The sequence below is a fragment of the Acidovorax sp. genome (assembly GCF_046294525.1).
Taxonomy (GTDB): domain Bacteria; phylum Pseudomonadota; class Gammaproteobacteria; order Burkholderiales; family Burkholderiaceae_C; genus Acidovorax.
In genome coordinates, this window is the sequence record NZ_JBKBKQ010000001.1 from 222474 (window position 1) to 280144 (window position 57671).

47 protein-coding genes, 1 tRNA gene and 3 pseudogenes (2 of these 51 cut by a window edge) are annotated in these 57671 nt (G+C 66.4%); 32 read left to right on the forward strand and 19 right to left on the reverse strand.

The genetic code is table 11. The features are described 5' to 3' along the window. From ACK4HJ_RS01010 to ACK4HJ_RS01040, 7 genes are all read left to right on the forward strand, one after another. On the forward strand, positions 1-1088 hold the 3' end of the coding sequence (locus ACK4HJ_RS01010; RefSeq protein ID WP_409826880.1) for a TonB-dependent siderophore receptor. 1105 nt of this gene lie to the left of the window's left edge; the window shows 1088 of its 2193 coding nt (coding positions 1106-2193); the start codon falls outside the window, past its left edge; it ends in the stop codon at positions 1086-1088. 31 nt (positions 1089-1119) lie between these two features. After that, complete coding sequence (locus ACK4HJ_RS01015) at positions 1120-2262, forward strand: PepSY-associated TM helix domain-containing protein (RefSeq protein WP_409826882.1); 1143 nt, start codon at positions 1120-1122, stop codon at positions 2260-2262. A gap of 31 nt (positions 2263-2293) precedes the next feature. After that, entirely contained in the window at positions 2294-3103 is an 810-nt protein-coding gene (locus ACK4HJ_RS01020) for a hypothetical protein (protein WP_409826883.1), read from the forward strand. Further along, positions 3100-3462, forward strand: a complete 363-nt coding sequence (locus tag ACK4HJ_RS01025; RefSeq protein WP_409826885.1) for a hypothetical protein — start codon at positions 3100-3102, stop codon at positions 3460-3462. Before ACK4HJ_RS01020 ends, ACK4HJ_RS01025 begins: the two co-directional genes overlap by 4 nt. Before the next feature lie 101 nt (positions 3463-3563). Continuing rightward, positions 3564-4211 (forward strand): trimeric intracellular cation channel family protein, encoded by a 648-nt coding sequence (locus ACK4HJ_RS01030; protein WP_409826887.1) that lies wholly within the window; start codon positions 3564-3566, stop codon positions 4209-4211. A 106-nt stretch (positions 4212-4317) separates the two neighbouring features. Then, positions 4318-5013, forward strand: coding sequence for a transglutaminase-like domain-containing protein (locus ACK4HJ_RS01035; RefSeq protein ID WP_409826889.1), 696 nt, complete (start codon positions 4318-4320; stop codon positions 5011-5013). Positions 5014-5105: 92 nt separating this feature from the next. Beyond that, positions 5106-5561, forward strand: coding sequence for a surface-adhesin E family protein (locus ACK4HJ_RS01040; RefSeq protein ID WP_409826890.1), 456 nt, complete (start codon positions 5106-5108; stop codon positions 5559-5561). Between the two features lie 96 nt (positions 5562-5657). Here the strand turns inward: ACK4HJ_RS01040 and ACK4HJ_RS01045 are convergent, their stop codons facing one another. From ACK4HJ_RS01045 to ACK4HJ_RS01065, 5 genes are all read right to left on the reverse strand, one after another. Continuing rightward, entirely contained in the window at positions 5658-6665 is a 1008-nt protein-coding gene (locus ACK4HJ_RS01045) for a Bug family tripartite tricarboxylate transporter substrate binding protein (protein ID WP_409826892.1), read from the reverse strand. A 163-nt stretch (positions 6666-6828) separates the two neighbouring features. Further along, a complete protein-coding gene (locus tag ACK4HJ_RS01050) occupies positions 6829-7572 on the reverse strand; it encodes an SDR family NAD(P)-dependent oxidoreductase (RefSeq protein WP_409826894.1) in 744 nt (247 codons plus the stop codon). Further along, positions 7569-8780: a 3-oxoadipyl-CoA thiolase gene (pcaF, locus tag ACK4HJ_RS01055; protein ID WP_409826896.1), complete on the reverse strand. Its 1212-nt coding sequence runs from the start codon at positions 8778-8780 to the stop codon at positions 7569-7571. The genes ACK4HJ_RS01050 and pcaF overlap by 4 nt, the downstream gene beginning before the upstream one ends. Positions 8781-8813: 33 nt before the next feature. After that, positions 8814-9464, reverse strand: a complete 651-nt coding sequence (locus ACK4HJ_RS01060; RefSeq protein ID WP_409826898.1) for a 3-oxoacid CoA-transferase subunit B — start codon at positions 9462-9464, stop codon at positions 8814-8816. Between the two features lie 29 nt (positions 9465-9493). Continuing rightward, the gene (locus ACK4HJ_RS01065) at positions 9494-10195 is read right to left on the reverse strand and encodes a 3-oxoacid CoA-transferase subunit A (protein ID WP_409826900.1); all 702 of its coding nucleotides are present in this window, start codon (positions 10193-10195) and stop codon (positions 9494-9496) included. Positions 10196-10286: 91 nt separating this feature from the next. Here ACK4HJ_RS01065 and ACK4HJ_RS01070 point away from each other — a divergent pair, with 91 nt between their 5' ends. Further along, positions 10287-11087: an IclR family transcriptional regulator gene (locus tag ACK4HJ_RS01070; protein ID WP_409826902.1), complete on the forward strand. Its 801-nt coding sequence runs from the start codon at positions 10287-10289 to the stop codon at positions 11085-11087. 58 nt (positions 11088-11145) lie between these two features. Here the strand turns inward: ACK4HJ_RS01070 and ACK4HJ_RS01075 are convergent, their stop codons facing one another. The 6 genes from ACK4HJ_RS01075 to ACK4HJ_RS01100 all read right to left on the reverse strand — a co-directional run bounded on the left by ACK4HJ_RS01075 (position 11146) and on the right by ACK4HJ_RS01100 (position 16866). Further along, positions 11146-12663, reverse strand: coding sequence for a tripartite tricarboxylate transporter permease (locus ACK4HJ_RS01075; protein WP_409826903.1), 1518 nt, complete (start codon positions 12661-12663; stop codon positions 11146-11148). Position 12664: 1 nt separating this feature from the next. Further along, the gene (locus ACK4HJ_RS01080) at positions 12665-13174 is read right to left on the reverse strand and encodes a tripartite tricarboxylate transporter TctB family protein (protein WP_409826905.1); all 510 of its coding nucleotides are present in this window, start codon (positions 13172-13174) and stop codon (positions 12665-12667) included. Between the two features lie 91 nt (positions 13175-13265). Further along, entirely contained in the window at positions 13266-14258 is a 993-nt protein-coding gene (locus ACK4HJ_RS01085; protein WP_409826906.1) for a Bug family tripartite tricarboxylate transporter substrate binding protein, read from the reverse strand. Positions 14259-14392: 134 nt separating this feature from the next. Continuing rightward, positions 14393-15868 carry a sensor histidine kinase gene (locus ACK4HJ_RS01090; protein ID WP_409826908.1) on the reverse strand — a complete coding sequence of 492 codons (1476 nt, stop codon included), beginning with the start codon at positions 15866-15868 and terminating at the stop codon, positions 14393-14395. Then, entirely contained in the window at positions 15865-16533 is a 669-nt protein-coding gene (locus tag ACK4HJ_RS01095) for a response regulator (protein ID WP_409827383.1), read from the reverse strand. The genes ACK4HJ_RS01090 and ACK4HJ_RS01095 overlap by 4 nt, the downstream gene beginning before the upstream one ends. 111 nt (positions 16534-16644) lie before the next feature. Beyond that, a complete protein-coding gene (locus tag ACK4HJ_RS01100; RefSeq protein ID WP_409826909.1) occupies positions 16645-16866 on the reverse strand; it encodes a hypothetical protein in 222 nt (73 codons plus the stop codon). A gap of 242 nt (positions 16867-17108) precedes the next feature. On the opposite strand from ACK4HJ_RS01100, the gene ACK4HJ_RS01105 reads away from it, so the two are divergent. Then, the gene (locus ACK4HJ_RS01105) at positions 17109-17543 is read left to right on the forward strand and encodes a DUF1841 family protein (protein WP_409826911.1); all 435 of its coding nucleotides are present in this window, start codon (positions 17109-17111) and stop codon (positions 17541-17543) included. A 161-nt stretch (positions 17544-17704) separates the two neighbouring features. Here ACK4HJ_RS01105 and ACK4HJ_RS01110 read toward each other — a convergent pair whose 3' ends face one another. After that, the gene (locus tag ACK4HJ_RS01110) at positions 17705-18367 is read right to left on the reverse strand and encodes a c-type cytochrome (RefSeq protein ID WP_409826913.1); all 663 of its coding nucleotides are present in this window, start codon (positions 18365-18367) and stop codon (positions 17705-17707) included. A 106-nt stretch (positions 18368-18473) separates the two neighbouring features. On the opposite strand from ACK4HJ_RS01110, the gene ACK4HJ_RS01115 reads away from it, so the two are divergent. The 21 genes and pseudogenes from ACK4HJ_RS01115 (at position 18474) to ACK4HJ_RS01215 (ending at position 49733) form a co-directional block, all read left to right on the forward strand. Then, the gene (locus ACK4HJ_RS01115) at positions 18474-19328 is read left to right on the forward strand and encodes an AAA family ATPase (protein WP_409826915.1); all 855 of its coding nucleotides are present in this window, start codon (positions 18474-18476) and stop codon (positions 19326-19328) included. 16 nt (positions 19329-19344) lie between these two features. Then, on the forward strand, positions 19345-19947 hold the full coding sequence (locus ACK4HJ_RS01120) for a GNAT family N-acetyltransferase (RefSeq protein WP_409826917.1): 603 nt from the start codon (positions 19345-19347) through the stop codon (positions 19945-19947). Between the two features lie 18 nt (positions 19948-19965). After that, positions 19966-21153, forward strand: a complete 1188-nt coding sequence (locus ACK4HJ_RS01125; protein ID WP_409826919.1) for a vWA domain-containing protein — start codon at positions 19966-19968, stop codon at positions 21151-21153. Positions 21154-21282: 129 nt separating this feature from the next. After that, positions 21283-23217 (forward strand): autotransporter assembly complex protein TamA, encoded by a 1935-nt coding sequence (locus ACK4HJ_RS01130; protein WP_409826921.1) that lies wholly within the window; start codon positions 21283-21285, stop codon positions 23215-23217. Further along, positions 23217-27647, forward strand: a complete 4431-nt coding sequence (locus ACK4HJ_RS01135) for a translocation/assembly module TamB domain-containing protein (RefSeq protein WP_409826923.1) — start codon at positions 23217-23219, stop codon at positions 27645-27647. Before ACK4HJ_RS01130 ends, ACK4HJ_RS01135 begins: the two co-directional genes overlap by 1 nt. Positions 27648-27702: 55 nt before the next feature. After that, positions 27703-27777, forward strand: a tRNA-Arg gene (locus ACK4HJ_RS01140). Between the two features lie 161 nt (positions 27778-27938). Beyond that, positions 27939-29564: an N-6 DNA methylase gene (locus ACK4HJ_RS01145; RefSeq protein ID WP_409826925.1), complete on the forward strand. Its 1626-nt coding sequence runs from the start codon at positions 27939-27941 to the stop codon at positions 29562-29564. Between the two features lie 190 nt (positions 29565-29754). Next, a complete protein-coding gene (locus ACK4HJ_RS01150) occupies positions 29755-30804 on the forward strand; it encodes a restriction endonuclease subunit S (RefSeq protein ID WP_409826927.1) in 1050 nt (349 codons plus the stop codon). Beyond that, positions 30801-31502, forward strand: a complete 702-nt coding sequence (locus ACK4HJ_RS01155; RefSeq protein ID WP_409826929.1) for a DUF3800 domain-containing protein — start codon at positions 30801-30803, stop codon at positions 31500-31502. The genes ACK4HJ_RS01150 and ACK4HJ_RS01155 overlap by 4 nt, the downstream gene beginning before the upstream one ends. After that, positions 31499-32005, forward strand: coding sequence for a hypothetical protein (locus ACK4HJ_RS01160; protein WP_409826931.1), 507 nt, complete (start codon positions 31499-31501; stop codon positions 32003-32005). Before ACK4HJ_RS01155 ends, ACK4HJ_RS01160 begins: the two co-directional genes overlap by 4 nt. A 548-nt stretch (positions 32006-32553) precedes the next feature. Continuing rightward, positions 32554-33630 carry a Fic family protein gene (locus tag ACK4HJ_RS01165; protein ID WP_409826933.1) on the forward strand — a complete coding sequence of 359 codons (1077 nt, stop codon included), beginning with the start codon at positions 32554-32556 and terminating at the stop codon, positions 33628-33630. A gap of 125 nt (positions 33631-33755) precedes the next feature. Then, positions 33756-36011: pseudogene (locus ACK4HJ_RS01170) on the forward strand (type I restriction endonuclease subunit R); the annotation flags it as partial. 72 nt (positions 36012-36083) lie between these two features. After that, a pseudogene (locus tag ACK4HJ_RS01175) lies at positions 36084-37085 on the forward strand (DUF3387 domain-containing protein); the annotation flags it as partial. Positions 37086-37194: 109 nt separating this feature from the next. Further along, a complete protein-coding gene (locus tag ACK4HJ_RS01180; RefSeq protein WP_409826934.1) occupies positions 37195-37671 on the forward strand; it encodes a YjfI family protein in 477 nt (158 codons plus the stop codon). 79 nt (positions 37672-37750) lie between these two features. Further along, entirely contained in the window at positions 37751-38512 is a 762-nt protein-coding gene (locus tag ACK4HJ_RS01185; RefSeq protein WP_409826936.1) for a PspA/IM30 family protein, read from the forward strand. Then, the gene (locus ACK4HJ_RS01190) at positions 38509-38886 is read left to right on the forward strand and encodes a hypothetical protein (RefSeq protein WP_409826938.1); all 378 of its coding nucleotides are present in this window, start codon (positions 38509-38511) and stop codon (positions 38884-38886) included. Before ACK4HJ_RS01185 ends, ACK4HJ_RS01190 begins: the two co-directional genes overlap by 4 nt. A 100-nt stretch (positions 38887-38986) precedes the next feature. Further along, positions 38987-39631, forward strand: a complete 645-nt coding sequence (locus ACK4HJ_RS01195) for a ubiquinone biosynthesis protein (protein WP_409826940.1) — start codon at positions 38987-38989, stop codon at positions 39629-39631. Between the two features lie 95 nt (positions 39632-39726). After that, entirely contained in the window at positions 39727-41853 is a 2127-nt protein-coding gene (locus ACK4HJ_RS01200; protein WP_409826942.1) for a hypothetical protein, read from the forward strand. A 111-nt stretch (positions 41854-41964) separates the two neighbouring features. After that, entirely contained in the window at positions 41965-42540 is a 576-nt protein-coding gene (locus tag ACK4HJ_RS01205) for a zf-TFIIB domain-containing protein (protein ID WP_409826944.1), read from the forward strand. Between the two features lie 66 nt (positions 42541-42606). Continuing rightward, a complete protein-coding gene (locus ACK4HJ_RS01210) occupies positions 42607-44016 on the forward strand; it encodes a bacterial transcriptional activator domain-containing protein (protein WP_409826946.1) in 1410 nt (469 codons plus the stop codon). An 86-nt stretch (positions 44017-44102) separates the two neighbouring features. Continuing rightward, the gene (locus tag ACK4HJ_RS01215; protein WP_409826948.1) at positions 44103-49733 is read left to right on the forward strand and encodes a DNA repair ATPase; all 5631 of its coding nucleotides are present in this window, start codon (positions 44103-44105) and stop codon (positions 49731-49733) included. Between the two features lie 25 nt (positions 49734-49758). Here the strand turns inward: ACK4HJ_RS01215 and ACK4HJ_RS01220 are convergent, their stop codons facing one another. Together ACK4HJ_RS01220 and ACK4HJ_RS01225 are read right to left on the reverse strand one after the other, a co-directional pair. After that, positions 49759-49974, reverse strand: a complete 216-nt coding sequence (locus ACK4HJ_RS01220; protein WP_409826950.1) for a hypothetical protein — start codon at positions 49972-49974, stop codon at positions 49759-49761. A gap of 116 nt (positions 49975-50090) precedes the next feature. Beyond that, a complete protein-coding gene (locus ACK4HJ_RS01225; RefSeq protein WP_409826952.1) occupies positions 50091-50993 on the reverse strand; it encodes an EamA family transporter in 903 nt (300 codons plus the stop codon). Between the two features lie 101 nt (positions 50994-51094). Between ACK4HJ_RS01225 and ACK4HJ_RS01230 the strand changes: the two genes are divergently transcribed. Together ACK4HJ_RS01230 and ACK4HJ_RS01235 are read left to right on the forward strand one after the other, a co-directional pair. Then, on the forward strand, positions 51095-51607 hold the full coding sequence (locus ACK4HJ_RS01230) for an Lrp/AsnC family transcriptional regulator (RefSeq protein WP_409826954.1): 513 nt from the start codon (positions 51095-51097) through the stop codon (positions 51605-51607). Positions 51608-51639: 32 nt separating this feature from the next. Beyond that, positions 51640-52158 (forward strand): REP-associated tyrosine transposase, encoded by a 519-nt coding sequence (locus tag ACK4HJ_RS01235; protein ID WP_409826956.1) that lies wholly within the window; start codon positions 51640-51642, stop codon positions 52156-52158. A gap of 194 nt (positions 52159-52352) precedes the next feature. Here ACK4HJ_RS01235 and ACK4HJ_RS01240 read toward each other — a convergent pair whose 3' ends face one another. The 5 genes and pseudogenes from ACK4HJ_RS01240 to ACK4HJ_RS01260 form a co-directional block, all read right to left on the reverse strand. Beyond that, the gene (locus ACK4HJ_RS01240; protein WP_409826958.1) at positions 52353-53345 is read right to left on the reverse strand and encodes a 2-dehydropantoate 2-reductase; all 993 of its coding nucleotides are present in this window, start codon (positions 53343-53345) and stop codon (positions 52353-52355) included. A 141-nt stretch (positions 53346-53486) separates the two neighbouring features. Then, complete coding sequence (locus tag ACK4HJ_RS01245; RefSeq protein WP_409826960.1) at positions 53487-54869, reverse strand: ATP-binding protein; 1383 nt, start codon at positions 54867-54869, stop codon at positions 53487-53489. Between the two features lie 178 nt (positions 54870-55047). Beyond that, positions 55048-55707 (reverse strand): response regulator transcription factor, encoded by a 660-nt coding sequence (locus ACK4HJ_RS01250; RefSeq protein WP_409826962.1) that lies wholly within the window; start codon positions 55705-55707, stop codon positions 55048-55050. Positions 55708-55819: 112 nt separating this feature from the next. Continuing rightward, positions 55820-57354 (reverse strand): annotated as a pseudogene (locus ACK4HJ_RS01255) (DegQ family serine endoprotease). A 93-nt stretch (positions 57355-57447) separates the two neighbouring features. Further along, positions 57448-57671, reverse strand: partial view of an SDR family oxidoreductase gene (locus tag ACK4HJ_RS01260; RefSeq protein ID WP_409826964.1) — the final stretch only. The gene runs 568 nt beyond the window's last position; only the last 224 of its 792 coding nucleotides appear in the window; its start codon lies off the right edge, out of view; it ends in the stop codon at positions 57448-57450.

Genomic DNA, 57671 nt, shown 5'->3' on the forward strand with positions numbered 1-57671 from the left:
TGCAGAACCGCCAAGCCTCGCGCCAGTACATGGACTACGACCTGCTAGCCACCGACACCTCGCTGCTGTCGCGCTTTGAAGCGCTGGGCGTGAAGCACCAGCTGGTGACGGGCCTCGATGCGCGCAGCGGCACCAGCCTGCTGGCCAGCCGCACCTGCCGCATTGGTGCGCTGGACCTGTTTGCACCCGTGTATGGCATGCAGGCCACCTGCCCCGAGGCGCTGACGCAGGATGCGCCCGCCAAACTCACCGTAGCCGGGCTGTATGCGCAGGACCAGATCAAGTTTGGCCAGGGCTGGACGGCCCTGGTGGGCCTGCGCCGCGACTGGTCCACCACCGATACGAACAACCGCGTGGCCAACACGCAGACGCGCCAGAAGGACAACGCCACCACGCTGTCGGCCGGGCTGGTGTACGAGTTCAAGCCCGGCTGGGCCGCGTATGGCAGCTATGGCGAGTCGTTCCTGCCCCAGTCGGGCCTGACGTTTGGCGGATCGAACTTTGTGCCCGAAACCGGCAAGCAGTGGGAGGCGGGCGTGAAGTACGAAGCCCCCGGCGGCCAGATCACCGGCGCGCTCGCGGTGTTCGACCTGGTGCGCCAGAACGTGACCACGGCCGACCCGGTGAACACGGGCTTCAGCGTGCAGACCGGCGAGCAGCGCGCACGCGGGCTGGAGCTGGAGCTGGGCGCGGACCTGAAGAACGGCTGGAAGCTGACCAGCGCCTACACCTACACACAGACCAAGGTCACGCACGACAACAACGCCGCCATCGTGGGCAAGCCGCTCAACCTCACGCCGCGCCACACGCTCACGGCCTGGGCTACCTACAAGCTGCCGCAATACCCGCGGGTGACGCTGGGCCTGGGCGGGCGGTATGTGAGCGAGCAGATCGGCTCTTACCCGTTCACCTTGCCGTCGTACTTTGTGGCCGATGCGTCCATCAGCTACGTGGGTGAGAACTACCGCGTGACCGCGGGCGTGAAGAACGTGTTCAACAAGGCGTACTACGACGGCGCGATCAATGCCAACGTGGTCTCGCCCTCGCTGCCACGCAACTTCAGCCTGGGCGTGACGTACTTCTTCTGACGCAGCGCTCCACTCCCGCCGCCCGCACGCCATGACCAGCCAGCGCACGCTCAACCGCCTGTTCACCCTGCACTCCTGGGCAGGTATCGTCACGGGGCTGCTGATGTTCATCGTGTGCTTTTCGGGTGCGGTGGTGGTGTTCAAGCACGAGATCGACCTGTGGGCCAACCCGTCGCTGGCGCAGCTGCCGCGCTCTGACAAGCCTGCTTCCCTGGATGCAGTGCTGAGCCAACTGCACACCCGCTACCCCGGCGCCACAGTGGAGACCATTGCGCTGCCCGATGCGGTCAACCCCAGCTACTTCGCCTTTGTGCGCGAGCGTGGCGCGCCCGCCAGCACGCGCACCAAGGTGGCCTTGCGCTCCGACACGGGCACGGTGGTGGGCCCGGTGGACAGCCAGCTCGGCCAGTACCTGCGCATGCTGCATGTGTTTTTGTTCTTCGGGCCGCGGTGGATTGTGGGGTTCCTCGGCGTGGCCATGCTGGTGCTGATTGCCACGGGCATCGTCATCCACCGCAAGATCCTGGCCGAGCTGTTCACCCAGCGCTGGGGTCGCAGCTTTCGCGTGGTGATGTCGGACCTGCACAAGTCCGCAGGCATCTGGGGGCTGGGCTTTCACATCCTGATTGCAGCCACAGGCGCATGGATGGGGCTGGCGCCGCTGTTTGAGCAAGGCTACCAATACATCACCACCCCTGCAGCAATGGCCGCCGCCAAGCCCGCGCGCAAGGCAGAGGCCAGCGAGCCCGTGCCCATGCAGTCACTGGACGCGCTGTATGCCACCGCGCAGGAGGCCGTGCCGGGGCTGGAGGCGCGTTATGTGTCCATGCGCCGCTGGGGCACGGACGCGGCCGAGGCTAGCTTTACCGGCAACCTGCGCGATCACCTGGCCAGCACCGCGCGGGTGGATATCCACGCCGTCACGGGTGTGCCGAAGAAGGTGCACGACCCGCGCACGGCGGGCTTCTGGTCGCTGGTCAATGGGCTGATGGAGCCGCTGCACTTTGGCGACTTTGGCGGGCTGGCGCTGAAATGGCTGTATTTCTTTCTGGGCATGACGCCCGCGTTTCTGTCGATCTCGGGCACGCTGATCTGGCTGGACGCGCGCCAGCAGCGGCGGCGCGAGGCCGGGGCGGCGGAGCCCGCGCCAGGCGCGGCCGGTGTGGCGGGCTGATCCCTTCTCCTCCATCGCGCGAGCTGCCACCATGCAACGCTTTTTGATTGCCCTGCACGCCACCGTGCCCGCCGCACTGGTGGTGGCAGTGTTCGTGCACCTGTGGGGCCCGCCGGGCCTTCCCCCGCTCGCGCAGCGGCCCGTGTGGACGGTGTGGGCGCTGATCGGCGTGTGGCTGCTGATGTCGGCGGTGGCCGCATGGGCGTTGCGCACGCTGGCGCTGTGGCGCGTGGCGCTGGGCGCAGCGGGCGGGCTGCTGGGCGCGGCCGGCGCTACGGGCCTCGTGCTGGGCAGCGCGCTGGCACCGGCCATGCTGGCCGGCCTGGCCGCAGTGGGGCTCGCCTGCGCGGGCCTGGCCGCATGCATCGGGCCAGCACGGGTGCACGCCCACCGGCGGTCCGCGGTGCCCGCCCCCCGGCGGCATGGGCCCGCCCTAACCGGCCGCTGGCGCCAGCTGGCGGCGCGCGGCACCGCACACCTGCCCTTCTGGCTGTGCGGCGTGCTGGCGGTGGAATCGTTCCGCCTGGCCCACATCGTGGCCACCGGGCCGGCGCGCCCGTCCGGCATGCTGGGCCTGTTGCTGGCCTTTTTTGTGGCCCTGCCGGCCGCCACGCTGCGCCACTGGGCGCCCCGCACCACGTCCGCGCTGTGGTGGCTGGCGGCTGCAAGCTATGGCGGCCTGTGGGCCAAGGCCGGGCTGTGGCAATGGGCAGCGGCAGCGGCGCTGTGCCTGCTGGCCGCGCTGGCCCCTGCACTGGTGCAACTGCGGCGCCGCGCGCTATGGGCCCCGCGCGGCATGGCCGGGCGCAGCGCCGAGCCGCCCCGTTCGGAGGCCGCATGAACCCCGAGCTGATGGGCGCGAGCGCGGCGCTGGCCTCGCTGCTGGGCCTGAGCCACTGGGCACAGGCAGTGCCCACCCGCGCCTGGGGCGATGGCGTGCAAGGCGCCGCGCGGGTGCGTGCCAGGGCCGTGGTGCTGGCCACGCTGGCGCTGCAGACGGTGGCCGCGGTGGCAGCCGCCGGGCCGGCGGCGGGTGCGGCGCTGGTGCTGGCAGCGTGGATGGCGCTGGGCTGGCTGCTGGTGCTGGGCATGAACCAGTGGCCCCAGGCGGCGCGGCGGTGGGCAGTGCGGCTAGGGGTGCTGGGGTGTGTGGGGTGCGGCGTCGCTGTGGCCGTTGTCGGGTTACGCCCTGCGGGCTAACCCGACCTACCTTGAGGCCAAATCGCTCCCCAGCGCTTGATGAATAAGCGCTGGTAACTATCAAGTTAATAGCATCTTGATCAGGCGGCACAATCGCAGGCATGGATGCCTCGCTGCTCAACGCCCCCTGGGTGAACACCCTGCGCTTTGTTCTGGAAGTGGCCGCCACCGTGGCGTTTGCGCTGTCGGGCGTGATGGCCGCGGCGCGCAAGCGGCTGGATGCCGTGGGCGTGTGCGTGGTGGCGTTTGTCGCGGCGCTGGGCGGGGGCACGCTGCGCGACCTGCTGCTGGACCAGCGGCCGTTCTTCTGGATTCGCCACACCGAATTCGTCTGGGGCATCCTGGCGCTGTGCATTGGCGCCATGCTGTTCATGCGGCAGCGGCACTTTCAGCCCACCGAGCGCGCCATGCTGCTGCCCGACGCCATCGGCCTGGGCCTGTTTGCCGCCGTGGGCGTGGACATTGCCACCGCCATCGGCATGCCGCCCATCATCAGCGTGATGATGGGCGTGACCACTGGCGTGTTTGGCGGCGTACTGCGCGACGTGCTGTGCAATGAGGTGCCCCAGGCCTTCAGCGACCACCGCCCCTATGCGCTGTGCGCGTTTGCCGGTGGCTGGGCCGACGTGGCGCTGCGGCAGCTGCAGGCACCGAACTGGGCGCCGCTGCTGGCCTGCGTGCTGCTGACAGCCGGGCTGCGCGGTCTGGCGCTGTGGCGCAATTGGGAGCTGCCGGCCTGGCGGGTGTGACCGGCCCGCGCACCGTCCACGCCCGCACCGGGCTGGCGCACCTGTGACAGCATGCTGAACCCAAGGCCCGCACACTGGGCCCGTCTGATCCCAGGAGACTCGCCCGATGACCCCACTTGCGCCCGCGCCCGCCACCCTTGCCCCCACTGCGCTCATCGACAGCGACACCCCCATCGTTCAGGCCTTTGCCGCCCAGCATGCGCAAGGCAGCACCGACCGCGAACGCGCCGTGGCGCTGTACTTGGCCGTGCGCGATGGCTTTCGCTACGACCCCTACCGCATTAACCTGTCGCCCCACGGCATGACGGCCAGCACCGTGCTGGCCCAGGGCTACGGCTGGTGTGTTCCCAAGGCCGCGCTGCTGACTGCCGCGTGCCGCGCAGCGGGAATCCCCGCACGCATTGGGTTTGCCGACGTGAAGAACCACCTCAGCACCGAGCGCATGCGCGAGACGATGAAGACCGACCTCTTTATCTGGCACGGCTACACCGACATCTGGCTCGATGGCGCCTGGCGCAAGGCCACACCGGCTTTCAACATCGAGCTGTGCGAGCGATTCGGATTGTTGCCACTCGAATTCGATGGCGAGCACGATTCCATCTACCACCCGTTCGACAAATCCGGCGCGCGCCACATGGAGTACGTGCTGCAGCGCGGCGCGTTCGACGACCTGCCGTTGGCGCAGATCGTGGCCGATTTCCGCACCGCCTACCCTGGCTGGCTGCCCGACGATGGCGCAACCCACAGCCGGCTGGACGGCGCCAGCTTTGCGCAGGATGTGGAGCAGGAAACGCGGGCGTGAGCAGCCCTCAGTGATAATGGGTCGCAACACCCGGACCAGACCGCGCCGCTCGCTCCGCCGGGTGTTCTACCATCCACCACCTGCCCCGCCCCATGCTTTCAAAGCTGTCTGCGCTGAGTGTTGCTACCGCTGTCGCCACCGCGCTGTGTCTGGTTCCGGCGGGGGTCCGCGCGCAGCAGGCACCGCCGCAATGGTTCACGTTGACGGGTGACAGGGACGACACCAGCCAGAACCTCATCGAGATCCTGCCGGAGCCCGTGGGCGTGGACCAGCGCGTGCTGCTGGACCTGCGCGTGTCGCGCGACCAGATGCGAACGTCGTTCAGGGGGCAGAAGTACCGGTCGTACTACGCCAAGGTGGTGGTGGACTGCGCCGCCCACCGCGCGTGGTACCTGCAGCTGACGTACTACGCCCTGCCGCTGTGGGTGGGCGCGGTGACGGGGCAGGAGCGCTACCGCGAGGGCGAGGCCGAAGTGCTGTTCCGTGACATGGCCAGCGACTGGTCGCGGCGCATGGTGTCTGCAGCATGCAGAGTGCGCAACCGCTGAGTCTGCGCCCGTTGATATTTGAATGAAAAGCGGCCCCAGCGCTTACCCTATAAGCGCTGGCAGCTATCGTTTTTAACAATCAAAGGCGCCTTGCCATCAGTCCACACTGGCGCCAGACTCCTTCACCACCTTGCCCCACTTCACGCTTTCGGCCTGGATGAAGGCGGCGAACTGCTCGGGCGTTTCGCTGTAGGTTTCAGCGCCCTGCTCGTTGATCTTCTTCTTCACGTCGGCCTGGTTCAGCACCTTCACGATGGCCTTGTTGAGCTGCGCAACCACGGGTGATGGGGTGCTGGCCGGTGCAAACAGGCCGAACCACGACGTGGCCTCGTAGCCCGGCACGCCGGCTTCGGCGATGGTGGGCACGTTGGGCAGCTCGGGCGAGCGCTTGGCCGTGGTCACGGCCAGGGGCACCAGCTTGCCGCTGCGCACGTGCTGAATGGCCGAAGGCATGTTGTCGAACATGATGCCGATCTGGTTACCCAGCAGGTCGGTGACAGCGGGTGCGCTGCCCTTGTAGGGCACGTGCACCATGTCCACCTTGGCCAGACTCTTGAACAGCTCGCCCGACAGGTGGATGGAGCTGCCGTTGCCCGACGAGCCAAAGTTGACCTTGCCGGGGTTGGCCTTGGCGTAGGCGATCAACTCCTTCACCGTCTTGTAGGGCTGCGCGGGGTTGGCCACCAGCAGGTTGGGCACGTTGGCCACGCGGGTCAGCGGGGCAAAGTCCTTCACGGGGTCAAAAGGCATCTTCTTGTACAGCGCGGCATTGATGGCGTGTGTGCCCACCGTGCCCATGAACAGCGTGTACCCATCGGCCGGGGCGCGGGCGGCCGCTTGGCCGCCGATGTTGCCGCCTGCACCGGCGCGGTTGTCCACCACCACCGACTGGCCCAGTTCCACCGTCAGCGCCTGGCCAATGATGCGCGCCAGGATGTCGGTGGTGCCGCCTGCGGCGAAGGGCACGATGATGGTGATGGGCTTGGAGGGGAACGCCTGCGCCATGGCTGCGTTGCTGGACATCAGCCCCGCGCCCAGCACGGCGGCAGAGGCGATGGCACCGAGCGTGAAGCGGCGGCGGGTAGAAGTCTTGATCGGGTTCATGAGGCTTGTCTCCTTCAGGATGGTGGTAAAAAAAATCGAGTTGGCGCGCCAGCAACACAGACGCTGGCCGTGCCATGGCCTCAACCGGGCGCGAGCGCCTGGGCGAGAACATCGGTGGATGCCCCCCGTCAGGGGGTCGTGAAAGAAGTCGTCAGTTCAAGTGCTAGATCGGCGCCACTCCCAGCGTGGTGCCGCCGCACACGTACAACACCTGCCCGGTCACGAAACCGTTGTCGGGCGAAAGGAAAAACAGCGCCGCGCGCGCCACGTCGTCGGGCGTGCCCATGCGGCCCACGGCGATGCTGTTCAGGATGCGCTGCGTCTGCGGTGCACCTTCGGGGTTGCTCTGGCGGAACAGCTCAGTGGCGATGGGCCCTGGGCCAATGGCGTTGACGGTGATGCCGTCACGCCCAAGCTCCATGGCCAGCGTGCGGGTCATGCCGATCATTCCGGCCTTGGTGGCCGAGTACACGATGCGCTCGCCCTTGCCTAGCGCAGCGCGCGACGACATGTTGACGATGCGGCCCTGCCCGCTGGCGCGCAGCGTGGGCAAAAAGGCTTGCACCAGCAGCATGGGCGCGCGCAGATGCAGGCCCACCACGTCATCCAGCTGGGCGGTGGTCGCGGTGTCGATGGTGCCGGGGCGCGTGGCGCCCGCGTTGTTCACCAGCGCCGTGACGTTGTGCTTGGCCGCAATCTCGGCCGCACGTTCGCGGGTCGATGCCTCGTCGGTCAGGTCGCCCTGGTACGAGGTGAGTTGCGAGTGGCTCCAGGTGGGCAGCACATAGTCCAGGTTGACCACGGCGTGGCCCTGGGCCAACACGGCTTCGGCAATCGCGCGGCCGATGCCGTTGCTGGCGCCGGTGATGACGGTAACCGGTGTCGGGTTGCGCTCGATTTCGGTCACACGCGCTCCAGGATCACGGCAATGCCTTGGCCCACGCCGATGCACATGGTGCACAGCGCGTACTTCCCGGCGTGTTCGTGCAGGCGGTTGACGGCGGTGGTGACCAGGCGCGCGCCGCTGGCGCCCAGCGGGTGGCCCAGTGCAATGGCGCCGCCCCAGGCGTTCACGCGCGCGTCGTCGTCCTTGATGCCCAGCGCGCGCAGCACAGCCAGGCCTTGCGCGGCAAAGGCTTCGTTGAGTTCGATCACATCCATGTGGTCGATGGTCAGGCCCGTCTGCGCCAGCACCTTCAGCGTCGCCGGCGTGGGGCCAAAGCCCATGATGCGCGGCGCCACACCGGCCACGGCCATGCCCACCACGCGGGCGCGGGGCTTGAGGCCGTACTTGGCGGCGTTGGCTTCATCGGCCAGCAGCAGCGCGCAGGCGCCGTCGTTCACACCCGAGGCGTTGCCCGCCGTCACCGTGCCATCGGGCCGCACCACGCCCTTGAGCTTGGCCAGCGCTTCCAAGCTAGTCTCCCGCGGGTGTTCGTCCTGGCTGACGATGATGGCATCGCCCTTCTTTTGCGGGATGTGCACGGGCACGATCTCGCGCGCCAGGTGCCCAGCCTTGATGGCGGCCACGGCATTGAGCTGGCTGCGCAGGGCCATCTGGTCCTGGGCTTCGCGCTCAATGTTGAAGTCGGTCGCCACGTTCTCGGCGGTTTCGGGCATCGAATCCACGCCGTACTTTTCCTTCATCAGCTTGTTGATGAAGCGCCAGCCAATCGTCGTGTCATACACCGCGTTGTTGCGGCTGAAGGCCGACTCGGCCTTGGGCATGACAAAGGGCGCGCGGCTCATGCTTTCCACACCGCCCGCGATCATCAGGCCCGCCTCGCCCGCCTTGATGGCGCGCGCTGCGGTGCCCACGGCATCGAGCCCCGAGCCGCAAAGGCGGTTGATGGTGGCGCCCGCTACATCGATGGGCAGGCCCGCCAGCAGGCTGCTCATGTGGGCTACGTTGCGGTTGTCTTCACCGGCCTGGTTGGCGCAGCCGTAGAGCACGTCGGTCACCGCCGCCCAGTCCACGCCGGGGTTGCGGTCCATCAGCGCCTTGATGGGGATGGCGCCCAGGTCGTCGGTGCGCACGCTGGAGAGCGCGCCGCCGTAGCGGCCGAAGGGGGTGCGGATCGCGTCGCAGATGAAGGCTTGGCGTTGTTGGCTCATGGTTTTGTCTCCTCGTTTCTGGGGGGGGTGGATTCAGGCGGCGGGGCGAATGGGCAGGCCCACCAGTTGCTCCAGCTCAGCGTGCGACAGGCCGGGCACGGTGTCGATGAGCTGCAGCCCGGTGGGTGTGCAGGCCAGTGTGCACAGATCGGTGTAGATGCGCTTCACGCAGGCGACACCGGTGAGCGGGTAGGTGCATTGCGTGACGATCTTGCTGGCACCCTGCTTGGTCAGCAGGTCCATCATCACCCAGGTCTGCTTGGCGCCGATGGCCAGGTCCATGGCCCCGCCCACGGCGGGGATGGCGCCGGGCTCGCCCGTGCTCCAGTTGGCCAGGTCGCCCGTGGCGCTGACCTGGAAGGCGCCCAGCACACAGATGTCGAGGTGCCCGCCGCGCATCATCGCGAAGCTGTCGGCGTGGTGAAAGTACGCGCCGCCGGGCAGCAGCGTGACGGGCTGCTTGCCCGCGTTGATCAGGTCATAGTCCTCCAGCCCCGCAGCGGGCGCCGGGCCCATGCCCAGGATGCCGTTTTCGCTTTGCAGGATGACCTCGCGGCCTGCCGGGATGTGATTGGCCACCAGGGTCGGCTGACCGATGCCCAGGTTGACGTAGGCGCCGTCGTGGATGTCTTGCGCCACGCGCTTCGCCAGTTCTTCTTTACTACGCTTTTGATAGCTGCTCACGCTTACTCCTCAGGCGGCAGGTGCCAATTTCATGCTGATTTTTTGAATCCACCCGCCTGGGTCGCAGTGCGCGCGATCTGAACCACATGGCTCACGTAGATGCCGGGGGTGACGATGGCTTCGGGGTCCAGCGCGCCCAGCTCCACCACCTCGTGCACGGTGGCAACCGTGGTCTTGGCAGCCGTGGCCATCACGGGGCCAAAGTTGCGCGCCGACATGCGGTAGGTGAGGTTGCCCCAGCGGTCGCCCTTCTCGGCCTTGATCAGGGCCACGTCGCCGTGGATGGGGTACTCGAGCACGTAGTGTTTGCCGTTGATCTCGCGCGTCTCCTTGCCCGCAGCCAGTTCAGTGCCATAGGCGGTGGCGCAGAAGAAGGCGCCGATGCCCGCACCCGCAGCGCGCAGACGCTCGGCCAGGTTGCCCTGGGGCACGAGTTCGAGCTCCAGCTTGCCGCTGCGGTACAGGACGTCGAACACGTAGCTATCCACTTGGCGCGGAAAGCTGCAGATGATCTTGCGCACCTGGCCCGCCTTGAGCAACGCGGCCAGGCCCTGGTCGGCGTTGCCTGCGTTGTTGTTGACCACCGTTAGGTCACGCGCCCCCTGGGCGATGAGGCCATCGATCAGCTCGCCCGGAATGCCGGCGGTGCCGAACCCGCCTATCAACACCGTGGCACCATCCTTCACCCCCGCAAGGGCCTGGGCCACCGAGTCCGCCAGTTTGTTGATCATTGCAACGCTTTCTTGGTTTCTCTGTTGTCTCTTTGAAATTTGTTCATATATAGAACAAATGTTCGCTTAAAGAATTATAGTTTGCATACGTATGAATTCCCAAACCCCTGAAGCCAAAGACCCCAAACCGAGCGACAGCTATGTGCAGTCGTTCGCGCGCGGGCTGGAGGTGATCCGCTCGTTCAGCGCGGCCACGCCGCAGCAAACCTTGAGTGAAGTCGCCGCGCAGACAGGCCTCACGCGCGCCGGCGCGCGCCGCATCCTGCTCACGCTGCAGACGCTGGGTTATGTGGAGACGGACGGCAAGCTGTTTCGCCTGACCCCGCGCATCCTGGACCTGGGGTTTGCGTACCTGTCCTCGCTGCCCATCTGGAACCTGGCCGAGCCGGTGATGGAAGACCTGGTGGAAGAGGTGCGCGAGTCGTCATCGGCGGCAGTGCTCGACGGCCTGGACATCGTCTATGTGCTGCGCGTGCCCACGCACAAGATCATGCGCACCAACCTGGGCGTGGGCTCGCGCCTGCCCGCGCCGTGGACGTCGATGGGCCGCGTGCTGCTGGCATCGCTGCCCGACGACGAACTGGAGGCCCGGCTGCAGGGCCACCCCATGGAGCGGTTCACCGAGCACACCACCACCGACGTGGATGCGCTGCTGGCCCACATCCGCACGGCACGCCAGCAGGGCTGGTGCCTGGTGAACCAGGAGCTGGAGGAGGGCCTGATATCCATTGCCACGCCCCTCACCGACCGCGCGGGTCGCACGGTGGCGGCGCTCAACATCAGCGGCCAGGCCAACCGCACGAGCGAGGCGCAGATGCGCGAGCAGATGCTGCCCGCGCTGCTGCGCGCGGCGCGCATCATCTCGCGCATGATGGGCGCGCCGGGCCACTGACTGGCCCCCCAAAAAAAAGAAAGCCCGCGCAATGCGGGCTCACTTGGGCGTTGAACGCTTATGCAACAGCGGCCACGCCGGCACCGCGCTTCTTGCGCGCCAGCAGGCGCAGAAGGGGGGGCACCGACACCATGGCGGCCGCGCCAACCCACAGGCTGATGGAGATGGGGCTTTCCACCAGAATGCCCAGCTCGCCGTTGGTGATGGACAGCGCGCGGCGCAGGTTCTGCTCCATCATGTCGCCCAGCACAAAACCCAGGATCAGCGGCGCCATGGGCACGCCGCGCTTGCGCAGCAGGTAGCCCGCCACGCCAAAGCCGGCCATCAGCAGCAGGTCGAACGTGGTGGCATGCACCGAATACACACCCACCGCGCTCACGGCCAAAATGCCGGGCACCAGCATCCAGTTGGGCAGGCGCAGCACGCGGGTGAACACGCCCACCAAAGGGATGTTGATAAACAGCAGCATCACGTTGGCGATGAACAGCGAGGCGATCAGCCCCCAGACCAGCGTGGGGTTCTGCGTGAACAGGGCGGGGCCGGGCGTGATGTTGTAGAGCGACAGCGCGCCCACCATCACCGCCGTGGTGCCCGAGCCCGGCACGCCCAGCGTGAGCATGGGCACGAACGAGCCTGCGGCCGAGGCGTTGTTGGCGGCTTCGGGTGCCGCCACACCGCGGATGTCGCCCTCGCCAAAGCGGCCATCTTCACCGGCCAGGCGCTTTTCCATGGAGTAGGTCATGGCACTGGCAATGGTGGCACCCGCGCCCGGCAGCACGCCCACCACAAAGCCCACCACGCTGGAGCGCAGCGTGCTCCACCAAGTCTGCGCCACTTCCTTCAGGTTGAAAAGGCTCCGGCCGGTGACCTGGATGATCCCTTCGTTGCGGTGGTGCTGCTCCAGCATCAGCAGGATTTCGCTGACCGAGAACACGCCGATCACCACCACGATGAACTGGATGCCGTCAGACAGGTGCACGCTGTCGCCGGTGAAGCGGTACACGCCCGAGTTGGAGTCCAGCCCCACGGTGGACAGCGACAGGCCGATGACGGCGGCCAGCACTGCCTTCATGGGCGCATCGCCCATCAGGCCCGTGATGCAGGCAAACGCAAAACACATCAGCGCAAAGTATTCGGCCGGTCCAAAGGCCAGCGCCCAGCGGGCCAGCAGCGGCGCGAACAGCACGATGCCCGCCGTGGCCACCAGCGAGCCGATGAAGGAGCTCCAGGCCGAGATCGACAGCGCCACGCCGCCCAGCCCCTTGCGGGCCATGGGGTAGCCGTCCAGCGCGGTCATGATGGCGCCCGCGTCGCCGGGCACATTGAGCAGGATGGACGAGATGCGCCCGCCGTATTCGCAACCCATGTAAACGGCAGCCAGCAGGATCAGCGCCGTCTCGGGCGGCAGCTTGAGCGCAAAGGCCAGCGGCATGAGAATGGCCACGCCGTTGATGGGTCCCAGGCCCGGCAGCATGCCCACCACGGTGCCGATGAATGCACCCAGCGCCGCCACCATCAGGTTGGAGGGCGTGAGTGCCACGCCAAAGCCGGACCACAGGTATTGCAGCGTATCCATCTCACCGCCCCCCGAAGATGAAGGCCAGCAGACCGGTGGGCAGGATCACGTCCAGCAGCTTGTCGAACATCAAGTACATCACCACGCCCATGCCCACCCCGGCAGCCAGCGACTGGCGCCAGGTGCCGCCAAACGCGATGCCCACGGGCAGCGCCATCAGCGCCGTGGCCAGCGGAAAGCCCAGCCACTGGAACAGCGTCACATACACGGCGATGGCCGCCAGCGCCAGCGCCAGCGGCTTGAGGTGCTGCCAGCGGTTGGCCGGGGCGCCCGTTACGCCCGGTACGCCTGCGGCATCCGCGTTAGCGTCGGCAGGTGCATGCGAAGCCGCCGCCGCACCGGGGCGCACCACCAGCCACGCGCCAGCGGCCACCATGAAGGCCGACAGCAGCAGCGGGAAGGCGCGCGGCCCCACGGGTTCGTACGAAATCTCGGCCGCGTAGCCTTGGGCGGCCCAGGCCATGCCGGCGCCCACGGCCACGGCCACAGCGCCCAGAATGCGATCACTCATGTGGTTCTCCTCATGCGGCAGCCGCAGCTGCGCCCGGGCGGCATGCCCAGGCGGCTGCTCACGGCTGGCGTGATGAATGGGGAAGGGTCGGTTACTTGCTGACGTTCAGGCCGAACTCGGCGGCCAGCGTGCGGTACTCGCCCACGCGCTTCTTCACGTAGGCATCAAGCTCAGGCCCGGTGAGCGTGAACTGGAACAGGCCGCGTTCGGCGCGCAGCTTCTGGAAGGCCGGCGTGGCCAGCATGCGGCTGAAGGTGTCCTGCCAGACCTTGTAGTCGGCATCGCTGACCTTGGGGCCCAGATAGAAGCCGCGGATGATGGGCCATTCGATGTCCAGGCCTTGCTCCTTGGCGGTAGGCACTTGCGCCAGGCCACCGTCCAGCCGCTTGTCGGCCATCACGGCCAGCACGCGGATCTTGGCGCCGGCCTTGATCTGCTCTTCGGCCTCGGACGCGTCGCCCGAGTACACGTGCACGTGACCCCCCTGCAGCGCAGTCAGCGCCTCGCCACCGCCTTCAAACGCCACGAAGCGCATGGACTTGGGGTTGAGCCCGGCCGCGCGCGCGGTGAGCGCAGCCTTCATCCAGTCCTGGCTGCCCACGGTGCCGCCCGCGCCAAACACCACCTTGGTGGGGTCGGCCTTCACGGCGGCAATCAGGTCCTGCAGGGTCTTGAAAGGCGACTTCTCGGCCACGACGACGGCGCCAAAGTCGGTGCCGATGGCGGCCAGCCAGCGCACGTCGTTTTCGTTGTAGCGGCCGAACTTGCCTTGTGCCAGGTTGAGCAGCGAGCCGCCGGAGAACGCCACCAGGGTGTTGGACTCGGCCGGGCGCTGCGCCACGATGGCGTTGTAGGCCACCGCGCCAATGCCGCCGGGCATGTACGAGATGCGCATCGCATCGCTGATGTGCTTGCCTTCCATCAGGCCCGACTGCACGAGCTTGCAGGTCAGGTCAAACCCGCCGCCGGGCTTGGCGGGTGCGATGCACTCGGGCTTGTCCAGCGGGCCAGCAGCGGCTGCGGTGGCGGCGCAGGCCAGCACCAGCGGCAGGGCCAAGGACAGGAAGGAAAACTTGCGGTTCATGGGATCGTCTCCTGAAAAGTGTGTGTCCGGTCGGCAGAGCTGGCACGGGCTGAGCGGTGCACGCATGCCGACCGGTGCAGGGCACTGTATCGAGCGGCGACTTTCAAACCGCTTTCAGCGAAACGCCAAAAATTTCAGGGTAAACCCGGTGCCATGGAGGGGGCCGTAGCCTGGTCCGCAGCGGCCATTGGCGGCAGGCAGAGACTCACGCACAGGCCCTGGCCCGCGGCCCCTGGGGCAAAGCGCAGCTGGCCGCCATGCCGCTCCACCACCGACTTGACGATGGCCAGCCCCAGGCCCGTGCCCGGCAGGCGGGCGCCGCTGGCGCGGTAGAAGCGTTCGCCCAGCCGCGCCATCTCAGGCTCGGCCACGCCGGGGCCCGTGTCCTCCACCATCACCGCCACGCAGTCGGCCTGGGTGCGCACGCGCACCGTCACCTGCCCGCCGCGCGGCGTGTAGCGCAGGGCGTTGTGCAGCAAGTTGGACAGCGCTTCTTTGAGCAGCGCAGGGTGCGCCTGCGCCCAGGCGGGCTGGGGCGCGGGCTCCAGGCCCAGGTCCAGCCCGCGCTCGCGCGCATCGCTCCACCACTTGCGTGCCACGTCCCGCGCCAGGGCGTTCAGGTCTACGGGCTCGGCCGCAGCCTCGGCGCCCGCAGCGCTGTCGGCGCGCGCCAGCGCCAGCATCTGGTTGGTCTGGCGCACGGTCTCATCCAGCTGCTGCTTGATGGCTTCCAGCGCGCGGCGCTGCTCGTTGGCATCGGTCTCGCGCAGCGCAAAGCTGACCTGCGTGGCCAGCGTGGTGAGCGGTGTGCGCAGTTGGTGCGAGGCATCGTCCACAAACTGTCGGTGTGCCTGCGCCTGCCGGCGGTTGCGCTCCACATGGTGGTTGATGGCCTCCACCAGTGGCCGAACGTCGGCCGGTATGCCGTGCGTGGACACGGGCGTGAGGTCCAGCGCCGACCGCGACTGCACGCCGCTGCGCAGCCGCTGCAGCGGGCGCAGCGCCCAGCCCACGATGAGCACCATGGCGCCCATGGCCGCCACCACCAGCAGCACGTCCCGTGCAAGGGCCTGCAGCACCAGCACGCGGGTGAAGGCCTGGCGCGACTCCAGGGTTTCTGCAACCTGGATGACCAGACGCTGCGGGCCCACCTGGCCTGCCAGCGGTGGGTCGATGAAGCGCGCGTACGAGCCGATGCGCACCGGCGTGTCGTAGTACACCGCGTCGCTGAACTGCGGCCACTCTGTCACGAGCTCGTGCGGGGGCGCGGGCAGGTCGGCGTTGCCGATCTCCACCAGCTCGTTCTCGGTCGCCACGCGGTAGTACACGCGCCCGCTGGCCGTCAGCTCAAAGAACTCCAGCATGCGATAGGGCAGCTCCACGCCCAGACCTCCGCTGGCGGTGGAGATGTTGGCATCCATGGCCTTGATGGCGCCGAGCAACGACCGGTCGTAGGCCGCATTGGCAGCGTCCAGCGCGGTGCGCCAGGTCAGCCACAGCTCCATGCCCGCCAGCCCCAGCAAGCTGGGCAGCAGCACCAGCAGCAGCGTGCGCCGCAGGCTGAGCGTGTGCAACCGCTCCAGCAGGTCGCGGGCTTGCTGCCGGATCAAGCCGCGTTCTCCAGCACGTAGCCCAGGCCACGCAGGGTGGTGATCTGCACGGTGGATGAAGCCAGGCGCTTGCGCAGGCGGTGCACCAGCACCTCGGTCACCTCCGGGTTCACGTCCTGCTCGTCGCTGAAGACGCGCTCGATGATCTCCTGCTTGGACAGCGGCTCGCCGCTGCGCTGGATGAGCGCGCGCAGCACGGCGTGCTCGCGCGGCGTGAGGGCCAGCGGCTGGTGGCCCAACGTGAACTGGCGCGCGCCCGGGTCGTACGCCAGCGGCCCGCAGGCCAGGCGCGGGTGCTCGCCCCCGCGCGCGCGGCGCACCAGCGCGACCAGGCGCGCCTCCAGCTCAGCCAATTCAAACGGCTTGGCCAGAAAGTCGTCGGCCCCTTCGTGCAGGGTGCTCACGCGCTCCATCAGCGAATCGCGCGCGGTGAGGATGAGCACGGGCAGCGTGTGCCCCGCGTCGCGCAGGTCGGCCAGCACATCGTGCCCGCCCAGGCCGGGCAGGCCCAGGTCCAGGATCAACGCGTCGTAGCGGGTGGCCTTGAGGCTGCGGCGCACCATGCGCCCGTCGTCCACCCAGTCCGCCTGAAAGTCGGCCTGCTGCAAGGCACGCACAAGCCACGTGGCCAGCTCGGGCTCGTCTTCTGCCAGAAGAATGCGCATGGGACAACGGCCGCCGCCAAAGCAGCGGGAGAGTGAAAAGGCGGCCATTGTGCCGCTCCTTCACTCTCCCGTCGGGCGCGTTCCGCGGCGCCCCGTTTATCTACCCGCGCGTCAGTTGCGGCGGAAGCCCAGCACCAGCACCATGCCGCCCAGCACCATCGCGCCCAGGCTGAGCCATTGCGGCACCTGAACAGATTCTTTTTCTTTCACAGTCAGCTCCAGGGGCCCGAGCTTGGCCTGCGTGGTGTCCTTGGTGAAGCTGAAGCCGCCGGTCAGGAACCCTGCCAGCCCCAGCACCAAGAGCAGCACACCTACGATTCGCATTGCAGTCATGACAGTTCTCCCAAACAACCGGGCAGCAGCAAACACAAGAAGGGGAATCAACAAATACACGGGGTGTGCAAAGAAGACCCGGCTGGCTCCTCGTCTTTGCGCCACGCCACTGTAGGGTTGCCGCCGTTGCGCCCGCGTAGGACGCCGCCGCAGCCCTGCGTAGCGGGCACGCCTGAGAGATGCATTCCCCCCCCAACCCCACGCGCACATCGGCCAGGGGCTGCGTGCTACGCTCTCGCCCCATGTTCAGCCCCTCCCAAGCCGACGTGCGCCGCTTTCTGTGCGGCGTGCATGCCAAAACCCGAGACGGCGCCCCCATGGAAGCCATCGAAACCCTGGCCAGCCTGTGGATCGCCGAGCATCCCGAATACCACGCCGACCTGTCCGACGCCGACGCGGCGGTAGCCCGCAACTACGACCAAACGCCGGGCCAGACCAACCCCTTCCTGCACCTGTCCATGCACCTCTCGATCAGCGAGCAGTGCAGCATTGACCAGCCCCGCGGCATCCGCCAGGCGGTGGAGCTGCTGACCGCGCGGCTCGACTCATTGCACGATGCGCACCATGCCGCCATGGACTGCCTGGGGGAGATGCTGTGGGAGAGCCAGCGCGCGGGCCGCCCACCGGACGGCGACGCGTACATTGCGTGCGTGCAGCGGCGCGCCACGCAGGACTAACCCTCTTACCTTGTCAACAGGCGCCGCTGCGTTGATATCATTTTGATAGCTATTAGCGCTTGCTGCATAAGCGCTAGCGGCCATTTTTACTCATATCCGGAAGCACAAAACAAAAAGCCCGCAAGACGCGGGCTTTGTTGTTCAAGCGATGGCTTTTACGTTCAGCGGAAGCGCGATTGCGGCGTGACGTGCAGGTCGCCCTCGATGCTGCCCAGGTAGTTAGACAGCGCCTTCAGCTCGGCGTTGGTGAACTGCTTGGCCACGCCGGCCATGATGGCGTTGCTGCGACCCATGGTGTTGTTCTTTTCCACCTTGTACGACTTGAGGGCCACGAACAGGTAGTCCGCGTGCTGGCCTGCGATCTTGGGATAGGACGGGTCGATGGGCTTGGCAAAGTTCTCGCCGTGGCAGGACACGCAGGCGCCCTTTTGCAGCAAGGCGGCCACTTGCACGCTGGGCTCGCGCTTGGGTTTGGCGGCCAGCTCGGTGCTGGTCTTGCCGTGTTGTTCATAGTAGGCGGAGACGTCTGCGATGTCTTGTTCAGACAGCGTCTCGGCGATGCCACGCATGGTGGGGTGCTTGCGCTCGCCCTTCTGGTAGGCGGTCAGTGCGGCGGCGATGTACTTGGCGCTCTGGCCCGAGATCATGGGCACCTTGTGCACTTCCGGAAAGCTGGCCTGGTAGCCCGGGATGCCGTGGCAGCCAATGCACATGGCGATCTTTTGCTTGCCGGCTTCCACGTCGCCCTTGGCTTCCTGGGCATGGGAGATAGCGGTCACGGAAGCGACAGCCAGGGCGAATAGCGTGGTCAGCGTTTTGTTCATTTTGCGCGCACAATCTCGTGGAAGTTCAGCTCTGGGCTCTGATCAACCGCAGATTATAGCCAGCGCCCTGTCAAGCCCATTCATCAACGATCCGGTGTTTTCCCCCATGAAATTCCAAGGCTCCCAGAACTACGTCGCCACCCAGGACCTCATGCTCGCCGTCAACGCAGCCATCACGCTGCAACGGCCTCTGCTGATCAAGGGCGAACCTGGAACGGGCAAGACGATGCTGGCCGAGGAAGTGGCACAGGCGCTCGACATGCCGCTGCTGCAGTGGCACATCAAGTCCACCACCAAGGCCCAGCAGGGCCTGTATGAATACGACGCCGTGAGCCGCCTGCGCGACAGCCAGCTCAATGACGAAGGCAGCGCCGAACGCGTGAAGAACATCCGCAACTACATCGTGCAGGGCGTTCTCTGGCAGGCCTTCACGGCCGACCGGCCGGTAGCGCTGCTCATCGACGAGATCGACAAGGCCGACATCGAATTCCCGAACGACCTGCTGCGCGAGATCGACCGCATGGAGTTCTACTGCTACGAGACGCGCGAACTCATCAAGGCCAAGCACCGCCCGCTGGTGTTCATCACGTCGAACAACGAAAAGGAACTGCCCGACGCCTTCTTGCGTCGCTGCTTCTTCCACTTCATCAAATTCCCCGAGGCCGACACCATGCGGCAGATCATCAACGTGCATTTCCCCACGCTCAAGAGCGAGCTGCTGAGCGTGGCAATGAAGACGTTCTATGACGTGCGCAATCTGCCGGGTCTCAAGAAAAAGCCCTCCACCAGCGAACTGATCGACTGGCTCAAGCTGCTGGTGGCCGAGGACATTCCGCTCACCGCACTGCAAAGCGCCGACAACAAGGTGGCCGTGCCGCCGCTGGTGGGCGCGCTGTTGAAGAACGAACAGGACGTGAGCCTGTTTGAAAAGCTGGTGTTCATGAATCAGCGCAACCGCTGAAGACTGGAGCCCGGCCATGAGTTTCGTGGAACCGCTGGTCATGCGCCACAACGGGGTGCGGCTCGAACCTCTGGCGCTGTCGCATGAGGACGGGCTGCGCGCAGCCGCCGCTGATGGCGAGCTGTGGACGCTGCGCATCACATCCGTACCCGAGCCCGAAAACACCCGCAAGTACATCGAGGACGCGCTGCGCATGCGCGCCGATGGCAACCGCTTTGCGTTTGCCGTGGTGGATGAGGCCACCAGCACCGTGCTGGGCACCACGAGCTACCACGACATCCTGCCCGCCGTGAAGCGCGTGGAGATCGGCTACACCTGGTACCGCCAGAGCGTGCAGCGCACGCACGTCAACACCACCGCAAAGCTCTTGATGATGGGCCACGCGTTCGACACGCTGGGCTGCCACGTGGTGGGCTGGCGCACCGACAATTTCAATTTCGCGTCGCAACGCGCCATCGAGCGCCTGGGCGCCCAAAAGGACGGCGTGATCCGCGGCCACGCGCTGCGCCGCGACGGCACGATCCGCGACACGGTGATGTACAGCATGCGCGCTGGCGAGTGGCCCGAGGCCAAAGCGCAGCTGCTATATCTTTTAGAGCGCCGAGCGCACGCCCAATAAGCGCTGGAGGCCAAAAACATGCTGATCGACTTCTTCTACACCCTGCGTTCGGCCAAGCTGCCTGTGTCCGTGAAGGAATATCTCACGCTGCTCGAAGCGCTGCAGGCCGGCGTGGTGGGCCCGAAGTCGGATGACGCATGGAGCCTGGACGATTTTTACAGCCTCTCTCGCCTGACCTTGGTGAAGGACGAGAAGCACTACGACAAGTTCGATCGGGCCTTCGGCGCCTACTTCAAGGGCGTGGAGATGGTGGCCGATTTCACCAAGGAGATCCCGGCCGACTGGCTGCGCAAGATTCTGGAGAACGAACTCACGCCCGAGCAGAAGGCCGCCATCGAGAAGATGGGCTGGGACGAGCTGATGGAGACGCTCAAGAAGCGCCTGGAAGAGCAGAAAGAGCGCCACGAGGGCGGCAACAAGTGGATCGGCACCGGCGGCACCAGCCCATTCGGCCACGGCGGCTACAACCCGCAGGGCGTGCGCATTGGCGGCGCGGGCAAGAACAAGAGCGCGGTGAAGGTGTGGGAGCAGCGCGCCTACAAGGACTACGACGACCAGCAAGAGCTGGGCACGCGCAACATCAAGGTGGCGCTGCGCCGCCTGCGCAAGTTTGCGCGCGAAGGGCATGAGCTGGAGCTGGACCTGCCCGACACCATCCGCAGCACTGCCGCCAACGCGGGCTACCTGGACATCAAGATGGTGCCCGAGCGGCACAACAACGTGAAGGTGCTGCTGCTAATGGACGTGGGCGGCACCATGGACGAACACATCCAGCGCGTGGAAGAACTCTTTTCCGCGGTGAAGAACGAGTTCAAGCACCTGGAGTTTTATTACTTCCACAACTGCGTGTACGACTTCATGTGGAAGAACAACCGCCGCCGCTTTGCCGAGAAGTTCCCGACCTGGGACATCATCCGCAAGTACAACAAGGACTACAAGCTGATCTTCGTGGGCGACGCGACCATGAGCCCGTACGAAATCCTGCAGCCCGGCGGCAGCGTGGAATACAACAACGAGGAGCCGGGTGCCGAATGGATCCAGCGCCTCACACATGCCTTCCCCAAGCACGCCTGGATCAACCCCGAGCCCCAGGGCGTATGGCAGTACCGCCAGAGCATCAGCATCATCCAGCAGCTGCTGGGCAACCGCATGTACCCGCTGTCGCTCAAGGGGCTGGAAGAGACCATGCGGCTGCTGTCCAAGTAGGCAGCGGGCGGCCTGCAAAGGCGCGACACTGTCTGACACGGAAGGGGTATTTTTCAGGGCATAGTCGGGCGCAGCGCATACTGCGCGCTCCTCGCTCCTGACACCCCTTCACTCATACGTCCTCCTGCCGTGCTGTTCCGCGTTCTGCGCCTTTCCCCTGCGAATGCTCCAACGCCGACCCTCTGGTCGGCGTTGCTGCTTTTCGGCGCGCTGGGCTTGCAGGGCTGCAGCCTGCTGCCGCGCGGCGATGCCGACAATCAGGGCGATGGCAGCGACGGCGCCATGCCCCCCGTGATTGCCGAGTCGGCCACCCCTTCGTTTGCCGTGGAGGTACGCGCACCCGACACCGTGCGCGAAACACTGGAGCGCCACCTGGAACTGCAGCGCTTTCGCAACCTGCCCGACCTGCACGCCAACGAACTGCAGCGCCTGCTGGGCGCGGCCGATGCCAACGCCCGAGAACTACTGGGCACCTTGGGTTATTTCGCACCCACCATCACTGTGGAGCTGGTGGAAACGCCGGAGCACCCCACCACCCCGCGCAAGGTGGTGGTCACGGTGGACACCGGCCCGCAGACCCGCATCGCCGGGGCCGACGTTACGTTTTCAGACCCCGCCGAGGGCAGCAACGACGCCGAAGGCCGGGCGCGCCAGTTGCGGCGCGTGCAGCGCGACTGGTCCCTGCCGCCGGGCCAGCCCTTTACGCAATCAGCCTGGGACGGTGCCAAGGCGGGCGGGCTGCGCCAGTTGCAGGCGCGCCGCTACCCCACGGCCCGTGTGGCCAACAGCCGTGCCGAGGTGGACGCCGACACCCACCAGGCCCAGCTGAGCGTGACGTACGACCCAGGGCCCGTCTACCGCTTCGGGCCGCTGCGGGTCGAAGGCAACGAGCGCTACGACCCCGACGGCGCGCGCCGACTGGCCCGCCTGCCCACCGGCGCCATCTATGACGAGGCCGAGATGCTGGACGCGCAGCTGCGGCTGGCCAGCAGCGGGTACTACGACGCGGTGTTCCTGACGCTGGACACCGAAGGCACCGACCCGCAGGCTGCGCCCGTGGTGGCCCAGGTGCGGGAGGCCCCTCTGCAGAAGCTGGTGTTTGGCCCCGGCTTTTCTACCGACAGCGGCGCACGCCTGTCGCTGGAGCACATCCACAACCAGTTGCCCGTGCTGGGCTGGCGCGCCGTGAGCAAGCTGTCATTGGACCGCGAGACCAAGCTCGCCAACACCGAATGGACCGGCCTGCCCAACAACAACGGCTGGCGCTGGTTTACCGGCGCGCAGCTGCAGCGCGAGGCCACCGGCGACTATGACGTGAACAGCGGGCGGCTGCGCTACGGCCGCAGCAAAAGCACCAAACACATCGACCGCAACTACTTTCTGCAGTACGACTATGCGCACAGCCAGGGGCTGGCCGAGCGCGAGCAACTGCCCTCCAACTCCAGCACGGCCATCAGCGCCAACTATGGGTGGACGGGCCGCTATTTCAACAGCCTCACGGCGCCCACGCGCGGCCACGGCATCGCGGTGGAACTGGGCCTGGGCACCACGCTGCGGCCGGAGCGCGACCCATTCGTGCGCACGCTGGTGCGCTGGCAATCCTTCATCCCCGCCGGCCGTGTGCGGGACGACGACGGCCAGAGCCGCAACGCACGCATTGCCCTGCGCGCCGAGGGTGGCGCAGTGCTGGCGCGTGACGGCGCGCAGGTGCCCGTCACGCAGCTGTTCTTGACAGGCGGCGACACCACGGTGCGTGGCTACGGCTACCGCAGCATCGGCGCACGCACCGACAACGGCCAACTTTATGGCGGCCGCTACATGGCCGTCGGCAGCGTGGAATGGCAGCGCCCCATCGTCTACAAGGGCCAGATGACCGACTGGGAAAGCACGCTGTTTGTGGACGCAGGCGCCGTGGCGGACCGCGCGGGCGACCTGGACCCACGCGTGGGCGTGGGCGCCGGCGTGCGCTGGCGCAGCCCCGTGGGCCCGCTGCAGGCTGACCTGGCCTACGGCGTGAAGACCAAAGAGGTGCGGCTGCACCTGCGCCTGGGGTTCAGCTTCTGATGGCCGCGCCCAACCCGCCCCCGGTGCCGCGCGCGCCATCGTCCGATTTCAGCGCGGGTTCGTCTTCCACCCGGCGCGCCCCGCGCCAGCGCATGCGCCGCGCTGCGCGTGTGCTGGGCTGGCTGCTGGTGGGCGTGGTGGCGCTGCTGCTCGCGGCCGCCGCTGCCCTGTGGTGGTGGGCGGGCAGCAGCACATCACTGGCTACCGCCCTGGCACGTGCCGCGCAGCACCTGCCGGCCGAGCAGCGACTGGAAAGCCGGGATGTCACCGGCTCCCTGCGTAGCGGCGGCCAGATCGGCTGGCTGCGCTGGAGCAGCCCTGCCCTCAGCGTAGAAGTCACGGACATCCGCCTGGGCTGGCAGTTGCTGCCGCTGCTCCAACGCCGCCTGGAGCTGGGCGAAGTCCACGCGGCGCGCGTGCTGATCACGCCCCAGGCGGTGGAAAAGCCCGAGCCCGACACCCGGCCTGCGCCACTCGAATCGCTGGTGCTGCCGCTGCAGATCAGCGTGCCTTTTCGCGTGGACGAGATCCAGTGGGCCGGGCCGCCCGCCGTGCAGGCGCTGGGCCTGCAGGGGGATTACCACTTTGACGGGGCCGAGCACCGGCTCAACATCGGCCAGGTAGCGCTCGCCCAGGGCCGCTATAGCGCCCGCGTCACGCTGCAGGCCCAGGCCCCCATGGCACTGCAGGCCACCGTGGACGGCACACTCGAGACCGCCGTGCCCGGCAGTACCCGCACCACGCCCATCGCCCTGGGCGCGCACGCCACGCTGCAAGGCACGCTGGCCACGGCCGCCGCGCAGTTGCAGCTGCAGGCAAACATCCGCCCGGTCGCCGATGCTGCGCAGTCTGCAGCGCCGATTGCTTCAGGTGCTTCACGCGCAGGGGCGAACGCACAGGCCACCCCCGCATCCCGCACGCGCGCCAATGCCGCTCCGGCGCCCGAACCCATGCAGGCCGAAGTACGGGCCACGCTGGCCCCCTGGGCGCCCCAGCCCCTGCAGTCCGCCACCGCCACGCTGCGCGCTGTAGACCTGGCCACCCTGTGGTCCGAGGCCCCTGCAACCCTGCTGCAAGGCACGGTGCAGGCCGGCCCCACGCACGCTGCAGGGGGCTGGGCACTGCAAGCCGATTTGCGCAACGACCTGCCCGGCCCCTGGGACCGCAACCGCCTGCCGCTGACGGCTCTGCAGGCCAGCGCCACCTACGACGGCACGCGCTGGAACGTGCCCGGCGCCACGGCCAGCGCCGGCTCTGGCAGCGCCACGCTGCAGGGCCACTTCACGCCGGCTACGGGCGCGCTGGAAGGCCGCGCCGACCTGCGCGGCATCCGCCCCGACGCGCTGCACACCGCCATGGCGGCCGCGCCGCTGTCGGGCCGGTTGCAGGCGCAAACGCAAGGCGACAGCGTGAGCTTCAGCGCCGATGTGCGCGCGGCCGCGGCTGAACGCGCGGCACCCGCAGGCAACCGCCCCACACCGTTGCGCATCAACACCTTCTCTGCAGAAGGCCGCTGGCAGCCGGCCCCCGCGTCGGCTGCGGGCGCGCAAACCGGCGGCACCATTCAAGTAGACCGCCTGCTGCTGGACGCGCTGCAAGCCCGCGCCGAGGCCACCAACCTGCGCGTGGCCCTCGGCGCCCGGTCCGCACAGGGGCAGTTCGCACTCACCATGCCCGGCACCACGCTGCGCGCCAGCGGCCAGGCCGGCCCGCAATCAGGCAACGGCGAGGTTCAATGGCAAAGCAGCGATATCGAGCGCACGCTGCGCTGGCTGACCACCCTGCCCTTTGTGGGCACGCAAGTGCAAGACGCGCTGCGCGGCGCCACCGCCAAAGGCGGTGTGCAGCTCAACGCGCGCTGGAAGGGCTGCTGGCAGGCAGCCGCGGACCAGTTGCAGGCCGCCGCCGCAGGCGCCGCGCTGCCGCGCAGCAGCACCGCGTTCGATCTGCAGGCCACGCTGACCACGCCCCAGCTCGACCTGACCTTGCCTGCTGCTCCGTCCGCACCTGCGGCCGCACCCACGCCCATGCCAGCGACCCCATCGCAGGCATCGCCTTCCGCCCAGGTCGTGACAGCACCGCAGACCATTGCGTTGCGCGGCGTGTCTGCGGAGCTTTCGGGCACACTGGCCCAGGCCACCCTCGCACTGACCGGCGAGGCCCGCACCATGGGCCCGGAGCCTGTGCGTGCCAGCGTGCAAGCGCGCATCGCCGGTGGGCTGACGGGCGCAGGCCAGTGGCAGGCCCAGATCAACAGCCTGCGGCTGCAGGCCCAGCAAGGTCAGCGCCCCGGCCCCTGGGCGGTGCAGTTGGCGCAACCGCTGTCCATCACTGCCACGCAGGCGGCCACCACCACCACGGTGCAAACCTCCGCAGGCCAGGCCCAGCTAACGGGCCCTGCGCCGGGCGCCGTCACGCTGCGCTGGTCGCCCGCACGCTTGGCCATGACGCCCGCTGGCACGGCGCTGCAAACGCAGGGCACGCTGCAGGGCCTGCCCACCGCCTGGGTGGACGCTCTGGGCCTGGGCACCCCGGCGCCTGCCGCACAGGGCAGCGCAGCGCAGCCCGCGGCCCAGCCACTGCTCGCCCGCATGGGCCTGGCCACCACGCTGGTGCTGGACGGCCAATGGAATGTGGACACCACCCAGCCCAACGCCCCGCGCGCCAGCGCCAGCCTGCGCCGTGCGGGCGGCGACCTGCGCATCCTGGCGGGCGACCCCACCGCCGTCACCGCCGTGCAAAGCAGCGGCCAGGGCACGGGCGCCGGCGCACCCACACCGATTGCCACCGAAGCCACCGACAGCGCGGGGACGGCCCGCACAGCCACCCTGAGAAGCGCCACACCCGAGGCGGGCACGCCCGCCGGCGTACGCCAGGCCGAACTGGCCATCGACCTGGACGGCGACACCCTTCGCGCACGCCTGCAATGGGCCAGCGACCGCGCAGGCGAGATCGACGCCAACGCCACCACCCGCCTCACCCAGCCCACGGCAGATGCCTCATGGACCTGGGCCGCCAGTGCGCCCCTTGAGGGTACGCTGCGCGCCCGCCTGCCCGATGTGGGTGTGTGGTCGGCCCTGGCGCCACCGGGCTGGCGCGTGCGCGGCACCGTGGACGCCAGCGCCACGCTGTCCGGCACGCGCGATGCGCCCCGCTGGTCGGGCACGCTGGGGGCGGACGACATGGCCGTGCGGTCGGTGGTGGATGGCGTGGACCTGCAAGGCGGGCGCCTGCGTGCCACGCTGGAGGGCAACCAGCTCAACATCACCGAGTTCCGCCTGCAAGGCGGCCGCGGCAGCAGCGCGCGCATTGCGGGCTTCAGCGGCAACCGCACCGCCGCGCCGCGCGATGGCGGCACCCTGACGGCCACCGGCCGCGTGAGCTGGGGCAACGCCAGCACAGCGGCCGCGAGCGGCCTGTCAGGCATCACCATGGCGCTGCAGGCCGAGGCGCGCGCGCTGCAAGTGCTGGTGCGCGCAGACCGGCAGGTCAGCGTGTCGGGCCAGCTGCAGGCGCAGTTGCAGCAGGGCCAGATAAGCCTGCGCGGCAAGCTCACCACCGACCGCGCCACCATCATCCTTCCGGACGAGTCCGCCCCCAGCCTTGGATCGGACGTGGTGGTGCGCTCTGCCGCCAAGGACCGCGAAGCGCAGGCCAAGGCCCAGCAGGCCGCCAAGGCCAGCCAGAACGCCGCACAGGTCGAAGCCGCCAAACCGCCCGACATCGCCGTCACCCTCAACCTGGGCAACGACTTCGCGCTGCACGGCCACGGCATCACCACGCGCCTGACAGGCGAGCTGGACATTCGCAGCAGCCCTGTGCCCGGCGCGCCGCCCCGGGTGATCGGCGAGGTGCGCACCGAACAAGGGCGCTACCGCGCATGGGGCCAGATGCTGGACGTGGAGACCGGACTCATCCGCTTCAATGGGCCCTACAACAACCCCTCGCTCGACATCCTGGCGCTGCGCCCCAACATCAGCGTGCGTGCGGGGGTGCAAGTCACCGGCAGCGCGCAGGCGCCGCGCGTCAAGCTCTATTCCGACCCCGAACTGCCTGATGCAGAAAAGCTGTCGTGGGTGGTGCTGGGCCGCAATGCTGCAGCCGGCGGCGCCGAGGCCGCCGTGCTGCAGCAGGCCGCCCTGGCCCTGCTGGGTCGCGGCGGCACCAACCCGGGCGGCGGCTTTGCCAAGCGCATCGGCCTCGATGAAATCGGCTTTCGCGGCGCAACGCCGGGAGACGATGCCAGCAGCGCCGCAGTCACCTTCGGCAAGCGCCTGTCGCAAGACCTGTACGTGACGTACGAGCGCAGTCTGTCGGGCACGCTGGGCACGCTGTACATCTTTTACGACCTCACCCGCAGCCTTACGCTGCGCGGGCAAACGGGCGAGAAAAGCGCGGTGGACATCATCTACACCGTGAAGTACGACTGAGGCTGCGCCCGCCAGAGGGTGTGCGTGGCCCCACTACAATGCGCGGCTGTCTTGCCTCCTCGTAGTTCAATGGATAGAACGAGTGCCTCCTAAGCGCTAGATACAGGTTCGATTCCTGTCGAGGGGACCAGATTTATGGTCAAAATGGCCTCTAGCGCTTATTGGATAAGCGCTAGCAGCTATCAAAACAGTAGTATCCAAAGAAGAAGCAACCCCGTGGCAGGGTCTTCGCAGTGTGTGCGGCGGGCCTGCCCGCTTGACGGCCCCTTGCAGGCCACACACCGCAGCCACATGCTCCAAGACATCCAGAAAACCCTGTGGGCCACCGCCGACAAGCTGCGTGCCAACATGGACGCCGCCGAATACAAGCACCTGGTGCTCGGCCTCATCTTCGTCAAATACATCTCTGACACCTTTGCCGCCCACCACGCCACGCTGGTGCTGCGCCTGGCAGACCCCAACGACGAATACTTCTACGGTGACGCCGACCCCGCCGACATAGCCGCCGAGCTGGAAGACCGTGACTACTACAAGGAAGCCAACGTCTTCTGGGTGCCCGAAGCCGCCCGGTGGGAGCAACTGCGCAGCAGCGCCAAGCAGCCCGACATTGGCAAACGCATTGACGACGCGCTGACGCTGATCGAGGCCGAGAACCCCACGCTCAAAGGCATCCTGGACAAACGCTACGCCCGTGCACAGCTGCCCGACGGCAAACTGGGCGAGCTGGTCGATTTGGTGTCAACCATCGGCTTTGGCGACACCCCCGACGTGGCCCGCGACACCCTGGGCCAGGTGTACGAATACTTTCTGGGCATGTTCGCCAGCGCCGAAGGCAAACGCGGCGGGCAGTTCTACACGCCCGCCAGCATCGTCAAAACCCTGGTGGCCGTGCTCAACCCGCACACCGGCAAGGTGTACGACCCGTGCTGCGGCAGCGGCGGCATGTTTGTGCAGAGTGAGAAGTTCATTGAGGCACACGGCGGCAAGAAGGGCGACGTCTCCATCTACGGGCAAGAGAGCAACCCCACCACCTGGCGCCTGGCCGCCATGAACCTGGCCATTCGCGGCATCGACTTCAACCTGGGCCGCGAACCCGCCGACACCTTTGTGCGCAACCAGCACCCCGACTTGCGCGCCGACTTCATCCTGGCCAACCCGCCCTTCAACATCAGCGACTGGTGGCACCCCAGTTTGGAGGGCGACGCCCGCTGGGTGTATGGCGACCCACCCCACGGTAACGCCAACACCGCCTGGCTGCAGCACATGCTGCACCACCTCAAAGCCACGGGCCGTGCGGGCATCGTGCTGGCCAACGGCAGCATGAGCAGCAGCCAGAACAACGAAGGCCAGATCCGCGCCGCCATGGTCGATGCCGACGTGGTGGAAGTGATGATCGCCCTGCCCGGCCAGCTGTTTTTCAACACGCAAATCCCGGCGTGCCTGTGGTTTTTGGCCAAAAGCAAGAAGCGCAAGGGCGAGGTGCTGTTCATCGACGCCCGCAAGCTCGCCACCCCTATCAGCCGCGTGCAGGGCGAGCTGACCGACGAAGTCATCGACCGCATCGCCGCCACTGTAGCCGCCTGGCGCGGCGAGCCCGCACCCACCGTCATCACGCCCTCGTCCTCGTCCACCCCAAACCCCGTTCGGGCTGAGCCCGTCGAAGCCCACCCCCACCCCACCCCCTACCAGGACATACCCGGCTTCTGCCGCAGCGTGCCCCTGGCCGAGATCGCCCAACACGGCCACGTACTCACCCCCGGCCGCTACGTGGGCGCCGAGGCGGTGGAGGACGACGACGAAGCCTTTGCCGACAAGATGGTGAAGCTGACGGAAAAGCTGGGTGAGCAGATGGCCAAGGGCGCGGAGCTGGATGCGGTGATTCGGCAGAAGTTGGGGGGGTTGGGGTATGAGTTCTGAGTGGCCTCAAGTCTCACTTCGAGAGTTTGCAGATCTACTCGCTGGGTTCGCATTTAAAAGCAGCGGCTACACAGACGACTCCTCGGATGTTCGACTCCTTCGAGGAGACAACATCGCACCCGGCCAAGTCCGGTGGGATGGTGTAAAGCGGTGGCCCAAAGCTCCGGCTCTCACACTGTCGAGATATCGCTTGGAACCCGGCGATGTCGTGCTCGCTATGGATCGACCGTGGATACCCGCTGGTTTGAAGGTTGCGCAGGTTACCGAAACCGACACGCCTAGCTACTTGGTACAGCGCGTTGCTCGCCTTCGTACAACTTCACGAGAGGATCGCAGCTTTCTATTTGCGCTCTTATCAACGACAGATTTTGAGTCGTACATCCAGAACGCGACTACTGGAACAGCCGTTCCTCACATCAGCGCCAAGCAAATACTCGACTACAAATTTAATCTTCCACCAGCGACTGTACGAACTGGAATCGGCGCTCTCGCAGCTGCACTTAACGACCGCATCACCCTCCTGCGCGAAACCAACGCCACGCTCGAAGCCATTGCCCAGGCGCTGTTCAAGTCGTGGTTTGTCGATTTCGACCCCGTGCGCGCCAAGATGGAAGGCCGTGCCCCCGAAGGCATGGACGAAGCCACCGCCGCGCTGTTTCCCGATGCGCTGGAGGAGTCGGAGTTGGGGGAGGTGCCGAGGGGGTGGCTACCCGTTCGACTGAACTCGTTTTTGGAGCTTGCTTACGGGAAGGCACTCAAAGCAGAAAACCGCAACCCCGGTCCAGTGCCTGTGTATGGGTCTGGCGGAATTACGGGGTGGCACGACACGCCGCTGATTGATAGCCCGTCGATCATCGTCGGCCGTAAGGGCACAGTTGGAAGCCTCTACTGGGAGAGCCGCCCGTTCTACCCAATCGATACGGTCTTTTACGTGAAGTCCAAGTGTCCGTTGACGTATTGCCACCAGCTTTTGAAGACTGTGGGTTTGCATGACATGAATACCGATGCAGCGGTCCCTGGGTTGAACAGAGAAAACGTCTATCGCTTGCTGGTTCCAGATGCCCCTGCAAACGTTCTCGCAGCGTTCGATGCGTCGGCCAACGCATTGAGAAACAGCATCGACCAAAACGAAGCCCAAGCCCAAACCCTCTCCACCCTCCGCGACACCCTGCTCCCCCACCTGATCTCGGGCCAGTTGCGCTTGCCCGAGTCGCAGGCCGCTATGAAGGACGCGTTATGACCGAACGCATCCACATCTATTGCGACGAGTCGTGCCATCTGGAAAACGACCACATGCGTGCGATGGTGCTGGGCGCCGTGTGGTGCTCGGCGTCGCATCGGCAGTCGCTGGCAGACAAGATCAAACGCTTGAAAGCAGACTACGGTTTGCCAGCTCAGTTTGAAATCAAGTGGGTGAAGGTGTCACCCGGAAAATTGCCGTTCTACCAAGCGTTGCTGGACTTGTTTTTCGACGAACCCTTGCTGCATTTCCGAGGATTGGTGGTGCCAGATAAGGGGGCCTTGGATCATGGCCGTTTTTCCCAAAGCCATGACGATTTCTATTACAAGCAGTGGTACACGCTACTCAATCGACTGATCGACCCGAGCAACCGATACCGCATTTTTCTGGACATCAAGGACACACGCGGCCAAGCCAAGGTGCGCAAGCTGCACGATGTGCTGTGCAACGCCAACTATGACTTCGACCGCAATGTGATCGAGTCGATCGAACTGGTGCATTCGCACGATGTGCTGCTACTCCAACTGGCAGACCTGCTGATTGGTGCGCTGGCGTATGTGCACCGGGGTTTGCACGGCAGCCCGGCCAAGCTGGCGCTGGTGGCGCATCTACGGCACCGCTCGGGCTTGCGGCTGGAACAAAGCTCACTGCTGCGGGCAGACAAGTTCAATCTGTTCATCTGGAGGCCGCAGTCTTGAGCATGCCGCCACCTTTGATGCCATTCAGTGGGGATGACGACTGGGCCGACTATGAAGATGCCATTTACGAGGTGTACTTGCAGACGGTTGCACATGCTCAGCTCACGTTCATGGGTGCCCCGGTCAAAGTGCGCTTTATGCCGACCACCAAACACAAAGGCTACGGGTTTTGGCACTTGATCTCTGAAGCACCCGACCAGGACAACCGGAATGAAGATGACCGCGTACCTGACCTGCGCCGATGCGAGCGGGTGCGCTGGGTGGCATGGTGCATTCAGAATGCAGGCAAGACGGGGTTTTCGTGGTGGGAAAACGACCGCAAAGGTCAAACCCATGTGGTCATATGGGCCGAGGAGCACGACTATGCGGTGATGCTGGGCAAGCGAAACACGCCAGAAGGAGTTCGCTTTTATTTGCTCAAGACCGCCTACTGCCTGCGGTCACACAACGTACGCCGCTTTGCCAAGGAACGCGATGCGTATTGGGCAAGCCAGAAAGACTGAAGCCCCGGCACACGGATGTGCAAGGGCTTCGGATACTCCTTCTACACGTGGTAGATGAGCTGGGCTGATTGTAGCGGTGCAAGCAAATCAAGGCATTCCGAATGTTGTATTACCCACAAAAAGCGAAAAGCATACTGGCGGCGCGGGGCCGCTGCTGGGGAGTTGCCTGTGGGGCTCCGAACATTCGCAGCTGAGGTCCGAACATTTACAGCTCAGCTCCGAACATTCGCAGATACCAAAAGCCGCGCGATGCCGAGAATCTCCGGCCACTTGCGCTTGTCCGAGGCGCAGGCGCTAATCAACGCGGTTTGAAACTGAACAGCTATGAAAGTGGTCTTTCACAGCGGCCCGACCTTTAAAGAGTTCTTTCACAGCTTGCCGGACGACAAGCTGGGCGTCGCTGACATGTATAGAAATCCGCGTTTTCTATACATGTCGCAGTCCACATGCTTAAAAATCCGTGTTTTTTGTACAGATGCTGGCTAACATGGTGAAGCCATTGCGTTTTTTCGCCATGTTTCCCCCTCCCCCACTCTGGATGCACCGGCATGCCTTTTGACCGCAGCCAACCCCACAACGACCTGCCCCTGCTGCCGCCCGCAGTAGAGCTGGAGAGCAAGGCTGTGCTCAAGCAGGCGATTGCGGCCAACCGGGTGCTGGCCAACCTGCGCGGGCTGGCGGCGCAGATTCCGAACCAGGGCGTGCTGATCAACAGCATCGTGCTGCAGGAAGCGCGCTTGTCGTCGGAAATTGAAAACATCGTCACCACCAACGACGAGCTGTATCGCGCCGACGCGGACGCTGACGGCAAGGCCGATGCCCATACCAAGGAGGTGTTGCGCTACCGCGAGGCGCTCTACCACGGCTTTGCCGCGCTGAAAGACCGCCCTTTGAGCACCAATCTGTTCATAGAGATAGCCCAGCGCATCAAGCAGATGGATTTGCAGGTGCGCGCCGTGCCCGGCACGGCTTTGAAGAATGAGCGGGGCGAGGTGGTGTACACGCCGCCTGTGGGCGATGCGGTGATTCGCGACAAGCTGTCCAACCTTGAAAAGTTCATCCACGCCGATGACGACCTCGACCCGCTGGTAAAGATGGCGGTCATGCACTACCAGTTCGAGGCGATTCACCCGTTCCCGGATGGCAACGGCCGCACGGGGCGCATCCTGAACCTGCTGTTTCTGGTGGAAAAGGGCTTGCTGGACATTCCGGTGATGTTCCTGTCGCGCTACATCATTGCCCACCGTGCGGCCTACTACGAGGGTTTGCGCCGGGTGACGGAAGAGCAGGACTGGGAGAACTGGCTGCTTTACATGCTGCGTGCGGTGGAAAGCACGGCTCAGCAGACGTTTGATCAGGTCAACCGCATCCGTGACTTGATGGAGCAGGTGCGCGAGCGTGTGCAGCGCGAAGCGCCTGGCGTGTACAGCAAAGACCTGATCGAGGTGATCTTCAAGCAGCCCTATACAAAAATCCAGTTCGTGGTGGACGCTGGCATTGCCAAACGGCAAACCGCGTCCGGTTACCTGCAAACCCTGGCGGGCCTGGGCGTGCTGCGCGAAAGCAAGCACGGGCGCGAGAAGTACTACATCAACGACGCCTTGTTGGCAGAGCTGGTGGGTTGACCATATGGTGATGGCATCGACAGATCACGATAACTTGTCGATTTTCTTTGTTTTTTTAAACATATTCTCCCCATCTGTCGATGGCATCGACACATCCGCCACCTCTCAGCCCCGGACCTGACCGCATGACCGAAGACCAGCTCGAACGCGAAACCCTGGCCTGGCTGCAGGACGTGGGCTACACCCACATCGCCGGTCCCGACATCGCCCCCGACGGCCCCGCGCCCGAGCGCAGCGACTACCGCCAGGTGCTGCTGGCAGGCCGCCTGAAGGCAGCGCTGATGCGGCTGAACCCTGCCGTGCCCGTGGTGGCCATCGACGACGCGCTGGCGCAGGTGCAAGACCTGGGCGTGCCCGCGCTGCTGGCGGCCAACCGACGGTTTCACCGGCTGCTGGTGGCGGGCGTGCCGGTGCAGTACCAGCGCGGCAACGAGACAGTGGGCGACTTCGTGCGCCTGGTGGACTGGGCTGCGCCCGAGCGCAATGAGTGGCTGGCGGTGAACCAGTTCAGCGTGCGCGGGCCGCGCCACACGCGCCGGCCCGACGTGGTGCTGTTTGTGAACGGCCTGCCGCTGGTGCTGCTGGAGTTAAAAAACCCCGCCGACCAGGCCGCCAGTGTGTGGAAGGCGTACGACCAGATCCAGACGTACAAAGAGCAGATCCCGGACCTGTTTAACACCAACGAGGTGCTGGTGATTTCAGACGGCACCGAGGCACTGCTGGGGTCGCTGAGCGCAAGCGCCGAGCGCTTCATGGCGTGGCGCACGATTGACGGCGTGGCGCTGGACCCGCTGGGCCAGTTCAACGAGCTGCAGACACTGGTGCGCGGCGTGCTGGCGCCGCAATACCTGCTGGACTACCTGCGCTACTTTGTGCTGTTTGAGGACGATGGGCAGCTGGTCAAAAAGATCGCGGGCTACCACCAGTTTCATGCGGTACGCGCCGCCATTGCGCAGGTGGTGGCTGCTGCCACGCCGGGCAGCGGCGCAGACCCGGCCATCAAGGGCAAGGGCGGCGTGGTGTGGCACACGCAGGGCAGCGGCAAGAGCATCACCATGACCTGCTTTGCCGCCCGCGTGATGCAGGAGCCCGCGCTGCAGAACCCCACCATCGTGGTCATCACCGACCGCAACGACCTGGACGGCCAGCTGCTGGGCGTGTTTGGCCTGGCGCAAGACCTGCTGCGCGAGCAGCCCGTGCAGGCCCGCACCCGGCAAGAGCTGCGCACGCTGCTGGCCAACCGCCCCTCGGGCGGCATTGTGTTTGCCACCATCCAGAAGTTCATGCCCAGCGAGGACGAAGACAGCTACCCCATGCTGTCGGACCGCCACAACATCGTGGTGATTGCCGACGAGGCGCACCGCACGCAGTACGGGTTTGAGGCGCGACTGAAGGTGCGCAAGGCTGATGTGAAGGCCGATGGGAAGGAAGATTTCAAGCCAAATCAGGCTATAGCGCTTGATACACAAGCGTCACCAGCTACAAATAATGTAGCAAACCCCATCGCCACAGGCAGCGGCACCGCCCCCGCACACCGCGCCGAATTTGCGCCGCCCACCTACCGGGCAGGCACCGAAGCGAACACAGTGGAACACGCCCGCGAGCATTACCAGGTGGGCTACGCCCAGCACCTGCGCGATGCTCTGCCCAACGCCACCTTTGTGGCGTTTACCGGCACCCCGGTGAGCGGCACCGACCGCGACACGCGCGCCGTGTTTGGCGACTACATCCACGTGTATGACATGCAGCAGGCCAAGGAAGACGGCGCCACCGTGGCCATCTACTACGAAAGCCGCATGGTGAAGCTGGGCCTGAAGGCCGACGAGCTGCCCAGCATTGACGCCGAGGTGGACGAGCTGGCCGAGGACGAAGAAGAAAGCGTGCAGTCGCGCCTGAAAAGCCGCTGGGCGGCGCTGGAGCAGGTGGTGGGCGCCGAGCCCCGCGTGGCGCGCGTGGCGCAGGACCTGGTGGCGCATTTTGAAGAGCGCAACACCGCCCAGCTCGGCAAGGCCATGGTGGTGGCCATGAGCCGCGACATCTGCGCGCACCTGTACAACGAGATCGTGCGCCTGCGCCCCGACTGGCACAACGCCGACCCCGAGCTGGGCGCCATCAAGATCGTGATGACCGGCAGCGCCAGCGACAAAGCGCTGCTGCGCCCGCACATCTACAGCGCGCAGGTGAAAAAGCGGCTGGAAAAGCGCTTCAAAGACCCGGCCGACCCGCTGCGCATCGTGATCGTGCGCGACATGTGGCTGACCGGCTTTGACGCGCCCTGCGTACACACCCTGTATGTAGACAAGCCCATGAAGGGCCATAACCTGATGCAGGCCATTGCCCGCGTGAACCGCGTGTTCAAGGACAAGCAGGGTGGCCTGGTGGTGGACTACATCGGCATTGGCAACGAGCTGAAAGCCGCCATGAAGGAATACACCGCCGCCCAAGGCCGGGGCCGCCCCACGGTGGACGCGCACGAGGCCTTCAGCGTGGTGCTGGAAAAGCTGGATGTGCTGCGCGCCCTGCTGCACGGGTTTGACTACAGCGGCTTTCTGACGGGCGGCCACCGCGTGCTGGCGGGTGCTGCCAACCACGTGCTGGGCCTGCCGCGCCAGGCCGGGCAAGACGGCAAAAAACGGTTTGCCGACACTGCCCTGGCGATGAGCCAGGCCTTTACCCTGAGCTGCACACTGGACGAGGCGAAGGGCGTGCGCGAGGAAGTGGCCTTCATGCAAGGCGTCAAGGTCATCCTGACCAAGCGCGACATCACCGCCAAGCAACGCACCGACGAGCAGCGCGAGCTGGCAGTGCGCCAGATCATCAGCCATGCAGTGGTGTCTGAAAGTGTGGTGGACATCTTTGACGCCGTGGGGTTGGAGAAGCCCAACATCGGCCTGCTGGACGAAGGCTTTCTGGCCCAGGTGCGGGCGCTGCCCGAACGCAACCTGGCGGTGGAGTTGCTGGAGCGACTGCTGGAGGGCGAGATCAAGAGCCGCTTTGCCAGCAACGTGGTGCAAAGCAAAAAGTTCTCGGAGCTGCTGGGCGGCGTGATCGTGCGCTACCAGAACCGCAGCATTGAAACCGCCCAGGTGATGGAAGAACTGCTGGACATGGCCCGCCAATTCCGCGAGGCACATGGTCTGGCCGACAAGCTGGGGCTGAGCGAAGACGAGGTGCGCTTTTACACCGCGCTGGCCGAGAACGAATCTGCCGTACGCACGCTGAGCGACGACACGCTGAAAAAAATCGCCCACGAACTGACCGACAACCTGCGCAAAAACCTGACGGTGGACTGGACCGAGCGCGAGAGCGTGCAAGCCAAGCTGCGCCTGATGGTCAAACGCATCTTGCGCAAGTACAAATACCCGCCGGACCTGGAAGCTGCAGCGGTGGAGCTTGTGCTGCAACAAGCGCAGGCATTGGGTGAAGAGTGGAGCGAGCTGGCTGCAGCGGTCTGAACAAACCGACACAAAAAACACCCTCTGTCGTTTGCCACACACCACGCTTGCAATTGGTGACAAACGAACACATTGACATGATATGTCGATGCACCTATTCTCCCGATCCATGCAGGCACACGGACTTTCTCCCGGCCGCCTGCCCCACCCGCACGACGAAGGAGACGCCGTGGCCACTTTGCTGGAACAACTCAACAACCTGGACGTGCTGACTTCGGCACTCATGGGCGGTGTGGCGGTGCAGTTGCAGCCGATTGCGGGCGATGTGCCCGTGGTGCAGGTCAGCATTGAGGGGCGCGATGAGCTGCCCATCTTCGTGACCTGCTCGGACATGCAGATGATCTGCCTGTGCTACCTGTGGACCGATGCCGATGTGCGGCCCGAGCGCCGGGCCGAACTGATGGAGGCGCTGCTGGACCTGAACCCTTCCGTGCCCCTGTCGGCCTTTGGCCGCGTGGATGGCCGCTTTGTGCTGGTGGGCGCCCTGGCCCGCGCAGCGCGTGCTGAAGACGTGGCGCACGAGGTGGCCGTGCTCAGCGACAACGCGCTGGATGCGCTGGATGCGCTGGCGGAATTCCTGCATTGAACAGGCGCCCCGTCATCCCCGCTTCTTCCTCTTCACACCGTTTCGGTCCCGCAATTTTCGACATTGACAGGAGAACACCATGTCGGTCATCAAGAAACTCGTCACCCTGCTGCGCGGCAGCGCCCGCGAACTGGGCCAGAGCGTGGTCGATGGCAACGCCACGCGCATTTATGAACAAGAGATCATCGACGCCAAGGCCAGCATCGCCGAAGCGAAGACCGAACTCACCGGTGTGATGGCCAAACAGATGCAGACGGCGCGCGACATCGAGCGCATCAAGGGCGACATGCTGCGCCACGAAGACATGGCCGTGCAGGCGCTGGACAAGGCTAACGAAGGCCTGGCGCTGGAAGTGGCCGAGCGCGTGGCCGGCCTGGAGGCCGAGCTGAACGAGCAGACGCAGGCCCACGCCAGCTATGCGATGCAGGTGTCGCGCCTGAAGGACCTGATCCGCAGCGCGGAAGGCCGTGTGCGAGAGCACGAGCGCGAGATCGGCATTGCCAAGACCACCGAGAGCGTGTACCGCGCCACGCAGAGCATCTCTGAAAGCATCGGCGCCACGGGTTCGCAGCTGACCAGCGCGCGCGATTCGCTGGAGCGCATCAAGAAGCGCCACGAAGACCTGGCCGACCGCATGGCCGCCGCCGAGCAGCTGGACCAGGAGTTCGGCCACCGCGCGCTGGAGCGCAAGCTGGCAGACGCGGGCATTGGCGACAGCGACAAGGTGCGTGCCGCCAAGGTGATGGAGCGCCTGCGCGCCCGCCAGGCCGGGGCTGCCGCTGCAACCACCGCCGCCGCCCCCCACGCGCTGCCCTCCCCCACGCCCACACAGGCCCCATGAGCCCCGCACCGCGCAAGCCCGCGCGGTGGCAGGGCTCCGAGCCCGCTCTGCGCGCCGTCCAGGTGGCGTTTGACGTGGAAGAAGCCGTGATGGAGGCCATCCGCGTGGCGGCTTTCCATGCCAACGTGTCCACCTCCACGCAGATCCGCAGCGTACTGGACTTGCCCGTGGCGGCCCGGCCCAAGCGGCCGCGCCTGACGGTGACGCTGGACGCAGCCGACTACGAGTTGCTGGCGCAGCGCTACGGCCTCACACCGGAAGACCGCCTGGGCATCAAGGAGGCGGCCACGCGCGAGCTGATTGCTTTTGTGCAGCAGCCACCGCGCGCGGCCCGGGCGGGCACCGGCGGCGGCAAGAAGAAAAACAGTCGATAAAAAATTAAGAGAACCGCTTCACAAACAAGACATAAAAAGCGGTTCCCGGTGTCTTCGGTTCACAAACCAACACACAACACAACGAGGGGGGATTTGATTCATGTTTGCCAGTCTTCTTGGGGCGGTCTCCGCGTTCCCGACCGCCATCTACACCGTGCTGTTGGGCGTGGTGCTGGTGTATTGGCTGATGGCCATGCTGGGCATGGTGGACTTCGAGTCCAGCGGCATCGACGTGGCGATTGACGCCCACGCCGACGCCAGCGTGGACGACCTGGGCACCATTGCCAGCTATGTGGTGGCCTTCGGCCTGCACGGGGTGCCGTTCTCCATTGTGGTGAGCCTGCTGGTGCTGGTGGGATGGACGCTGTCCTTCCTGGCCGGCGTCACGCTGCTGGCCTGGGTGCCCACCGACATCCTGCGCTGGGCAGCTGGCGCCGTGGTGCTGGTGGTGACTGCGGCGCTGTCGGTGGTGATCACGGCGCGCATCGTGCGGCCGCTGCGCGGGCTGTTTGTGCACCACACGGCGCAAAGCAATGCCTCGCTGGTGGGCCAGACCTGCAAGGTGCTGACCGGCGTGGTGGACGAGCGCCAGGGCCGTGCCGAAGTGGCCCAGCGCGGCGCCAGCATCAACATCCGCGTGTGGTCGCCCAGCCCCAACACCTTGAAGCGCGGCGACGCCGCGCTGATCACCGAATACGACCCGGGCAGCCACCGCTACCTGGTTGTGCCGCTGCCACCCGCGTGATGTGGCGCCCCACGGGGCGTCCGCCGGGCCAGGCTCCGTCGTTTTTCCAAGTTTCCTTTTCTCTCTCCACCCTTTCACCAGAAAGCGTACTTCTCATGCCGCAATCCTTCATGGTCATCCTGATTGCCGTTGGCATCTTTGTCTTCCTGATCCTGGCGATGTTCGCCATGTTCGCGAAGTTCTACCGGAAGGTGGAGCAAGGCCACGCGCTCATCATCAACACCCTGCGCTCCGAGCCCGAAGTCACCTTCACCGGCCGCATGGTCTACCCCATCATCCACAAGGCCGAGCTGATGGACATCTCGGTCAAGACCATCGAGATCGACCGCTCGGGCGACCAGGGCCTGATCTGCGCGGACAACATCCGCGCCGACATCAAGGTGAAGTTCTTCGTGCGGGTGAACAAGACGGCCGAGGACGTGCTGCGCGTGGCGCAAGGCATTGGCTGTGCGCGCGCGTCCAACCACGAGATTCTGGAAGACCTGTTCTCGGCCAAGTTCTCCGAGGCGCTCAAGACCGTGGGCAAGTCGCTCGACTTCGTGGACCTGTACCAGGCGCGCGATGCCTTCCGCGACAAGATCATCGAGCAGATCGGCGACGACCTGTCGGGCTATGTGCTGGAAGACGCGGCGATTGACTACCTGGAGCAGACGCCGCTGTCCAAGCTTGATGCCAACAACATCCTCGACGCGCAGGGCATCAAGAAGATCACCCAACTCACTGCAGTGGAACACGTGGTGACCAATGAGCTGCGCCGCAACGAGGAAATGCAGATCAAGAAGAAGAACGTGGAAACGCAGGAAGCCCTGCTGGAGCTGGAGCGCCAACAGGCCGACGCCACCGCCCGCCAGGCGCGCGAAGTGGCCAGCGTGAAGGCGCGCGAAGAAGCCGAAACCGCCAAGGTGCGTGCCGAAGAACACACACGCGCCGAGATGGCGCGCCTGCAGTCCGAACAGTTGCTGGCCGTGCAGAACGAGAACGTGTTGCGCGAGAAGGAAGTGGCCGAGAACAACCGCAAGCGTGCGGTGGTGATCGAGCAGGAGCGCGTGACCCGCGCGCAAGACCTGGAAGTGGTGGCGCGCGAGAAGGAAGTGACGCTGCAACGCATTGAAAAAGACAAGGCGGTGGAGGTACAGAAGAAGGCCATTGCCGACGTGGTGCGCGAACGCATCGTGGTCGAACGCACGGTGGCCGAGCAGGAAGAAGCCATCAAGGAAGTGCGCGAAGTGGCCGAGGCCGACCGCACCCGCAAGGCCGTAGTCATCGGCGCCGAAGCAGCTGCCGAAGAAAAGGTGATCCTGGAAGTGAAGGCTGCTGAAGCCCAGGAACGCAAGGCGCGCCACAAGGCCGCCGAAGACCTGGTGCTGGCCGACGCCCGTCTGAAGGTGGCCGAGCGCGAGGCCGAAGCCAAGAAGCGCGAAGCCGAAGGCATTGAAGCCCTGACCGCCGCGCCCGGCCTGGCCGATGCCAAGGTGCAGATGGCCAGCGCCAGCGCCAAACTGGCCACCATGGAAGCCGAAGCCAGCGGCAAGGAAAAAATTGGCCGTGCCGAAGCCCAGGTGACCGAAGCCCAGGCACATGCCGACGCCGTGGGCCTGCGCGCCCGCATGGAAGCTGAAGCCGCCGGCAAGGAAAAGGTCGGCCAGGCCGAAGCCTTGGTGCGCACCGTGGACGCCGAAGCCCTGGCCAAGATGGGCGACGCCGAAGCGCACAACATCGACGTGAAGTTCAACGCCGAGGCGCGCGGCCTGAAGGAAAAGTTCGAGGCCATGAAAGCCATGAGCACCGAAACGCGCGAGCACGAGGAGTACCGCATGCGCCTGGAGCGCGCGCACCTCGAAACCCTGAAGCAGATCGAGGCGCAGCAGCACATCGCCAAGGAACAGGCCGAAGTGCTGGGCGTGGCGCTGAAGAACGCGCGCATCGACATCGTGGGCGGCCAGGGCGACTACTTCGACAGCTTTGTGCGTGCGCTGTCCGTTGGCAAGGGCATCGACGCGGCCGTGAACAAAAGCGACACGCTGCAGGTGGCCTTCAAAGACCAGCTCAGCGGCGAGCGCGACGTGGTGGAAGACGTGAAACAGATCCTGGGCGCTGCAGGCCAGTCGGCAGGCGAGCTGCAGAACCTGAGCGTCTCGGCCCTCATCGCACGGGTGATGCAGACCGGCACCGACAGCCAGAAGCAGGCCTTGCAGCAACTGGCACAGAGCTTTCGCAAGTAAGCAAAAACCATAGCATCTGGCGCTTGGTGCACAAGGGCTTCAGATGTTTTTCATTTGAAACCCAATGAAATCAAGCGCCAAAAGCTCTCATTTTCATAGCACAACACAGCCATGACCCCACGCTTGCATTGCAGCTGCACCCTGCGCTCCGTGCTTAAAAACGTGGCGCTGGACGAAGGCCTTCCCGCACTGGCCTGTCCCGACTGCGGCGCCGTGCTGCTGAAGATGGACGACTGGCGCCGCTGGCGCAGCCGCTCGCCTGCGGCAGTGGCGCTCGGTGTTTCCGTAGCCGCTGATGCCGTCTCTGCCGACCCAGGCCGTGCGCGCGCCTGCCCGGCCTGCACACGGCTCATGGAACGCCTGCCCTTGGACGCCGCCGGTGCCCTGCGCCTGGACCGTTGCAGCACTTGCCAGACGGTGTGGCTGGACCCGGGCGAATGGCAGGCCCTGGTGGAGCGTGGCCTGGCGTCACAGCTGGACGCTCAGATGTCGGACGGCGGTCAACGCCGCCTGCAGGCCGAACGTCTGCATGCAAGCCGCATTCAGGCTTTGCGCCAACGCCACGGCGACGCTTGCATGGACGAAGTGCTGCGCATCCGCCGCTGGCTGGCCGAACAGCCGCGCCGTGACGAAGTGCTGGCGCTGTTGCAGGCGCCCGAAGCGGCAGCGCCCTCACAAAGAAACTGAAATAAGACGACGGGCAACGCATATCAACGCTCTCGCGTCTGCCTTAAATTTGAACTGGATAGCTGCATGACCTACAAATCCACCTGGCAATTGCCCGGCCATAACCCGCCAATGCTTGTCCAGCTTTCCATCGTTCCCTATGGCGCCAACGGCACAGCTTCTTTCCGAATCTCAAGCTGCGTACTTAAAAAGGACCCGAGTCCCACCATTTTTCCCGGCGGCGAGGTGCTTCAGCTGACGCAGCCGGACGGCGACCGAATCGTTGTGCAGAAGTATCTGGACTGGATTGCAGCCAACCCTGGGGTAATTCCGCGGTTCGACAACAACAACGGTCTTTTCCCTGAGTACTTCTTGGAGCCACAAGGTCGGCGCAAGACAGCCACTGAACTCCTGCTCGACGAAGCCATGTTGCGAGTGGAGCTGGGAGACTACGAGATTGCCCAGACCCTTCTCAACTCCATCGTTGAGCCTTCAGACTGCATGTTTCACCACACCGTGCTGCGCCGTCTTTATGCCAACTGGGCCACCGACGCTGCTGGCGCACCGGCACAAGTGCATGCACAACGGGCAGTGCACCATGCAGAAGTCATCGTTGACATCTATCGCAAGATGGAGTCGGTGCATGAATACCCTGACAGATATGTTTGCTACTACTTCGGTGACTACAGCACCGCCGGCTCTCAAGTCTCCAGCGCATGCGCGACCTTGGTGAGACATCGGTTACAGCAGCGGCAATTCCAAGCTGCGCTGGAAATCGCCGCATACGGAATCGCCGCAAATCGCTGGGACAGCGACTTGCGTGAACTGCAGATTCGCGCCCTGATGGCTATGGGCCGCAATGAGGAGGTTTGGCCGATATACGCCCTAAATCATCGCGGTATCGGCCCCATGCCGGAGGTAACCGAAACGGAAGGCTATCGCGCCTACATACGCGCGCAGTCTGAAGAAGCGCAGACCCAAGAGAAAAAGCGCCGCGCCAGCGTCGTCTTGCGCTATCACGATAGCCCTCTCCTCACCGACACAGAGCAGGCTGCATGGAAGGCACGGTATCTGAATCTGCCGCAGAACTTTCTGTCCTGGGTCTCCAGCGGCCAGCGTACGCATCTGAAGGGCAGCGTGGAAACGGACGAGTACGAATACCGTCTGTTCAACCTGCAACAAAGCCAAGAATGGCACACCGACTTCATGGGGTGGCTCAATCTGCACGCAAAAAGCAGCCCAGACTTTCATGCGGAGATTTGGCAACACATCCACGCAAGCGGCATTGATCCCGAACGCATGACTCCCATCCTAGGTGATACACACACGCCAGATGGCTTTCTGGTGCGATGCGACGGCGGGCCCGGAGAGTATGGCGCCGTCTACTTCTGGAGCCATGAGGAACTGCCAGTGTTCGAAAAAATCGCTGACAGCGCCCAAGACCTAATGCCGTGGCTTGCGACCGCAATAAGAGAAGGCAAGCCATTCATTTTGTAACCGCCTTGCTTCTCAATGCATGCAAATTTGATAGCGCGTAGCGCTCATTGGATTAACGCCACAGCGACTTTTAACAAAATTCCGCCATGACCTCCATGTCCGAAACGCACGATGACGCCATCGACACCAGCGTGGCCGAAAGCAGCAGCTATGAGTTGCTGAAGAAACGCCTGGAAGCCCAGGGCGACACGCTGTTGTCCAAAGCACAGGCGCTCAACGCGGCGCGCATTGGCCAGTTCGGCCAGCGCGACCAGCAACTGCTGATGCGTTTGCGTGCGCGCACCGAGCACAGCTGCGTGGCGCGTGACCTGGCCTACATCGGCGGCAACCGGCTGCTGTTTGGCTACAACGTGTTCATGGGCCTCAAGCGCGAAACGCGGGTGGAGGACGTTTTCGCGCTGTACGAGTTGGCGCACCACGATGCGACCCGTGAAGAAGCGGGCGCTCCCGACAGCGACGAGCTGGTGCAGGTGCCGATGGCGGGCGGCTTTCTGGACGACCCACGTTTTGTGGCCGACTTCAACGAGCTCTACACCTACTACAAGCAGGCCACGCTGCAGTTGCTGCGCCCCACGCCCGAATTTTTGTTGGCCGCGTTTCAGATCGGCCAGCAGGCGCAGGACATTCGAGTGTTTCGCTGGCGGCGTGAAAGCGATGGCTCGCTGAAGTACGTGGACAACCGCGGCGAGCGCGACCTGGCGCCGCCGCCCAGCCACGATTTCAGCTGGACGCCGCTGACACGCGAACACCATGTGGGCGGCGCGCACCCGCACATCAATGTGCTGGACACCATCTTTGTGGAAACCACCGGTGGCACGCTGACGGTGAAGGTGGAGAACAACACCGAGTCTGGCCTGGGCATCTACGATGAGCCCGTGGAAGACGCCAACCAGGCGCTGGGCGATGCCGAGTTTGCCTACGCCAAGCTGGGCCTGTTGATCCTGCTGCAGGTGCGCCCCTACCGCGAGAGCACCACGCGCTACCTGGTGTTCAACCAGCGCACGCGGCAGGTGGTGCGCATCGACGCCATTGGCGCATCGTGCATGCAGCTGCCGGAGGACCACGGCATCATCTTCCCCGGCGGGTACTACCTGCAGTCGGGCGAGACCAAGCGCTTTGACCTGCCGCCCGAGCTGACCGAGCAGCTGCGCTATACGCGCATGAAGCGCTCGCCGAACGGGGAAGACGTGGCCTACATCTTCTACGGCACGGTGCCCCCGCCGCAGGGCAGCCCGGCCACGCTGGATGCGGGCTGCTATGCCATCTTCACCTACAACCTCATCGACAAGTCGCTCGCGCCGCCCGTCCTGGCCGATGGGTACAGCACCTTCCCGGACGGGCGCATGCTGGTGTTCCAGGCCGCGCGCGGCGAGGCCGCGCGCGTACACCCTATGCAGCTGTGGCGCACACCCTTTGCCACCGAGGAACACGCCAGCCGCCAGCCCGCCGGCACGGGCTTCTTTGGCCGCGTGGGCAATGCCGACCTGGTGCGCGGCATCTCGGACCTGCTGGGCATTGCCCGCATGGTGCGCGAGCAGGTGCCCACGCGCACTGCGTACGAAGACCTGATACGCCAGTGCCAGCGCGCACGCGACGCCTACTTCTGGCTGGACGCCGGCGAGGTGCAGAACGCTGCGGCTGACCTGTCGGCCATCGAGCAGGCCGCGCAGGCCACGCTGGGCGAGTTTGAAAAGGTTGAGAGCATCCGCCAGGACACGGCCCGCGCATTGCACAAGGCCGAAGGCCAGCAGCGCGAGCTGATGACCGCCATTGCCAGCCAGATGTGGCGCAGCCCCAGCGACTTTGTGCAGGCGCTCAACCGCCTGCGCCAGCGCCAGGGCGAGCTGCACCTGCTGCGCGAGCTGCGCTATGCCGACCTGGCCGCCGTGGATGCCATGGCCGCGCAGCTCACGGCCGAGCAGCAGCGCGTGGGCGAACGCGCGCTGCAGTTCCTGTCCGACGAAAAAGCCTTTGACGGCCAGCGCCAGGCCCTGACCAAGGTGGCCACCACCCTGCCCCAGGCCGCCACCGCCGCGCAACTGGCCGAGCAGTTGGACACGCTGGACGCCGAAGCCGCCAGCCTGGACCTGCTAAGCGAACAACTGGGCAACCTGCCCGGCGGCGATGCCGTGCAGCGCACCACCATCCTCGACCGCATTGCGCTGCTGTACGCTGACATCAACCGCCTGCGCGCCGATGCCCGCGCGCGCCGCCGCAACCTGGGTGCGGCCGAGCAGCGGGCGGAGTTTGGCGCGCAGTTCAAGCTGTTCGGCCAGGCCGTGGAAAACGCGCTGGAGCTGTCGGACACGCCCGAAAAGTGCGACGAGGCGCTGACCCGCCTGCTGGCGCAGCTGGAAGACATCGAAGGCCGCTTTGCCGAGCAGGAAGAGTTTCTGGCCGACATCGCCACCCAGCGCGAAAGCGTGTACGAGGCCCTGTCGGCCCGTCGCCAAAGCCTGGTGGATGCACAGCAGCGCCGCGCCAAGGCCCTGGCCGATGCGGCCGGGCGCGTGCTGGACGGCGTGCCGCGCCGCATTGCCGGCTTTGGCGAGCTGGCCCAGGTGCACAGCTACTTCGCGTCCGACCCCATGCTGACCAAGCTGCGCGAGCAGGTGGCCGAGCTGCGCCGCCTGGGCGCGGCCGTGGCGGCCGACGACATCGACACGCGCCTGAAGACCGCCCGCGACCAGGCCGTGCGCGCGGTGCGCGACCAGCGGGAGCTCTCGGCCGGCGCCGAGGGCGGCCTGAAGCTGGGCAGCCACACCTTCACCATCAACAAGCAGCCGCTAGACCTGACCCTCGTCGCCCACGGCAATGGACTGGCCTGGCAGATCACCGGCACCGACTACCTGGCCCCGGCGCACGACGCGCGGCTGCAGGTGCTGCGCCCCTTCTGGCAGCAGGCCCTGGTGTCGGAGACGCCGCAGTTGGCACGCGCCGAATACCTGGCCGCCGAATGGCTGGAAGCCCAGCAGCGCGGCGAGGCCGAGCCCGGCTGGAGCGAGCTGCTGGTGCAGCTGGCCGAGCATGCGCGCACGGATGGCATCGATGGCACCGAGCCCACCACCCCGCCCGCCGTGCTGCTCGATTCACTACGCCGCTTTGCCGCCAGCCGCTATCAAGAGGGCTACCAGCGCGGCATCCACGACGACGACGCCCTGGCCATCGTGCGCGTGCTCGCGCCCATCCAGGATGCGGCCGGGCTGCTGGTCTATGGCCCATCCGAGCGCGCGCTGGCCAAGCTCTACTGGCACCTGGGCCTGCGCGAGGAGAGCCGCAACTCCCTGGCCCGCCGCGCTCGCAGCGCCCAGCACATCGCGCAGCTGTTTTCACAGACCACGCTGCGGGACACGCTGGAGGCCGAGGCTGCGCAGGGTCTGCGCCAGTTTGTGGAGCAGCACCCCGTGCTGGCCGATGAGTGGCTGCCGGAGCTGGCCCAAGCACTGGGAACCGACAGCGCGGAAGGCGGGAGCGACGAGGCTTTGCTGCGCACGCTTGTGGAAGAAGCCAGCGCCTACCTGGTGCGCGAGCTGGCCCACACCGACATCGGAACGGCCGAGCTGGCCTCCGTCACGCCGCAATGGGTGATCAGCAACACGGGCGCGGACCTGGTGCAGGCCCTGCAGCGCGCGCTGGACCATGGGGGCCTGGCCAGCGCCTGGCAGCGCGACCTGGCGGCCGCCGAGCCGCTGGAGCGCTGGCGCCTCGCGCGCGGCTGGCTGCGCGCGTTTGCCGCATCGCAGGCGGATGCCGACGGTGCCACGCCAGCCCTCGCCTGGATTGACGATGCCGCCACGGCGCTCACCTTCCAGGGTACGCGCCGCCGCATCAACGCCACGCTGGACGCGCAGGTGGCCGGGCTGCGCAGCGAGCACATGCGCATCCAGCACGGCGCGCTGGCGTTCAACCTCAACGACTTTCGCCGGCGCGTGCGCCATCACCGCAGCCACGCGGTGCGCGGCTTTTTGCAGTTGCAGGCCCTGCGGCACGAGCTGCTGGTGCAAGAAAAAGCGCGCCTGCACCTGGCCCAGTTCCAGGCCAAACCGCTGGCCACCTTTGTGCGCAACCGGCTCATCGACGAGGTGTACCTGCCGCTGGTGGGCAACAACCTGGCCAAGCAACTGGGCGCCGCAGGCGAGAGCGCACGCACCGACCGCATGGGCATGCTGCTGCTGATCTCGCCGCCCGGCTATGGCAAGACCACGCTGATGGAATATGTAGCCAACCGCTTGGGCCTGGTGTTTGTGCGCATCAACTGCCCGGCCCTGGGCCATGGCGTGACCAGCATCGACCCCAGCACCGCGCCCAACAGCGCGGCGCGGCAAGAGCTGGAAAAGCTCAACCTGGGCCTGGCTATGGGCAGCAACGTGATGCTGTACCTGGACGATATCCAGCACACGCACCCCGAGTTTTTGCAGAAGTTCATCGCTCTGGCCGACGGCACCCGCCGCATTGAAGGCGTGTGGCAGGGCCAGCCCCGCACCTGGGACATGCGCGGCAAGCGCTTTGCCATCGTGATGGCGGGCAACCCGTACACCGAATCGGGCGACGTGTTCCGCATCCCCGACATGCTGGCCAACCGCGCCGACATCTACAACCTGGGCGACGTGCTCTCGGGCCGCGAGGCCGTGTTTGCGCTGTCGTACATCGAAAACAGCCTGACCGCCCACCCCGTGACCCAGCCCCTGGCCGCGCGCGAACCGCAGGACGTGCACGTGCTGGTGCGCATGGCCCAGGGCGAGGCCATCGACACCAGCAGCTTTGCCCACCCCTACAGCGCGGTGGAGCTGCAGGAACTCAAGGGCCTGCTGCAGCGCCTGTTCAAAGTGCGCGACGTGCTGCTGAAGGTGAACCTGGCCTACATCGCCTCGGCCGCGCAGGACGACCGCTACCGCGAGGCGCCGCCCTTCCGCCTGCAAGGCAGCTACCGCAACATGGCGCGCCTGGCGCCGCAGGTCACGCCGCTGATGCAGGACGACGAGCTCGATGCGCTGCTGCGCGACCACTACCGCGGCGAGGCGCAGACTCTGACCACTGGCGCCGAAGAAAACTTGCTGCAGCTGGCGCAGCTGATCGGCCGCCCCACGCCCCAGGAGCAAGAGCGCTGGGACCAGATCCGGGGCGACTACCAGCGCCAGCGCAAGATGGGCGGCGCCGAGGACGACCCGAGCGTGCGCGTGACGCGTGGGCTGCTGGACATTGCCCGCAGCGTGGAAGCCCTGCAGCCCCGCCAGGCCACCGAGCAGCTCACGCAGCAGATCGCAAAGCCGTTGGCCGCTATTGCGCAGCAGCTGGCCCAGCCCTCGCCCGCGCAGCAGGCCCAGGCCGCGGCGTTGGACCGCATCGAACCCGCGCTGAACGCCCTGGCGGAGCTGGCCCAGCACCTGCAAAAGGGCACCACCCAGACCCAGGCGCAGATGCGCGCCAGCCTGGACGCCACGGCAGAGGCGCTGCTAGCCCTGCAGGCCAGCACCCAGGTCCTGCACGCCCACAGCGACCAGGCCCAGAGCCAGCGCATGGTGGACGCACTGCTGTCGCTGTCGGTCACCTACCGCCAGCTCATCATGCCGCTGGTGCGGGCGGTGGAAAGCCGCGTGGGGGCCGACGCCAAGATGCACCAGGAGGTGGAACGACTGGAGGGCATGATCGACAACCTGCGCGAGGCTCCGCCATCAAGGGAAGCGCCGCCACCAAAGAAGAAGCCCCATCAGACTTAGGCGATGTCGTCGCGCACGGTTCTACTTACTTCAGCCAGCTGCGCTTGGGCCGGGGCTGCACCGTGATATCCACCGCCTGGCGCACAGTGGGCTGGCCGCTGGCGGGGTCGGTGTCTACCACATCTTCCAGATCAATGTCCTTTACATCGGAGTCGGTGGACTCTTCCAGCTCTTCCAGAACGGCGTTGACCTTGCGTTCGGCCTGCTGGACTGCGGCCTCGGAAACAGGGGGGTTGCCCATGGCGGTGGCTCCTCAGGTTGGCGGATATCCCCCATTCTTGCCGCAGTACAGCCTGTGCGCTGTCAGCCGATGCCGGCGGACAGGGGTAGGCGGCGGGCTCGCTCAGGCTCCCGCGTTCAGGCCGGTTGGGTAGCGGCGCGCTGCGCCGCGGGCGCCCGGGCCGTGGCCGCGCTGCCCATGGACGCGGCCATGATGCAGCCGATGGCCAGCCACTGCACCGCACTCAAGTGTTCGCCCAGCAGCACCATGGCCACCAGCGCAGCCACGGCGGGCTCCATGCTGATCATGATTCCGAAGGCCTCCTTGGGCAGGCGCTTGAGGGCCATCATCTCCAGCGATATGGGCACGGCGCTGGAGACTGCCGCCACCGCCACGCCGATCAGCAGCAGGCTGGGCGACAGCAACGCCGCGCCCGCATGCGCCACGCCCACCGGCACCACCACCAATGCGGCCACCAGCAACCCCAGCGACACCGAATGCCCCGCGTGCAGGTGTCCTGCCCGCTTGCCGAACACGATATACATCGCCCAGAACACCGCAGCACCCAGCGCATAGGCCACGCCTACTGGGTCCAGCATGCTGCCGCTCAGCCCCAAGGGCAGCAGCAGCCCCAGGCCCGCCATGGCCAGCAGCACCCACACAAAATCCACCGCGCGGCGCGACGACCAGATGGCCACGGCCAGCGGCCCCGCAAACTCGATGGCCACCGCCAGCCCGAACGGCAGCGTGCGCAATGACATGTAGAACATCAGGTTCATGCCGCCCAGGGCCGCGCCGTACAGCACCACCGACTTCGCGTCGGCCCGGCTCAGGTGCCAGCGCCAGGGCCGCCACAGCAGCAGCACCAACAGCGCCGAAAACCCCACGCGCAACGCCGTGGTGCCCTGTGCGCCCACGGCCGGAAACAGCCAGTGCTTGGCCCACGATGTGCCGATGCCCAGGGCCGTGACGGAGCCCAGGACGGCAAGAAAAGGAAGAAAACGGTGGAACACCGCAGAGGTGGAGGAAGAAACTGGCATGCGCAAAAATATAGTTCGCCCACGCCGTTTTTTTGACTCTGATTTGAGGGGTAAAACGCAACTTTCACTCACCCCGTTCTCGCCCCCGCAGAAGGTTCCGCATGACCGCACCCACCGCACTCGACCGCTTCGACCTCGCCATCCTGGACATCCTGCAGGCCGACAACACCACGCCCCAGCGCGTGATCGCCCAGGCCGTGAACCTCTCGGCCCCGGCCGTGCAGCGGCGCATTCAGCGGCTGCAAAGCACCGGCGTGATCCGCGCCAACGTGGCCGTGCTGGACCCGGAGAAGGTCGGCAAGCCGCTGACCATCATCGTGGAGGTGCACCTGGAGAACGAGCGCCCCGACCGCACCGCCCCGCTGCGCGCACGCATCGCTGCCGAAGAGGCCGTGCAGCAGTGCTACTACGTGACGGGCGAGGCGGACTACCTGCTGGTGGTGACGGTGGCCTCCATGGCCGACTACGAGGCGCTGACGCGGCGGCTGTTTGATGGGGATGACAACGTGCGGCGGTTTCGCACGTCGGTGGCGCTGGGGTGCTTGAAGGCGGGGCTGAGGGTGCCGCTGGGAACGGCGCCCGCGTCACCCGTAGGTCGGGTTAGCGAAGCGTAACCCGACACCCTCTTCAGAAGCCCGCCCGACCCATGCAATACCGCCGCGCCTTCACCCCGGGCGCCACTTTGTTCTTCACCGTCGTCACCCACGACCGCCGCCCCCTCTTGCAAAGCGAGGACGCCGTGGAAACGCTGCGCGCCGCTTTCCGCAGGGTGCGCTCGGCGCGACCCTTCGTGATCGACGCCATGGTGGTGCTGCCGGACCATGTGCATTGCATCTGGACACTGCCGCCAGACGACGCGGATTTTGCGACCCGGTGGCGGCTGATCAAGACTTGGTTCACCAAGCACGGCCCTGCGAACCAGCGAGGCCCGCAGAATGCCGCCCGCGCCGCCAAGCAGGAGCAAGCCGTTTGGCAACACCGCTACTGCGAGCATCGAATCCGGGACGAAGAGGACTACGCCCGGCATGTGGACTACATCCACTACAACCCGGTCAAGCACGGGTGGGCGAAATCTGCGGGGGGCATGGCCGTATTCGAGTTTTGGGCGGTATGTGGCGGCGGGGATTTATCCGCCCGATTGGGGGCACTCCGCGCCAGATCTTGAAGGGGTAGGTCGGGAGTGAGCGGTGGCGTGCGTCGGGTTACGCCCTTCGGGCTAACCCGACCTACGGTCGAGTACCCGCGTCCTGGGCCTCTTGGCCGCGTCGGGTTACGCTGCGCTAACCCGACCTACGGGAGCGAACGGGCCCCATGGTAGGTCGGGTTAGCCCGAAGGGCGTAACCCGACAAGCCCCGCTCCTACACCCCCGCCATCCGGCGCATCTCCATGCCCGAAAGCCGCAGCCGCGGCCCGCTGAGCAGCTCGCACATCCTCGCATTCAGCGGCGCAGCCATCCCCTGCTGCGCTGCCAGCCGCACCACCGCGCCGCACAGCGCATCGACCTCTGTGACGCGCCCGGCCTCCAGGTCGTCCCACATGGACGAGCGGGCCGTGGCGTCGATCTGCAGCATGCGTTGGGCCAGCCGCGTGAACAGCCAGTTGGGCAGGCGCAGCACATGGGGCAGGAGCTTGGGCGCCACCGCCGTGACCTTGGCCGGCTGGATGCCCGCGCGGGCCATCACGGCCAGGGCTTCGGATTGCAGGGCGGCGAAGACGCGGCGGTAGTCACGGTCCAGCAGCTGCTGGCGCAGGGGCAGGTCGGACAGCGCATTGACAGGGTTGTTGAGGTTGAGCAGAAGCTTGCCCCACTGCACCGCCCGGATGTCCGGCGGCAGCACGGTGGCGAGGCCCGCGGCTTCGAAGACCGGGGCGATGCGCTCGGTGGCGGCATCGCGCTGCAGTTGCAGTTGCCCCGCCGTGGCCCGGTGCACGTGCGCGCCGCGCAGCACCACGTTGTACGGCACCATGCCGGCCAGCGCGCGCAGGGCCGGTGCCTGGGCCGCGATGCGGGCCACGTTGTCCACGCCGTTCTGCAGCGAGACGACCGCCGTGCCGGGCGCGCACGCGGCCGCCAGCTCGCGCGCGGCGGATTCGGTGGCGCCGCTTTTCACACACAGCAGGACGACGCTGCCCCCGAGGGGCGCGGCCTCGGCCAGGGTGGAGGCAAGCTGCATTGCGGCCGCGGGCACCGTGCGGTCAAAGCCGTCCAGGTCGGTCACGCGCAGGCCCTGCGCGGCGATGGGCTGCAGGGCGTGGGCACGGCCCACCAGCGTGACGGCCTGGCCGTGGGCCGCAAGGCGACCGCCCACATAGCAGCCGATGGCGCCGGCGCCGAGAACGATGAAATGCATGGCTGCGAGGTCCTCTTTGAAAAGCGGGCTCTGTACCCGGGTGGCATTGTGAGGGCCTTCCCCAACAACCGTCTGGCGCCCAGGCGACGCTCAGCTCTGCGGCAGAAATTTCAAGCCATTTCGGCATCTAGCGCTTATCTATCAAGCGCCAGGAGCTATTGTTTCAGGAGCAAAAACAACCGCCACTCGCAGGCCACCCAAGCGTTCCGATGCGCCCAGCTCCACCGCCGCGCCATGCCGCTGCGCGATGGCCTGCACGATGGCCAGGCCCAGGCCGCTGCCGGTGGCTGCGCTGTCGCTGCCCACGCGCACAAAGCGCTGCAGGGCGCGGTCGCGGTGCTCGGGGGCAATGCCCGGGCCGCTGTCTTCCACGGTGAGCCGCACGGCATGGCCTGAGGCCTCGGCACGCACCTGCACGTCCACCTGTCCGCCGGGCGGGGTGTATTTGATGGCGTTGTCGAGCAGGTTGCGCACCAGCATGCGCAGCGCTTCGGCGTTGCCGGGCACGGTCGCGGCGTCGGAGTCGAGCAGGCCCGCATCCGTGCCGCGCGCCTGGGCGGCAGCGGCCACGTCGGCCAGCGCCAGTTGGGCCACGGCCCGCAGATCGACCGGCTCGGTCGGGGTGGCGGCGGCCTCCTGCCGGGCCAGGGCCAGCAGCTGCTCCACCAGGCGTGTCGCGCGGTCGATACCGGAAGACAGGCGCTCTGCCGCCGCGGCGCGCGCAGCGTCGTCACTCGCGCGCTGCAGGCCCTGCAGCTGCAGGCGCAGCGCAGCCAAAGGCGAGCGCAACTCGTGCGCGGCGTCGGCCACAAAGTGCTGCTGAATTTCAAACGCGCGCTGCACGCGCTCGAACAGCAGGTTGAGTTCGCTCACCAGCGGCTGCACTTCGTCGGGCAGCTGCGCATCGCTCACGGGCGAGAGGTCGTCGGCCTGGCGCTCGGCCAGCTGGCGGCGCACGCGCTCCACCGGGGCCAGGGATCGGCTCACGCCCCACCAGACGGCCACCACCAGGAGCGGCGCCATGAAGGCCAGCGGCGCCAGCGTGCGCAGAGCCAGGCTGCGCGCCATGCCCTGACGCACGGCCATGTTCTGCGCCACCTGGATGACCTGCGCGCGCGTCTGCAGGGAGAACACCCGGTAGGTGCCGCCACGCGCCTGCACGTTGGCGAAGCCCAGCACGGCAATCTGCGGAAGGTCGGCACCGACGGCGGATTCAAAAATGCGCAGGCCCTCGTTGGTCCACACCTGCACGATGAACTCATGGTTCTCGTCCTCCGGGTCCAGCCCCGGGCCCAAGCCCTGCGCATCCACGGGCAGGCCCGAGCGCAGCGCCAGCGCGGTCTGCTGCATGTGGTAGTCGAACAGCGCATCGGCCTCGCCCAGCGCGCCGCGGTAGGCCAGCGCGCCCTGCACAGCACCGGCCAGCACGATGGCTGCGAGCAGGAAGGCCAGCAGCCGCATGCGCAGAGAACGGGGGAGCAACGACCGCAGCTTGGAGTACCGAGAAGTCACTTGCTTGTTCATGGTCGTGCCTGCCCAAAGTGTGCCGCTCACCTCTGGGCCTCCAAGACTGGCGCTGCCAAGCCCAGTGCCCCCGCGCAAGGGCCTCCCCGCCGCGCTGGGGGCGTCCCCCTCTCGCATTGCGCAGCAATGCGAGAGAGGGGGAAGGCGCGAAGCGACTCAGGGGGTGCCATCCGAGCCATCACATTTTGGGTACGAGATAACCGACGCCGCGCACGTTCAGCACCAACTCGGGCCCCAGCTTCTTGCGCAGGCCGTGGATGTACACCTCCACTGCGTTGCTGCTGACCTCGTCGCCCCAGCCGTAGAGCTTGTCTTCAAGCTGCTGGCGCGACAGCACCATGCCGGGCCGGGCGATGAGCGGCTCCAGCACCGCCCATTCGCGGCCGGACAGCACCACGGGCACGCCGCGCACCGTCACCTCGCGCGTGGCGGGGTTGATGCTCACGCCCTGGTGCTCGTACACCGGCTCGGCGCGTCCGGCAGCGCGGCGCAGCAGCGCGCGGATGCGGGCGAGCAGCTCGTCCAGGTCATAGGGCTTGAGCACGTAGTCGTCGGCGCCTGCGTCCAGCCCCTCGATGCGCTGGGCCACGGCATCGCGGGCGGTGGCCACCAACACGGGGGTGCGGTCCTTGCGGGTGCGCAGGTCGCGCAGCACGGTCAGGCCATCGCGGTGCGGCAGGCCCAGGTCCAGCAGCACCAGGTCGTACGCCTGGGTGCGCAGGGCCGTGTCGGCTGCGTTGCCGTCGCGGGTCCAGTCCACGGCGTACTGCTCGGCGCGCAGCAGGTCCTGCACGGCCTCGCCGATCATGGGGTCGTCTTCTACTAGCAGCAGGCGCATGGGGTGAGCATAGCCAATGGTGGAACACAAAGGCTGTGCCCTGGCTTCGACAGGCCCAGCCCGAACGGGTTGGGGTCAAGGCTCGTTGCCCGACCCCGCCCGCCCTACCCCATCAACCCACCCGCACCGGCACAAAGATCTTGTTGCCGTCGCGCTCGATCAGCAGCGCCACCGACTTGCCCGCCTTGGCCATGGCCGCGCGCACCTGTTCGATGCTCTTGGCTGGGGCGCCGTTGATGGCCAGCAGCACGTCGCCGGGCTGCACGCCCGCGGCCGCGGCGGGGCCGCGCGCCTGCTCGATCACCAGGCCATCGACGCCGACCTCACGGCGCTCCTGCGGGTCCAGCGGGCGCAGCGACAGGCCCAGCTGGCCCTTGCGCACGGCCTCGTCGTCATTGCGCGCCTGCTTGCTGCCCGCTTTGGCGCTGGCATCGCCCAGGGTGGCGGTCAGCTCCACGGGCTTGCCCTGGCGCCACACCGACAGCTTGGCCTGCTGGCCGGGCTGCGCCTGGCCCACCCAGGCGGGCAAGTCGCCCGAGGCCACGATGGGCTGGCCGTCCACCTGGCGGATCACGTCGCCGGGCTGCAGGCCGGCCTTGTCGGCAGGGCCGCCGGGCGCGACGCTGGCCACCAGCGCGCCTTCGGGCTTGTCGAGGTTGAACGACTCGGCAAACGCCTGGTTCACCTCCTGCACGGCCACGCCCAGCTGCGCGTGGCGCACCTTGCCGGTGGCGACGATCTGGTCCTTGATCTTGCCGGCCAGCTCGATGGGGATGGCGAACGACACGCCCTGGTAGCCGCCCGAGCGGCTTAGATCTGCGAGTTGATGCCCACCACCTCGCCGCGCGCATTGAACAGCGGCCCGCCGGAGTTGCCCGGATTCACCGCCACATCGGTCTGGATGAAGGGCACCAGGCTGTCGTCGGGCAGCGAGCGGCCCTTGGCGCTGACCACGCCCGCAGTCACGCTGTTTTCAAAGCCGAAGGGCGAGCCGATGGCCAGCACCCATTCGCCTACCTGCAGATCGCGCGTGCTGCCCAGGCGCACGGTAGGCAGGTTCTTGGCGTCGATCTTGAGCACGGCCACGTCGGTCTTGGCGTCGGCGCCCAGCACCTTGGCGCGGAACTCGCGCCGGTCGGTGAGCTTGACCACCACCTCGCTAGCACCCTTGACCACGTGCGCATTGGTCAGCACCAGCCCGTCGGGGCTGACGATGAAGCCCGAGCCCAGGCCGTGCGTGGGCACGTTGCGCGGCGCCTGCTGCATGCCAGGCGCGGGAAAACCGAACTGGCGGAAGAACTCGTAGAACGGATCGTTCGGGCCCATCTGCGGGCCGCGCCCCTGGCGCACCGTGGGCTGCTCGTCATCCTCATCGTCGTCGTCCGCAGCCATCGCTGTCTTGGTCGTGCCGGTGACGCTGATGTTGACCACGGCCGCACCGTTCTGCGCGGTGATCTGCGCAAAACTGGGCAGCGCTGCCGCCCCCGGTGCCGCCGCCTGGATGGCGGGCGCGCTGGTAGCCGCCACCGGCGCCGGGTTGGCCTGCGCGCGGTGCCCCACCACAATGCCCGCCCCCGTGCCGCCGATGGCGCCAGCGGCCACCAGGGCCAGGATGAGACGGCGGGGGGTGATTGCAACGGTGTTCATGGTGTCTGCCTTTCCTTGGCTGAGATTGCGATGGAAGGCAGTGTGGGAGCGCAGACTTAGACGAGGCTTAGGCGCCGTTGCAGGCGCCTGCCGTCACAGGAACATCCCGCCCGAAGCCTCGACGCGCTGCGCATTCACCCAGCGCGTGGACGGCTGCAGCAGCGCAGCCACCAGCGGGCCGATGTCGTCGGGCACGCCCACGCGGCCCAGGGCCGTCTGGCTGGCGATGAAGGCGTTGAGCTGTGCGTTGTCGCGCACGGCGCCGTCGCCAAAGTCGGTTTCGATGGCGCCGGGGGCCACGACGTTCACCGCAATGC

Coding starts and splice junctions, on each gene's coding strand:
- ACK4HJ_RS01110 (WP_409826913.1), bottom strand. CDS start 18,367: ATGAACAAAACGCTGACCACGCTATTCGCCCTGGCTGTCGCTTCCGTG.
- ACK4HJ_RS01195 (WP_409826940.1), top strand. CDS start 38,987: ATGTTTGCCAGTCTTCTTGGGGCGGTCTCCGCGTTCCCGACCGCCATC.
- ACK4HJ_RS01020 (WP_409826883.1), top strand. CDS start 2,294: ATGCAACGCTTTTTGATTGCCCTGCACGCCACCGTGCCCGCCGCACTG.
- ACK4HJ_RS01215 (WP_409826948.1), top strand. CDS start 44,103: ATGACCTCCATGTCCGAAACGCACGATGACGCCATCGACACCAGCGTG.
- ACK4HJ_RS01025 (WP_409826885.1), top strand. CDS start 3,100: ATGAACCCCGAGCTGATGGGCGCGAGCGCGGCGCTGGCCTCGCTGCTG.
- ACK4HJ_RS01230 (WP_409826954.1), top strand. CDS start 51,095: ATGACCGCACCCACCGCACTCGACCGCTTCGACCTCGCCATCCTGGAC.
- ACK4HJ_RS01205 (WP_409826944.1), top strand. CDS start 41,965: ATGACCCCACGCTTGCATTGCAGCTGCACCCTGCGCTCCGTGCTTAAA.
- ACK4HJ_RS01075 (WP_409826903.1), bottom strand. CDS start 12,663: ATGGATACGCTGCAATACCTGTGGTCCGGCTTTGGCGTGGCACTCACG.
- pcaF (WP_409826896.1), bottom strand. CDS start 8,780: ATGAGCCAACAACGCCAAGCCTTCATCTGCGACGCGATCCGCACCCCC.
- ACK4HJ_RS01250 (WP_409826962.1), bottom strand. CDS start 55,707: ATGCGCCTGCTGCTAGTAGAAGACGACCCCATGATCGGCGAGGCCGTG.
- ACK4HJ_RS01015 (WP_409826882.1), top strand. CDS start 1,120: ATGACCAGCCAGCGCACGCTCAACCGCCTGTTCACCCTGCACTCCTGG.
- ACK4HJ_RS01210 (WP_409826946.1), top strand. CDS start 42,607: ATGACCTACAAATCCACCTGGCAATTGCCCGGCCATAACCCGCCAATG.
- ACK4HJ_RS01155 (WP_409826929.1), top strand. CDS start 30,801: ATGACCGAACGCATCCACATCTATTGCGACGAGTCGTGCCATCTGGAA.
- ACK4HJ_RS01045 (WP_409826892.1), bottom strand. CDS start 6,665: ATGAACCCGATCAAGACTTCTACCCGCCGCCGCTTCACGCTCGGTGCC.
- ACK4HJ_RS01165 (WP_409826933.1), top strand. CDS start 32,554: ATGCCTTTTGACCGCAGCCAACCCCACAACGACCTGCCCCTGCTGCCG.
- ACK4HJ_RS01145 (WP_409826925.1), top strand. CDS start 27,939: ATGCTCCAAGACATCCAGAAAACCCTGTGGGCCACCGCCGACAAGCTG.
- ACK4HJ_RS01135 (WP_409826923.1), top strand. CDS start 23,217: ATGGCCGCGCCCAACCCGCCCCCGGTGCCGCGCGCGCCATCGTCCGAT.
- ACK4HJ_RS01085 (WP_409826906.1), bottom strand. CDS start 14,258: ATGAACCGCAAGTTTTCCTTCCTGTCCTTGGCCCTGCCGCTGGTGCTG.
- ACK4HJ_RS01120 (WP_409826917.1), top strand. CDS start 19,345: ATGAGTTTCGTGGAACCGCTGGTCATGCGCCACAACGGGGTGCGGCTC.
- ACK4HJ_RS01220 (WP_409826950.1), bottom strand. CDS start 49,974: ATGGGCAACCCCCCTGTTTCCGAGGCCGCAGTCCAGCAGGCCGAACGC.
- ACK4HJ_RS01240 (WP_409826958.1), bottom strand. CDS start 53,345: ATGCATTTCATCGTTCTCGGCGCCGGCGCCATCGGCTGCTATGTGGGC.
- ACK4HJ_RS01035 (WP_409826889.1), top strand. CDS start 4,318: ATGACCCCACTTGCGCCCGCGCCCGCCACCCTTGCCCCCACTGCGCTC.
- ACK4HJ_RS01070 (WP_409826902.1), top strand. CDS start 10,287: ATGAATTCCCAAACCCCTGAAGCCAAAGACCCCAAACCGAGCGACAGC.
- ACK4HJ_RS01225 (WP_409826952.1), bottom strand. CDS start 50,993: ATGCCAGTTTCTTCCTCCACCTCTGCGGTGTTCCACCGTTTTCTTCCT.
- ACK4HJ_RS01245 (WP_409826960.1), bottom strand. CDS start 54,869: ATGAACAAGCAAGTGACTTCTCGGTACTCCAAGCTGCGGTCGTTGCTC.
- ACK4HJ_RS01065 (WP_409826900.1), bottom strand. CDS start 10,195: ATGATCAACAAACTGGCGGACTCGGTGGCCCAGGCCCTTGCGGGGGTG.
- ACK4HJ_RS01080 (WP_409826905.1), bottom strand. CDS start 13,174: ATGAGTGATCGCATTCTGGGCGCTGTGGCCGTGGCCGTGGGCGCCGGC.
- ACK4HJ_RS01115 (WP_409826915.1), top strand. CDS start 18,474: ATGAAATTCCAAGGCTCCCAGAACTACGTCGCCACCCAGGACCTCATG.
- ACK4HJ_RS01125 (WP_409826919.1), top strand. CDS start 19,966: ATGCTGATCGACTTCTTCTACACCCTGCGTTCGGCCAAGCTGCCTGTG.
- ACK4HJ_RS01030 (WP_409826887.1), top strand. CDS start 3,564: ATGGATGCCTCGCTGCTCAACGCCCCCTGGGTGAACACCCTGCGCTTT.
- ACK4HJ_RS01100 (WP_409826909.1), bottom strand. CDS start 16,866: ATGACTGCAATGCGAATCGTAGGTGTGCTGCTCTTGGTGCTGGGGCTG.
- ACK4HJ_RS01235 (WP_409826956.1), top strand. CDS start 51,640: ATGCAATACCGCCGCGCCTTCACCCCGGGCGCCACTTTGTTCTTCACC.
- ACK4HJ_RS01200 (WP_409826942.1), top strand. CDS start 39,727: ATGCCGCAATCCTTCATGGTCATCCTGATTGCCGTTGGCATCTTTGTC.
- ACK4HJ_RS01095 (WP_409827383.1), bottom strand. CDS start 16,533: ATGCGCATTCTTCTGGCAGAAGACGAGCCCGAGCTGGCCACGTGGCTT.
- ACK4HJ_RS01190 (WP_409826938.1), top strand. CDS start 38,509: ATGAGCCCCGCACCGCGCAAGCCCGCGCGGTGGCAGGGCTCCGAGCCC.
- ACK4HJ_RS01185 (WP_409826936.1), top strand. CDS start 37,751: ATGTCGGTCATCAAGAAACTCGTCACCCTGCTGCGCGGCAGCGCCCGC.
- ACK4HJ_RS01105 (WP_409826911.1), top strand. CDS start 17,109: ATGTTCAGCCCCTCCCAAGCCGACGTGCGCCGCTTTCTGTGCGGCGTG.
- ACK4HJ_RS01040 (WP_409826890.1), top strand. CDS start 5,106: ATGCTTTCAAAGCTGTCTGCGCTGAGTGTTGCTACCGCTGTCGCCACC.
- ACK4HJ_RS01180 (WP_409826934.1), top strand. CDS start 37,195: ATGCAGGCACACGGACTTTCTCCCGGCCGCCTGCCCCACCCGCACGAC.